This window comes from Microbacterium sp. NPDC057659 (assembly GCF_042799915.1).
Classification (GTDB): Bacteria; Actinomycetota; Actinomycetes; order Actinomycetales; family Microbacteriaceae; genus Microbacterium.
In genome coordinates, this window is sequence record NZ_JBHVHU010000002.1 from 281,653 (window position 1) to 337,269 (window position 55,617).

At 70.1% G+C, this 55,617-nt stretch carries 53 protein-coding genes (2 of these 53 cut by a window edge); 28 read left to right on the top strand and 25 right to left on the bottom strand.

Annotation, left to right across the window (positions count from 1 at the left end; translation table 11 throughout):
• Positions 1–500, bottom strand: partial view of a class I SAM-dependent methyltransferase gene (locus ACFVAE_RS10000; RefSeq protein ID WP_378891233.1) — the start only. 676 nt of this gene lie to the left of the window's left edge; only the first 500 of its 1,176 coding nucleotides appear in the window; its start codon is at positions 498–500; its stop codon lies beyond the left edge, outside the window.
• Positions 501–591: 91 nt separating this feature from the next.
• Between ACFVAE_RS10000 and ACFVAE_RS10005 the strand changes: the two genes are divergently transcribed.
• From ACFVAE_RS10005 to ACFVAE_RS10015, 3 genes are read left to right on the top strand one after another with little or no spacing between them, the layout of a single operon-like run.
• Positions 592–996 carry a GntR family transcriptional regulator gene (locus ACFVAE_RS10005; protein WP_378891235.1) on the top strand — a complete coding sequence of 135 codons (405 nt, stop codon included), beginning with the start codon at positions 592–594 and terminating at the stop codon, positions 994–996.
• On the top strand, positions 993–1,907 hold the full coding sequence (locus ACFVAE_RS10010) for an ABC transporter ATP-binding protein (protein WP_378891237.1): 915 nt from the start codon (positions 993–995) through the stop codon (positions 1,905–1,907). The genes ACFVAE_RS10005 and ACFVAE_RS10010 overlap by 4 nt, the downstream gene beginning before the upstream one ends.
• Complete coding sequence (locus ACFVAE_RS10015; protein WP_378891240.1) at positions 1,907–2,593, top strand: hypothetical protein; 687 nt, start codon at positions 1,907–1,909, stop codon at positions 2,591–2,593. The genes ACFVAE_RS10010 and ACFVAE_RS10015 overlap by 1 nt, the downstream gene beginning before the upstream one ends.
• A gap of 71 nt (positions 2,594–2,664) precedes the next feature.
• Here ACFVAE_RS10015 and ACFVAE_RS10020 read toward each other — a convergent pair whose 3' ends face one another.
• On the bottom strand, positions 2,665–2,904 hold the full coding sequence (locus tag ACFVAE_RS10020; protein WP_378891243.1) for a DUF4242 domain-containing protein: 240 nt from the start codon (positions 2,902–2,904) through the stop codon (positions 2,665–2,667).
• 169 nt (positions 2,905–3,073) lie between these two features.
• Between ACFVAE_RS10020 and ACFVAE_RS10025 the strand changes: the two genes are divergently transcribed.
• On the top strand, positions 3,074–5,074 hold the full coding sequence (locus ACFVAE_RS10025; RefSeq protein ID WP_378891246.1) for a DUF5107 domain-containing protein: 2,001 nt from the start codon (positions 3,074–3,076) through the stop codon (positions 5,072–5,074).
• A 114-nt stretch (positions 5,075–5,188) separates the two neighbouring features.
• Here the strand turns inward: ACFVAE_RS10025 and ACFVAE_RS10030 are convergent, their stop codons facing one another.
• Complete coding sequence (locus ACFVAE_RS10030; RefSeq protein ID WP_378891249.1) at positions 5,189–5,767, bottom strand: helix-turn-helix domain-containing protein; 579 nt, start codon at positions 5,765–5,767, stop codon at positions 5,189–5,191.
• Between the two features lie 73 nt (positions 5,768–5,840).
• Here ACFVAE_RS10030 and ACFVAE_RS10035 point away from each other — a divergent pair, with 73 nt between their 5' ends.
• The gene (locus tag ACFVAE_RS10035; protein ID WP_378891252.1) at positions 5,841–7,133 is read left to right on the top strand and encodes an MFS transporter; all 1,293 of its coding nucleotides are present in this window, start codon (positions 5,841–5,843) and stop codon (positions 7,131–7,133) included.
• A 97-nt stretch (positions 7,134–7,230) separates the two neighbouring features.
• Here ACFVAE_RS10035 and ACFVAE_RS10040 read toward each other — a convergent pair whose 3' ends face one another.
• Complete coding sequence (locus ACFVAE_RS10040) at positions 7,231–7,542, bottom strand: ArsR/SmtB family transcription factor (protein ID WP_378856236.1); 312 nt, start codon at positions 7,540–7,542, stop codon at positions 7,231–7,233.
• Positions 7,543–7,558: 16 nt separating this feature from the next.
• Between ACFVAE_RS10040 and ACFVAE_RS10045 the strand changes: the two genes are divergently transcribed.
• Entirely contained in the window at positions 7,559–8,038 is a 480-nt protein-coding gene (locus ACFVAE_RS10045) for an SRPBCC domain-containing protein (RefSeq protein ID WP_378891255.1), read from the top strand.
• A gap of 95 nt (positions 8,039–8,133) precedes the next feature.
• On the opposite strand, the gene ACFVAE_RS10050 is transcribed toward ACFVAE_RS10045, so the two are convergent.
• Positions 8,134–8,991 carry a biopolymer transporter Tol gene (locus ACFVAE_RS10050; RefSeq protein WP_378891258.1) on the bottom strand — a complete coding sequence of 286 codons (858 nt, stop codon included), beginning with the start codon at positions 8,989–8,991 and terminating at the stop codon, positions 8,134–8,136.
• Between the two features lie 133 nt (positions 8,992–9,124).
• Here ACFVAE_RS10050 and ACFVAE_RS10055 point away from each other — a divergent pair, with 133 nt between their 5' ends.
• Positions 9,125–11,563, top strand: coding sequence for a polysaccharide lyase 8 family protein (locus ACFVAE_RS10055; protein WP_378891261.1), 2,439 nt, complete (start codon positions 9,125–9,127; stop codon positions 11,561–11,563).
• A gap of 33 nt (positions 11,564–11,596) precedes the next feature.
• Here ACFVAE_RS10055 and ACFVAE_RS10060 read toward each other — a convergent pair whose 3' ends face one another.
• Positions 11,597–12,916, bottom strand: a complete 1,320-nt coding sequence (locus ACFVAE_RS10060) for an alginate lyase family protein (protein ID WP_378891263.1) — start codon at positions 12,914–12,916, stop codon at positions 11,597–11,599.
• Between the two features lie 121 nt (positions 12,917–13,037).
• Here ACFVAE_RS10060 and ACFVAE_RS10065 point away from each other — a divergent pair, with 121 nt between their 5' ends.
• Positions 13,038–13,841, top strand: coding sequence for a MerR family transcriptional regulator (locus ACFVAE_RS10065; protein ID WP_378891266.1), 804 nt, complete (start codon positions 13,038–13,040; stop codon positions 13,839–13,841).
• 111 nt (positions 13,842–13,952) lie between these two features.
• On the opposite strand, the gene ACFVAE_RS10070 is transcribed toward ACFVAE_RS10065, so the two are convergent.
• Complete coding sequence (locus ACFVAE_RS10070; RefSeq protein WP_378891269.1) at positions 13,953–15,176, bottom strand: NAD(P)/FAD-dependent oxidoreductase; 1,224 nt, start codon at positions 15,174–15,176, stop codon at positions 13,953–13,955.
• A 125-nt stretch (positions 15,177–15,301) separates the two neighbouring features.
• Here ACFVAE_RS10070 and ACFVAE_RS10075 point away from each other — a divergent pair, with 125 nt between their 5' ends.
• Positions 15,302–15,775, top strand: a complete 474-nt coding sequence (locus ACFVAE_RS10075) for an Lrp/AsnC family transcriptional regulator (RefSeq protein ID WP_157311004.1) — start codon at positions 15,302–15,304, stop codon at positions 15,773–15,775.
• Positions 15,776–15,781: 6 nt separating this feature from the next.
• Here the strand turns inward: ACFVAE_RS10075 and ACFVAE_RS10080 are convergent, their stop codons facing one another.
• From ACFVAE_RS10080 to ACFVAE_RS10105, 6 genes are all read right to left on the bottom strand, one after another.
• Positions 15,782–16,558, bottom strand: coding sequence for a DeoR/GlpR family DNA-binding transcription regulator (locus tag ACFVAE_RS10080; RefSeq protein WP_378891272.1), 777 nt, complete (start codon positions 16,556–16,558; stop codon positions 15,782–15,784).
• Positions 16,555–17,436, bottom strand: coding sequence for a ketose-bisphosphate aldolase (locus tag ACFVAE_RS10085; protein WP_378891275.1), 882 nt, complete (start codon positions 17,434–17,436; stop codon positions 16,555–16,557). The genes ACFVAE_RS10080 and ACFVAE_RS10085 overlap by 4 nt, the downstream gene beginning before the upstream one ends.
• The gene (locus tag ACFVAE_RS10090; protein WP_378891277.1) at positions 17,433–18,572 is read right to left on the bottom strand and encodes a 1-phosphofructokinase family hexose kinase; all 1,140 of its coding nucleotides are present in this window, start codon (positions 18,570–18,572) and stop codon (positions 17,433–17,435) included. The genes ACFVAE_RS10085 and ACFVAE_RS10090 overlap by 4 nt, the downstream gene beginning before the upstream one ends.
• 94 nt (positions 18,573–18,666) lie before the next feature.
• On the bottom strand, positions 18,667–19,767 hold the full coding sequence (locus tag ACFVAE_RS10095) for an ROK family protein (protein WP_378891280.1): 1,101 nt from the start codon (positions 19,765–19,767) through the stop codon (positions 18,667–18,669).
• A gap of 2 nt (positions 19,768–19,769) precedes the next feature.
• Positions 19,770–20,675 (bottom strand): SIS domain-containing protein, encoded by a 906-nt coding sequence (locus tag ACFVAE_RS10100; protein ID WP_378891283.1) that lies wholly within the window; start codon positions 20,673–20,675, stop codon positions 19,770–19,772.
• A 104-nt stretch (positions 20,676–20,779) separates the two neighbouring features.
• Entirely contained in the window at positions 20,780–21,928 is a 1,149-nt protein-coding gene (locus ACFVAE_RS10105) for an ROK family protein (protein ID WP_378891285.1), read from the bottom strand.
• A gap of 127 nt (positions 21,929–22,055) precedes the next feature.
• Between ACFVAE_RS10105 and ACFVAE_RS10110 the strand changes: the two genes are divergently transcribed.
• The 5 genes from ACFVAE_RS10110 to ACFVAE_RS10130 all read left to right on the top strand — a co-directional run bounded on the left by ACFVAE_RS10110 (position 22,056) and on the right by ACFVAE_RS10130 (position 28,415).
• Positions 22,056–23,099, top strand: a complete 1,044-nt coding sequence (locus ACFVAE_RS10110) for a winged helix-turn-helix transcriptional regulator (protein WP_378891288.1) — start codon at positions 22,056–22,058, stop codon at positions 23,097–23,099.
• An 84-nt stretch (positions 23,100–23,183) separates the two neighbouring features.
• Positions 23,184–23,801 (top strand): RNA polymerase sigma factor, encoded by a 618-nt coding sequence (locus ACFVAE_RS10115; RefSeq protein WP_378891291.1) that lies wholly within the window; start codon positions 23,184–23,186, stop codon positions 23,799–23,801.
• Positions 23,798–24,244: a hypothetical protein gene (locus ACFVAE_RS10120; RefSeq protein ID WP_378891294.1), complete on the top strand. Its 447-nt coding sequence runs from the start codon at positions 23,798–23,800 to the stop codon at positions 24,242–24,244. Before ACFVAE_RS10115 ends, ACFVAE_RS10120 begins: the two co-directional genes overlap by 4 nt.
• Positions 24,245–24,338: 94 nt before the next feature.
• Complete coding sequence (locus ACFVAE_RS10125) at positions 24,339–25,958, top strand: S8 family serine peptidase (protein ID WP_378891296.1); 1,620 nt, start codon at positions 24,339–24,341, stop codon at positions 25,956–25,958.
• A gap of 39 nt (positions 25,959–25,997) precedes the next feature.
• On the top strand, positions 25,998–28,415 hold the full coding sequence (locus ACFVAE_RS10130) for a CHAT domain-containing protein (protein ID WP_378891299.1): 2,418 nt from the start codon (positions 25,998–26,000) through the stop codon (positions 28,413–28,415).
• Positions 28,416–28,627: 212 nt separating this feature from the next.
• On the opposite strand, the gene ACFVAE_RS10135 is transcribed toward ACFVAE_RS10130, so the two are convergent.
• Positions 28,628–28,927, bottom strand: a complete 300-nt coding sequence (locus ACFVAE_RS10135) for a chorismate mutase (protein WP_236126262.1) — start codon at positions 28,925–28,927, stop codon at positions 28,628–28,630.
• A gap of 64 nt (positions 28,928–28,991) precedes the next feature.
• Between ACFVAE_RS10135 and ACFVAE_RS10140 the strand changes: the two genes are divergently transcribed.
• Positions 28,992–30,248: an AI-2E family transporter gene (locus ACFVAE_RS10140; RefSeq protein WP_378891302.1), complete on the top strand. Its 1,257-nt coding sequence runs from the start codon at positions 28,992–28,994 to the stop codon at positions 30,246–30,248.
• A 75-nt stretch (positions 30,249–30,323) separates the two neighbouring features.
• Here the strand turns inward: ACFVAE_RS10140 and ACFVAE_RS10145 are convergent, their stop codons facing one another.
• The 5 genes from ACFVAE_RS10145 to ACFVAE_RS10165 are packed head-to-tail and all read right to left on the bottom strand — an operon-like array spanning position 30,324 to position 33,909.
• Complete coding sequence (locus ACFVAE_RS10145) at positions 30,324–31,247, bottom strand: ABC transporter substrate-binding protein (protein ID WP_378891305.1); 924 nt, start codon at positions 31,245–31,247, stop codon at positions 30,324–30,326.
• Between the two features lie 34 nt (positions 31,248–31,281).
• Complete coding sequence (locus ACFVAE_RS10150) at positions 31,282–31,992, bottom strand: ABC transporter permease (protein WP_378891308.1); 711 nt, start codon at positions 31,990–31,992, stop codon at positions 31,282–31,284.
• Positions 31,989–32,753: an ABC transporter permease gene (locus ACFVAE_RS10155; RefSeq protein WP_378891311.1), complete on the bottom strand. Its 765-nt coding sequence runs from the start codon at positions 32,751–32,753 to the stop codon at positions 31,989–31,991. The genes ACFVAE_RS10150 and ACFVAE_RS10155 overlap by 4 nt, the downstream gene beginning before the upstream one ends.
• A 1-nt stretch (position 32,754) precedes the next feature.
• Positions 32,755–33,597, bottom strand: coding sequence for an ABC transporter ATP-binding protein (locus ACFVAE_RS10160; RefSeq protein WP_378891313.1), 843 nt, complete (start codon positions 33,595–33,597; stop codon positions 32,755–32,757).
• Between the two features lie 9 nt (positions 33,598–33,606).
• Entirely contained in the window at positions 33,607–33,909 is a 303-nt protein-coding gene (locus ACFVAE_RS10165; RefSeq protein ID WP_378891316.1) for a DUF427 domain-containing protein, read from the bottom strand.
• 124 nt (positions 33,910–34,033) lie between these two features.
• Here ACFVAE_RS10165 and ACFVAE_RS10170 point away from each other — a divergent pair, with 124 nt between their 5' ends.
• On the top strand, positions 34,034–35,641 hold the full coding sequence (locus ACFVAE_RS10170) for a LuxR C-terminal-related transcriptional regulator (RefSeq protein ID WP_378891318.1): 1,608 nt from the start codon (positions 34,034–34,036) through the stop codon (positions 35,639–35,641).
• A 68-nt stretch (positions 35,642–35,709) separates the two neighbouring features.
• Positions 35,710–36,804 (top strand): flavin-containing monooxygenase, encoded by a 1,095-nt coding sequence (locus ACFVAE_RS10175; RefSeq protein WP_378891320.1) that lies wholly within the window; start codon positions 35,710–35,712, stop codon positions 36,802–36,804.
• Positions 36,805–36,811: 7 nt separating this feature from the next.
• Here the strand turns inward: ACFVAE_RS10175 and ACFVAE_RS10180 are convergent, their stop codons facing one another.
• Complete coding sequence (locus ACFVAE_RS10180; protein ID WP_378891323.1) at positions 36,812–37,912, bottom strand: lactonase family protein; 1,101 nt, start codon at positions 37,910–37,912, stop codon at positions 36,812–36,814.
• A gap of 142 nt (positions 37,913–38,054) precedes the next feature.
• A complete protein-coding gene (locus ACFVAE_RS10185) occupies positions 38,055–39,341 on the bottom strand; it encodes an adenylosuccinate synthase (protein WP_378891325.1) in 1,287 nt (428 codons plus the stop codon).
• A gap of 108 nt (positions 39,342–39,449) precedes the next feature.
• Here ACFVAE_RS10185 and ACFVAE_RS10190 point away from each other — a divergent pair, with 108 nt between their 5' ends.
• Positions 39,450–40,172, top strand: coding sequence for a Pr6Pr family membrane protein (locus tag ACFVAE_RS10190; RefSeq protein WP_378891327.1), 723 nt, complete (start codon positions 39,450–39,452; stop codon positions 40,170–40,172).
• On the opposite strand, the gene ACFVAE_RS10195 is transcribed toward ACFVAE_RS10190, so the two are convergent.
• Together ACFVAE_RS10195 and ACFVAE_RS10200 are read right to left on the bottom strand one after the other, a co-directional pair.
• On the bottom strand, positions 40,159–41,583 hold the full coding sequence (locus ACFVAE_RS10195; protein ID WP_378891330.1) for a mechanosensitive ion channel domain-containing protein: 1,425 nt from the start codon (positions 41,581–41,583) through the stop codon (positions 40,159–40,161). The genes ACFVAE_RS10190 and ACFVAE_RS10195 overlap by 14 nt on opposite strands.
• 1 nt (position 41,584) lies before the next feature.
• Positions 41,585–43,720 (bottom strand): adenylate/guanylate cyclase domain-containing protein, encoded by a 2,136-nt coding sequence (locus ACFVAE_RS10200; protein WP_378891333.1) that lies wholly within the window; start codon positions 43,718–43,720, stop codon positions 41,585–41,587.
• A gap of 237 nt (positions 43,721–43,957) precedes the next feature.
• Here ACFVAE_RS10200 and ACFVAE_RS10205 point away from each other — a divergent pair, with 237 nt between their 5' ends.
• Complete coding sequence (locus tag ACFVAE_RS10205; RefSeq protein ID WP_378891335.1) at positions 43,958–44,689, top strand: DUF981 domain-containing protein; 732 nt, start codon at positions 43,958–43,960, stop codon at positions 44,687–44,689.
• 56 nt (positions 44,690–44,745) lie between these two features.
• Here ACFVAE_RS10205 and ACFVAE_RS10210 read toward each other — a convergent pair whose 3' ends face one another.
• Together ACFVAE_RS10210 and ACFVAE_RS10215 are read right to left on the bottom strand one after the other, a co-directional pair.
• A complete protein-coding gene (locus ACFVAE_RS10210; RefSeq protein WP_378891338.1) occupies positions 44,746–46,149 on the bottom strand; it encodes an NAD(P)-binding domain-containing protein in 1,404 nt (467 codons plus the stop codon).
• A gap of 136 nt (positions 46,150–46,285) precedes the next feature.
• Positions 46,286–47,284: a DUF2804 domain-containing protein gene (locus ACFVAE_RS10215; protein ID WP_378891341.1), complete on the bottom strand. Its 999-nt coding sequence runs from the start codon at positions 47,282–47,284 to the stop codon at positions 46,286–46,288.
• 100 nt (positions 47,285–47,384) lie between these two features.
• On the opposite strand from ACFVAE_RS10215, the gene ACFVAE_RS10220 reads away from it, so the two are divergent.
• From ACFVAE_RS10220 to ACFVAE_RS10260, 9 genes are all read left to right on the top strand, one after another.
• Positions 47,385–48,308: a hypothetical protein gene (locus ACFVAE_RS10220; protein ID WP_378891343.1), complete on the top strand. Its 924-nt coding sequence runs from the start codon at positions 47,385–47,387 to the stop codon at positions 48,306–48,308.
• 70 nt (positions 48,309–48,378) lie between these two features.
• Complete coding sequence (locus tag ACFVAE_RS10225; protein ID WP_378891346.1) at positions 48,379–49,506, top strand: AAA family ATPase; 1,128 nt, start codon at positions 48,379–48,381, stop codon at positions 49,504–49,506.
• Positions 49,507–49,511: 5 nt separating this feature from the next.
• Positions 49,512–50,498: a DUF58 domain-containing protein gene (locus ACFVAE_RS10230; RefSeq protein WP_378891348.1), complete on the top strand. Its 987-nt coding sequence runs from the start codon at positions 49,512–49,514 to the stop codon at positions 50,496–50,498.
• Positions 50,485–50,973, top strand: coding sequence for a hypothetical protein (locus ACFVAE_RS10235; protein WP_378891351.1), 489 nt, complete (start codon positions 50,485–50,487; stop codon positions 50,971–50,973). Before ACFVAE_RS10230 ends, ACFVAE_RS10235 begins: the two co-directional genes overlap by 14 nt.
• Positions 50,964–51,947, top strand: coding sequence for a VWA domain-containing protein (locus ACFVAE_RS10240; RefSeq protein WP_378891354.1), 984 nt, complete (start codon positions 50,964–50,966; stop codon positions 51,945–51,947). The genes ACFVAE_RS10235 and ACFVAE_RS10240 overlap by 10 nt, the downstream gene beginning before the upstream one ends.
• Entirely contained in the window at positions 51,944–53,041 is a 1,098-nt protein-coding gene (locus tag ACFVAE_RS10245; RefSeq protein ID WP_378891355.1) for a VWA domain-containing protein, read from the top strand. Before ACFVAE_RS10240 ends, ACFVAE_RS10245 begins: the two co-directional genes overlap by 4 nt.
• On the top strand, positions 53,038–53,823 hold the full coding sequence (locus ACFVAE_RS10250) for a hypothetical protein (protein ID WP_378891358.1): 786 nt from the start codon (positions 53,038–53,040) through the stop codon (positions 53,821–53,823). The genes ACFVAE_RS10245 and ACFVAE_RS10250 overlap by 4 nt, the downstream gene beginning before the upstream one ends.
• Entirely contained in the window at positions 53,817–54,905 is a 1,089-nt protein-coding gene (locus ACFVAE_RS10255; protein WP_378891361.1) for a hypothetical protein, read from the top strand. The genes ACFVAE_RS10250 and ACFVAE_RS10255 overlap by 7 nt, the downstream gene beginning before the upstream one ends.
• 59 nt (positions 54,906–54,964) lie before the next feature.
• Positions 54,965–55,617, top strand: the 5' end (the start) of a protein-coding gene (locus ACFVAE_RS10260; RefSeq protein ID WP_378891363.1) for a PEP/pyruvate-binding domain-containing protein. 1,990 nt of this gene lie beyond the right edge of the window; the window shows 653 of its 2,643 coding nt (coding positions 1–653); it begins with the start codon at positions 54,965–54,967; its stop codon lies off the right edge, out of view.

Sequence of the window (55,617 nt, forward strand, 5' to 3'; positions counted from 1 at the left end):
TGCTTGACCCGGCCGCCCGCGATGAGCACGACGTCTGGCTGCGCCCAGCGCGCGATGGCATCCGCGATCTCCTCCAACTCGGCGAGCGCCTTCGGCAGCTGCAGCAGAACGAGCCGGATGCCGGTGAGCAGACGCTCGTCGAGCTCGTGCTGCTCGAACGTCGGAACCCACGGACCGTCTGCTCCGCCGTCGGCGTGCTCCGCTGCGGCTCGCCGCGCGGCATCCGTTCCGTCTGTGAGTCCCAACGCGGCGGCGTTGCGCGCGAGCGCACGGCGCCCTGTCACGAGGTCCTGGTGCACGCGGATGCCCGGCATCCCGGCGTCCGTGAGGGCGAGCGTGATCGCACCGTACGCGTCTCCGATGACGGCGATCTCGTCACCGCGGATGCCGGTGGCGAGCGCCTCGCGCACGAGCAGCTCGTCCGTAGCGTCCCAGGCCTGCAGGTTCGGCGCCTCGACGTCGGGCGCGCGGCGCAGGCGCGTGAAGTCGAACTCGGGCACCCGCTCAGCGTACGCGGATCGGATCACCCTTGACTTCCCTCACGTTAGGTGGTTCATTAGTCAAGTAACTAACCGCATAACCGGAGGCGATGTGATCGACGAAGGCAGGCCGCTGTTCCTCCAGATCGCGGAGGCGATCGAGGCATCCATCCTCGACGGCACACTCGCCGAGGACGGGCAGGCGCCGTCGACCAACGAACTCGCCGCGTTCTACCGGATCAACCCGGCCACGGCCGCGAAAGGCGTCGCCATGCTGACAGACAAGGGCATCCTGCTCAAGCGCCGCGGCATCGGCATGTTCGTGGCCCCCGGCGCCCGCGCCATCCTGCTCGCCGAGCGTCGAACGGCGTTCGCCGAGCGCTACATCGACCCCCTCATCGCCGAGGCCCGCACGCTGGGACTCGGCCCTGACGACCTGACCGCACTGCTGCACGAGCGCGCCGCACTCACCGGAGCCTCGGGCACCGCAGCATCCACCGAAGGGAGCCCCTCATGACCACCGTCATCGGCGTGCAGAACCTCACCAAGAAGTACAAGGACAAGCTCGCCCTGGACGACGTGTCGCTGACGATCGAGGAGAACACGATCTACGGCCTGCTCGGCCGCAACGGCGCCGGCAAGACGACCCTGATGTCCATCCTCACCGCGCAGAACTTCGCCAGCGCCGGCGACGTCCGTGTCTTCGGCGAGCACCCCTACGAGAACGCCCGCGTACTCAGCCGGGTGTGCTTCGTGCGCGAGAGCCAGAAGTATCCGGACGACTCGACCGCCACGCACGTGCTCCGTGCGGCGCGGCTGTTCTTCCGCAACTGGGATCAGGAGCTCGCCGAGCGTCTGATCGACGACTTCCAGCTGCCGATGCGCACCCAGGTGAAGAAACTGTCCCGCGGGCAGACGTCGGCGGTGGGAGTGATCATCGGCCTGGCGTCCCGCGCCGAGATCACCTTCTTCGACGAGCCGTACCTGGGCCTCGACGCGGTGGCCCGGCAGGTGTTCTACGACCGGCTGATCGAGGACTACGCCGAGTCTCCGCGCACGATCATCCTGTCGTCCCACCTGATCGACGAGGTCGCCAGCCTGCTCGAGAAGGTCATCGTCATCGACGGCGGACGGATCCTGCTGAACGAGGACACGGATGCCGTGCGCGGCCGCGCGACGACGATCGTCGGCGACGCGACGAAGGTCGAGGCCTGGACGCAAGGTCGCGAGGTCATCCATCGCGAGGGGCTCGGACGCGTGGCATCCGTGACGGTCGTCGGCCGCCTCGAGGCCGCCGAGCGCACGAGGCTGACGGCGGACGGGCTCGATGTCGTCCCGGTCTCGCTGCAGCAGCTGATCGTCCGCCTCACGCAGAACGCCGCATCGTCGGCATCCGATTCCGCCGCACTCGCCGAGGAGGTCCGCTGATGCGACGCACACTCAACGTGGTCAGACTCCAGCTGATCAACCGCTCCACCTTCATCTGGGTCCCCCTGATCGTCCTGGCCAGCGCCGTGCTGGTGTCGGTCGCCATCTACGCGATGATCCCCGTCGACACGCCCAAGTACGGCGGCGGCAGCCAGGCCCCGCTGTGGGTCTACCTGGCCGTCGGCATCTCGGCGATGACCTCGACCTTCCCGTTCTCTCAGGCCATCAGCGTCACGCGCCGGGATTTCTTCCTCGGGTCGATGGTCGCCGCCGCCATGAGCAGTGCGCTGATGGGCGTCCTGTTCCTGATCGGCGGCGGCATCGAGGTGCTCACCGACGGGTACGGCGTGAACGGCTGGGTCTTCCACCTGCCGTGGGTGTGGGAGGCCGGCCCGATCGGCGCATTCACGGTGTACTTCACGCTCGCGCTGTTCTTCTTCGTCATCGGATTCACCGCGGCCACGATCTTCAAGCGCTGGGGTCCGCTCGCGCTCACCACGGTGGGCATCGGTCTGGTGGTCGTCCTCGCCGGCCTGGCGCTCCTGATCACCCGACTCGAGGAGTGGGGACAGGTGTTCGCGGGCATCATGCAGCTCGGCGCATTCGGGCTGGCGCTGTGGGGGCTGGTGGTCACCGTGGCGCTGATGGTCATCTCGTTCCTCACCATCCGGCGCGCGATCCCGTAGCGGAAGCGCCGCATCGCGAGGCGACCACTCGGGCACCCGTCAGCGTGCGCGGGTGGCCGGCGAGGGCGGCGCTAGGCGCCCTCCTGCACGAGATGGATCTCGTCCGCGACCAACCCGTGCGCTTCCCGGTGCACGGTGTTGGCGGCTTCGGCATCCGGTGCATCGACCAGGCAGAAGATCTTCCCTCCGGCCTCGTCGACCCAGTACCGCAGGTAGTTCACCTCGTGCGCTCCCTGCGTCGCGAGGTCGGCGGCGTGCGCCTTGGCGACATCCTCCATCGTCACGGCGTCGCCGAGCGTGTGGACGTCCATATACAGCGGCATGATCCCATTCCCTTCGTGACAGCCGCGATGTCGGCGTGATCGAGTGAAGCGCGCCCCAGCGGCTCGATACGACGGATGCTACGCCGGTCGGGGCCTCGGCGGAACGGGTCGTCACGAACGATCTCCGCGCATCCGCGGATGCCCGATACTGGAGCCCATGGCCGCCTCGCTGACGATCGCCCTGCACACCCTGCCCACCGCACCGGTCGGGGCGGTGAACCCGCTTCCCGCCGTCGCGTCCATGCCGCAGGCGCCCTATGAGGCATCGGTCGACGGACTGCCGGAGCGGATCGCCCGCGGCATCCGGTACGGGCAGGTGAGCAGCATCCATCCGTACCTGCTGCAGGACGGATACGGCCGCTCGCGCTCGGATCAGCCGATGCGACTCGCGGTGCTCGAGAACGAGCACCTGCGTGCGGAGTTCGCGCTCGGGCTGGGCGGCCGGCTGATCGGACTGGTCGACAAGGCCACCGGCCGCGACCTCGTCTACCGCAACGAGATGCTGCAGCCCGCGAACCTCGCGCTGCGCAACGCCTGGTTCTCGGGCGGCGCCGAGTGGAACATCGGCATGCGCGGACACTGGCCGCTGACGTGCGATCCGATGTACGCCGCCGCGCTGACCGGAGCCGACGGCGAACCGGTGCTGCGGATGTGGGAGTACGAGCGGGTGCGCGGCCTGATCGTGCAGATCGACGCGACTCTCGCTGCGGGTGCAGCGGCGCTGCACGTCCGCGTACGGGTGCACAACCCGAAGGATGCCGAGACCGGCATGTACTGGTGGACCAACATCGCCGTCGCGCAGTCGACCGGCAGCCGGGTGTTCGCACCGGCGACGATCGCGTACAAGACCGACTACGACGGGACCCTCGCCGCCGTGGATTTCACGACGACGGATGCGTCGCGCCCGGCATCCGCTCCTGCAGCAGCCGACTACTTCTTCGACATCCCCGAGGGCGAGGCGCCCTGGATCGCGGCACTGGACGCCGGTGGCGGCGGGCTCGCGCACGTCTCGACCGCCCCGCTCACCGGACGCAAGCTTTTCGTCTGGGGCGACACCACGGGCGGGCTGCGCTGGTGCGACTGGCTCGGCGGCGAGACCGGGGCGTACTTCGAGATCCAGGCAGGACTCGCGACCACGCAGTACGAGCACCTGCCGATGCCCGGGGGAGCGACGTGGGAGTGGACCGAGACCTTCCTGCCGGTCCAGGCGGGTGACGGATTCGAGAGCGAATGGACTGAGGCGACCGCGGCCGTCGGCGAGGTGGTGCGCGGGGCGTACGACGCGCTCGGCTCAGCCGGGAAAGACCGGTTGGACGGCGTGGCGGAGGTCGAGCCCGACGCACTGCTGTCGACCGGGTCGCCCTGGGGCGCGCTGGAGCAGGAGATCGCCGAACGCACCGGGGAGGCCTTCGCGGTACTGCCCGGGGTGCGATTCGATCGGTCGGGCGCGGACGGCGCGTACTGGGCGGGGCTGCTGGACACAGCGCCGGTCGACGGCGCGGATGGCACGGATGCCGCGCGTCGCACCGGGGACGGGTATCCGGACGACGACACGGATGGTCCGGAGCATCCGACAGCTCCCGCCTCGTACGTCGCAGGGGATGCCTGGGATCGGCTGCTCACCGACACCGCGTCGACCTGGCTCACGTCGTATCATCGCGCCGTGATCGCGCATGCGGCCGGCGACCTCGACCGCGCGCTCGATCTGTACGCCGAGTCGGAGGCCCTGTCGCCGACGGCCTGGGCGGCGCGCGGCGCCGGACAGGCCCTGCTCGCGCGGGGCGGAGAGCACGACGAGCCCGCCGCGATCGCCGCGCTGGAGCGGGCGCACCGACTCGCCCCCGACAACATCCCGCTGGCACTCGAGTTCGGCAACGCGCTGCTGGCGTCGGGCCGCGCGCGACGTCTGCGCGGCCTGCTCGGCGGACTGCCGGATGCGATGCTCACGCTCGGACGGTTCCGTGTGCTGGCCGTGCAGGCGGCACTCGCGAGCGGTGATCGAGCCGCGGCCGGGCGGATCCTCGAGGCCGGTTTCGAGGTGCCCGACCTGCGCGAGGGCGAGCTGAGCATGTCGGCGCTGTGGCACGAGGCGTTCCCCGGCCGCCCGGTGCCTGCGCACTACGACTTCGAGATGGCACCGGAGGGCATCGGGTCCTGAGCCCTCCCTGGAGCTGGGCGAGCTGAGCGACGCGAAGAAGGACGTCGGCGCCCTTCGCCTCGTCGCTGGCGCCCCTCGCTCAGGGGCCGGAGTGCGGGCCGAGCCCCGGACGGGTCAGATCGTCTCGTCGGCCGCGACGATGTCGATCTGCCAGAACCTGGAGTCCGGTGCGGAGCGGTCGTGCGCGGCCTCGGCCTCGGAGATCAGGCGGCTCAGCGACTTGGCGAGCTCCTCGTACTCCGAGCCTGTGAGGCGCAGGTTGTGGATGGCGAGGGTGCCGTGCTCCGACGCCTCGCCGCCGGCCATGTTCTCGACGGCGTACGCCACGACCCGCTGCAAGAGCTTCTGATGGTCCTCGGCGAGCGCGGCGATCACGACGTTGCCGAGCGCCGCATCGGCGACCGGATGCCCCGGTGAGCCGACGTTCAGAGATTCCTTGATCGGTGTCCAGACCCGATCCCGACCGTCACGGGCCTTCTCCGGCGCCTCGACGATGAGGCCCGCATCCGCCATCACCCGCAGGTGGAAGCTGATCTTGTTGGCGGGCTGGCCGAGTTCTTCGGCGATGTCGGCGGCGCGGACGAACTCACGGCGGGCGAAGACGCGCATCATGTCTCGGCGCAAGGGGTTCGCATACGCCTTGAGCATGGCGGTGGTCATCGTCCGCGACGGGCGTTCCTCCTGCTCGGCCATGCCCGCAGTATATCCAGAATTAATTGCGCGACTTTACTTGCGCAAGTTTGATTGCGGGATTAACGTCATCCTCATGACCTCCCTGTGGCGCAACCTGCGGTACGTCTCCTGGCTCGTGAGCGACACGAGCAAGGGACTGGCGCAGACCCTGTTCAGCTTCGCCATCCCGCTGCTGGCCCTGATCGTGACGGACGACCCCGCTCAGGCCGGGATCATCGGCGCCGTCGGCATGGCGATCCGCGTCACACTCACTCTGTTCGGCGGCGTGCTCGCCGACCGCCATCGGCGCATCACGCTGATGGTGCTCGGCTCGGCGATCGGCGTGGCGCTCTCCGTCGGATTCACCCTGCTCGCACTCGGCGACGCCCTCACCTTCGGCATCCTGCTCGTCGTCGATGCCCTGCTCGCCGCTCGCACCGGCCTTTTCGACTCCGCCGGCGAGAGCGCCCTGAAGGACATCGTCAGCTCCGACACCATGGGGCGCGCACAGGCGGCGAACTCCGCACGCGACTCCGCCCTGCAGCTCGCCGGCGGACCGATCGGCGGCGCGCTGCTCGTCGTCGGCGGCTGGCTGGTCGGCGCCGTCATGGCGCTGTGCCACCTCGTCGCGGCGTTGTCCGCGGCCCTGATCCCGCGCCTGCGCGGGCCGGAGATCGAGGGCGCGCTCACGGAGGAGACGATCCCCGAGCCCGTCGCGAAGCCGAACGCGCTCCGCGAGATCCGCGAGGGATTCTCCTGGCTGTTCTCACGCCCCGACCTGCGCGGCGTGCTGCTGATCCTGACGATCATCAACCTCGGCATCAACACCGTGATGACGACGATCGTCTACTCCCTGCAGCAGGCCGGGGAGTCGCCCGCCGTGATCGGCCTGATCAGTGCGGGACTCGGCGGGTCGATGCTCGTCGGCGCCTTGCTGGCCTCCGTCGCCGTCACCCGCATCGGGGCGGGCCGGCTCATGGTGATCGGCCTGGTCGCGCTGACCGTCGGATCGGCAGCGACCATGCTCGTGCAGGCACCGCTGTGGGTCGTCGCCGTCATGGTGATCCCGGGTCTCACGCTCGGTCCGCTGAACGCGGCGATGGGCGGCTACTTCATGGTCGCCACACCGAGCAGCATGATGGGCCGCGCGAGCAGCGCCTCGAACGTGTTCGCGATGGGAGCGATGCCGCTGGCGCCGCTCATCGCAGGATTCGGGCTGAACTGGGTGGGCCGCAGCGGCAGCATCCTGATCGGCGCGGGGCTCTGTGCGCTCGCAGCCGCCCTCGCCGTCACCAACAGCGGGTTGCGCTCGCTCCCGGCCGAGGCCGGCTGGGCCGCGCACGCCGCGCAGTTCGCGGATGCCGGCTCCCCCGCGCCAGTCCGCTGACCGGCCCGGCACACCTGCAGGCAGGAATCACGAACGCGGACCCGGGCGCCGGGTTCCTGCCCGCATCCGTCGCATCCGCCTGCAGACGTGACCGACCTCAGCCGAGCTCATCGAGCAGCTCCACCGCCGCGCGCGCGTACTCCCCGATCCACCTGTCGTGGATGCGCTTGATCGGCAGCGGGGCGAGGATCAGGCGCCGCTCGCGGCCGCGCTTCTCGCCGATCACCAGTTCGGCGCGCTCGAGCACCCGCAGGTGCTGCAGTACGGTCGTGCGGTCGAGCTCGGGGAAGCAGGCGCACAGCTCGCCCGTGGTCCGCGGCGCCTCGCGCAGACGATCCAGCATCCGCCGACGTACCGGAGCGGCGAGCGCCTTGAAGACGAGATCGTCACTGTCGGAATCCGATGACATGTTGTAATCTTACAACATGTCCGAGAACGAAACACCACTGAGCACCCTGTCGTTCACCGTGTCGGGCCGCGTCGGGCGGTCGGCATCCGAGGTGTACGAGGCGGTGGCCGACCCCGCGCAGCTGTCGCACTACTTCACCACCGGCGGGGCGCGCGGACGGCTCGAGGCAGGCGCAGACGTCTCATGGGACTTCGCCGACTTCCCCGGGCGCTTCCCCGTCGAGGTCGTCGAGTCCGTGCAGAACGAGCGGATCGTCATCGAATGGGATGCCGCGCCCGGCTCGAACCCCACCGGCCGCACCCGCACCACCTTCACCTTCGCCCCGATCGACGACGGCGCACGTACGCTCGTCACGATCACCGAGGAGTCCTGGAGCGCGACGGATGCCGGCGCGAAGAGCGCCTTCGGCAACTGCGAGGGCTGGACCGGCATGCTCGCCGCGATGAAGGCCTGGGTCGAGCACGGCATCAACCTGCGCGACGGCTTCTACGCCTGAGGCCTGTCACACCCGCAGGCAGGACGAACGCCTGCAGCCCGCTTCCCCGCGGATCCGCCTGCAGGTGTGGCATCCGCCTGCATCCGTGACGGCGGTCAGCCCTTCGGGTACGCGACGTAGGCGAACGACCGCGAATCCGGCGCCCAGCTGTTCACGTTGATCGTGCCCTGCCCGCCGGGCACAGGGATGCGCGCGACCGGCGTGCTCCAGTCGCGGGTGTCGACCGCGACCAGCGCAACCGCCAGGTCGGCCGGGTGCCCTTCTGTGCCCGCGGGGTACTCCAGGTAGACGGCATGCGTCCCATCGGGCGAGAGGTGCGGGAACCAGTCCACGGTCTCACTGCGGTGCACGCGCACCACCTCGCCGCGCGCCATGCGGGCGAGCTGCGCGTGCCCCCAGCGCTCGGTGTTGAAGTAGAGCCAGTGACCGTCCGGCGACCACTCCGGTCCGTCGATGTGCCCCGGCCCCGTGTCGACGACGGTCACGCGGCCGCCCGATGCCGGGATCAGTGCGAGCCTTCCCGGCCCCGTGCCGTCCATCCGCACGAAGGCGAGCAGCTCGCCGTCCGGCGAGATCCCGTGCAGGTAGTGCCGCACGCCGTCCTCGCCGGTGATGCGTGTGACCGCGCCGCCGCTGAGCAGCCCGCGGTAGATGTGCCCGTCCTCGGCGGACAGGTACACCGCGGGGCCGGCCGGGTCGAGCACATGGTCGTTGTTGATCGGCGGCAGCCCGGTGAAGGCGATCGGATGCGGCTCGGCACCGGGTTCGACACGGGGCTTCAACCGCCACAGCATCCCCTCGCCGTTCAGATACAGGGCGCCGTCGCGCCCCCAGTTGGGCGCCTCGAACAGGACCCTGTCGGATGCCGCGACGAGGCGCGACGCCGCAGCATCCAGGTCGTGGATCTTGACCTCGCAGCGCTGGCCCTCTGCAAGAACGCGGTAGTCCGGCATCCGATGCCTCCTGTCCGAGGTCAGGATAGACCCTGCGTTCTTGATGAGTGAATGTGCGTGAATTGTTTTGTTGAGTTCACTAACGATCACTTCTAAACTTCGGGAAAACCCTTCCCACCCCAGGAGGCCGATGATGTCCCCCCTCGATCTGAACCGCCGGTCATTCCTCGCCGTGCTCGGAGCCGGAGCTCTGATCGCCGCGAGCGGGCAGTCCGCCGCAGCGAGCACCAGCCCCGGCCTGTTCGCCGCCGCGGACGATCCGCTCGCCGCGCTCCGTGACCGCCGCCGCACCATGCTGGTGGGCGACGGCACCGCGGCATCGATCCCCGAGCTCGCCGACGCCCTGACGGGCATGAGCACCGCGGCCGCCGCCAGCTGGCAGAGCATGGTGCGCCCGGCCTCCGCCCCCGGGATCTGGGCCGACCTGCCGCTCACGGGCGTCAGCGGCACGACCCTCTCGGGCAACATGGGCGTCACCTTCGACCGCCTGTTCAGCCTGTCGCTCGCGCACGCGACGGTGGGCGCCGAGCAGTACGCCGACGAGACCCTGGCATCCGACATCGCCGGCGCCCTGGCGTGGCTGAGCGCGAACGTCTACGCCGCCGGCAAGGCCGCCGTCGGCAACTGGTGGTTCTGGGAGATCGGCGTCCCGCGCAAGGCCGCCGACATCCTCGTGCTCATGTACGACGCGGTCCCGGCCGAGGTGCGCACCGCGCTCATGGCAGCGGCCCGCTACTTCACGCCCGACCCGAACTGGCGCGGCCGTGGCACCAGCTTCGCCGAGACCGGGGCGAACCGCACCGACAAGGCCCTGTCCTGCATCCTGCGCGGAGCCCTCGACGCGCGCCCCGACGAGATCGCCCTGTCGCGCGACGCCCTCAGCGACACCGTGCGGGGCGGCAAGAACAGCGTGTTCGGGTACGTCACCAGCGGCGACGGCTTCTACACCGACGGCTCGTTCGTGCAGCACACCTACCTGCCCTACGTCGGCACCTACGGCGTGGTGACACTCGGCGGCATCGCCGAGATCCTCGGCCTGCTCGGCGGCAGCGAGTGGGACGTCACCGACCCGAAGAAGGCCGTCGTCCTGGACGCCGTCGAGGCGGCGTACGCGCCGTTCATCTGGAACGGCCGGATGATGGATGCTGTGCGCGGGCGTGCGGTCTCGCGCCAGAAGGCGCCCGACTACGTCGACGGCGCGGCGGCGCTCACCGCCATCCTGCTTCTTGCGCCGGGCGCCGGCGAGCCGTACCGCAGCCGCTACCTGTCGCTCGTGAAGGGCTGGCTGCAGCGCTGCACCGACCAGACCCTGTACGGACTGCCGTCGCAGACCGTGGCGAAGTCGCTGCTGGTGACCTCGGTGCTCGGCGATGCATCGGTCGAGGCCGCTCCCGCCCCGGTGTACACGAAGGCCTTCGGCGATCAGGACCGCCTCGTGCACCACCGCCCGGCGTTCAGCTCGGTGGTGAACATCTCGTCGAAGCGCATCGGCCGCTACGAGTGGGGCAACAAGGAGAACAACCTGGGCTGGTACCAGGGCGACGGTCTCACGTTCTTCTACACGCCGAAGGACCCCGGGCAGTACAGCGCCGACTTCTGGCCGACGGTCGACCCGTACCGCCTTCCCGGCACCACCGTCTCGGCCGAGCCGAGGGCGAACGGCGCTGCCGACGGCACGGGCATCCCGCGGGCGTACCAGGCCTTCGCCGGCGGCCTGGCCCTGGACGGGCGGTGGGGCATCCAGGGCATGGACCACCTGAACCACAACAGGACGCTCAGCGCCCGGAAGTCATGGTTCTTCCTCGACGACAAGGTCGTCTGCCTCGGCGCGGCGATCACCGGCACCACCGAGCACGAGGTGTTCACCACGATCGACAACCGCTCCTTCGCGGAGGGGACGGTGCCGAACATCCGCACCGACAACCGCAACCGCGTGATGGCAGCGGGCGGCCCCGCCGTCACGGTGGCCCGCAACGTGCACATCATGGGCCACGGCGGCTACGTCTTCCTGACCGGAGAGAACGTGAGCGGCACGATCGACGTGCAGGTGGTGCGCCGCACCGGCGACTGGCAGACGATCAACTCCGGCTCCGATACCGGCGGCTCGGCGGATCCGAAGACCCGCGACTACGTGACAGTCACGCACCGGCACGGCGCGACGCCGGCCGCCGGCGGCTACGCCTACATGGTGCTGCCGAACGTCGAGCACTCGGTCACGTTCACCGAATCGGATGCTCCGACGGTGAAGGTCCTCGCGAATAGCGCCACCGCTCAGGTGATCGGCGTGAGCGGCGAGGGGCTGACCCTGGGCAACTTCTTCAGCGCGGGATCGGCCGCAGGCCTGACCGCGAGCGGTCCGTGCTCGGTCGCCGTGCGCACGGACGGCGGGAAGACCACGGTCGCGCTCTCCGACCCGAGCCGCACGCAGAAGGTCGCCACGGTGACTCTCGCCGACGTGGGCGGTGATGTGGTGGAGGCCGACGACGGCGTGACCATCGTCTCGACGGCGCCGCTGACCCTGGAGTTCGCGCTCGACGGGCACGGCCACGCGAAGCGGGTCGTGCTGGGCTGAGACCCGCACGACCCCGCTCCGTCCGCGGCCGGGTCACCGGCCGCGGACCTCGACCTCCGTCGTCGCCCTCGTCACGCCGGCGACGGAGGCGCTGATCGTCGCTGCTCCTGCCCCATCCGTCCTGCCGATGCCGATCACCGCCGGCGATCCGTCCAGCCGGAGCTGCACCTGAGCCTTGGGCGCGAAGCCGGAGAGGGTCAACTCGACGGTGCCGCCGACGTCGGCGGTGGCGGGCGCGGAGACCCTCGGTTCGGCCACGGGCGACGGGCCATGGGTGAAGGTCAGGAACGGAGCTGTGTGGAGCGTGGACAGCGGTCGGTCGGCGGCGAGGACCGCCTCGACACCCGTCACCGGCCAGCGCGCGTCGAGCATCTCGAAGTAGCTGATGGTCGACTCGCGCACCAGCGCGCCACCGAACATGTACTCGATCGTGCGGACGTTAGTCATGCCGGCCGGATCCCCCTGCCAGATCGGGAAGCTCGCCGGGTCCACTACCCAGCCGGCGACCACCTCATACGCCTGCCGCAGCGTGCGGCCGCTCGGCGACACGTAGTCGAACAGGTCGACGCCGTTGACACGGGCGATCTCGGCGGCGATCGTCTGCGGCTGCAGGGCGAAGTGCGTGTACCAGATGCCGTGACTTCCGGTTCCGTCGTTGCGGGTGGCCTCCAGCGGCAGCGTGCCGTCGGCGGCGATCTGGTGCTCGAGGAGGTACTTCCAGCGGTCCGCCGCCCTGGCGAAGAGCGGTTCGTCCTCGAGGTACGCGGCGGTCGCCATGACGAGCACCGTCCCCCAGTTGCCCCAGTTGTTGTCGCGGTCCATCGTGTTCGCACTCAGCGACTCGCCACGCAGCAGCGTCGCGAAGGCGGCGCGGTCGGCCGGCGTGAATCCGGCATAGCCGTCGATGAGGTCCGCCGCGAAGATGAGCGCCGGGAAGTGGTACGACCAGGTGAGACCGGAGTCGTCGGTCGTGCGCACCTCCTGGATCTGCGACCAGGCGCGGATCATCTTGGCGGCGGCCTCCGCATACCTCTGGTCTCCGGTCACGCGATAGGCGATCCCGGCGGCGTAGGCCTGGTTCGCGTCATCCATCAGTGCGTGCTTCGCCGCACGGTGAGCATCCGCGCCCTCGTAGAACGGCGGAACCTCCCAGACGGCCGGCGCCTGCGGGCTCCGCGCCACGGCCGAGTCGGCCTGGGCGCGCACCTTCAGCCACGCGGCATCCTGCGGATTCGCGGCGACACGGTCCTGCAGCGCGGAGATCCTGGCGTCGTCGAGGAAGACGCCGCCCCAGGAGACCGGCGCCGGCGGCTCGACGGCGGAAACAGCAAGCGCGACGTTGCGTCTCTTCATGAAAGCGGTCCCTTGCTTCGTAGATCGGATACGAAATACGACACTAGAGGACGGCCCTTGCGCGACGCAAGAGGAGCGGGATACTTGACCCTGACACTGTGGAAGGCTGGAGAACGGATACATGTTGTCCATCGGAGCGTTCGCGCAGATCGGTCAGGTGACCCACCGCATGCTGCGGCACTGGGACACCGCCGGCCTGCTCGTGCCCGCTCATGTGAATGAGTTCAGCGGCTACCGGTCGTACGATCCGTCACAGCTCGCGAGGCTGCACCGGATCGTCGCGCTGCGACAGCTCGGGTTCGGGCTGGACGACGTGGCCTCGGTCCTCGAAGAGGGCGTCGACGTCGAGCGGCTCACCGTGCTGCTGACGGAGCGCCGCGCCGAGGTCGAGGAAGAGCATAGGATCGCTGCCGCGAGACTCGTCGACGTCGAGCGGAGGCTCCGGCTCATCACCGAGGAGAATCACATGTCCCACATCGAAGCGATCGAGAAGCCCCTCCCCGCCGTGCGCCTCGCGGCTCGCACAGCCGTCGCCCCGGATCAGCCATCGGTCGGCCCGCTCGTCGGCCCCTTGTTCGACGCAGTCGCCGACGCGCTCGCCTCCACCGGCGCCGCGCTGACCACGCCGATCGCCACGTACGAGTCGCGCGAGGACGGCATGCACATCACCGTCGGCTTCGCCTACTCCGGCGATCCGGTCGACGGCGTCGAGATCGTCGAGCTGCCGGCCGTGGCATCCGCCGTCTGCGGCGTGCACCTCGGCACGATGGAGGGCATCGCCGACAGCTGGATGGCGCTGCACGAGGAGGTCCTCGGCCGCGGCGCCGTGCCCTCCGGCGCCGGCCGAGAGGTCTACCTGCGGTCGGAGTCCGAGGACCAGCGCGACTGGGTCACCGAGCTGCAGCAGCCCGTGGCATCCGCCTGATCAGCGTCCGTTCCGTCACACCTGCAGGCAGAACGGACGCCCGCAGGCAGGGTCACCGGCATGTCCGCATGCAGGCGCGCCTCGTGCCTGCAGGCGTCACCGGATGCCGTGCTAGCGCAGCGGGTCGAAGGGCTTGATCGCCGGATCGACCCGACCCGTCACGATCTGCTCGGCGAGCAGCTTGCCGGTCACGGGGCCGAGCACGATGCCCCACATGCCGTGACCACCGCCCACGTACACGTTCGGGGCCTTGGTCGCGCCGACCAGCGGCAGCCCGTCGGGCGTGACGGGGCGCGAGCCGACCCACTCGTCCCGGCGGTCGTCGAGGTCGACGCCGGTGAACATCTCGCGGGCCTGCTCGACGATCGCCTGGATGCGGCGGTGCTGGAACGGCTCGTCTGGGCGACGGAACTCCATGGTGCCGGCGATGCGGAACCGACCCTGGTACGGCGTGCAGGCGATGCGCTGATAGGGCAGGTACACGGGGTGCTCCTGCGGCTTCTCGGTCTCGACGGTGAAGGAGTATCCGCGACCCGCCTGAACGCGGGTGCGCACGCCGAGCTTCCGCGCCAGGCGAGGCATCCAGGCTCCGGTCGCGATGACGACCGAATCGGCCTCCATGCGCTCGCCGTTCGAGAGCAGCACGACCGGCTTGCGAGTGGATGCCACGTCCATCACCTCGAGGCCGGTGATCAGCTTCGCGCCGCGGGCGACGACGGCTGCGCCGAGCGCCTCGACGTAGGGCGCCGGCTCGAGGAAGCGCTGATTGTCGAGCCGGTAGACCACCTTCACGGCATCCGACAGCACCGGCGCAAGGTCGGTCGGGGTGTCGAGACGCTCCATCGGCACGTCCTGGCCGTGCCGCACGACACCGGCGACCTCGTGCAGGAAGCCCTTGGAGTGCGCCTCCTCCTTGAAGCCGATCACGAACGGACCCTCGCGGGTCCACGAGTCGACGCCGCCGGCCTGCAGCTCGTCGAAGCCGGCGAGCGCGATCCTGTCGATCGGCGTGAGGTCGGCCATGGTGCGGTCCCAGGCCTTGTTCGTGCCGTGGGCGGCGAACTGCGCGAGGAAGCTCCACAGCCCGGCATCCACCCGGAACGGCACGTGCAGAGCGGCATCCGGATCGAGCAGGGCCTTCGGCCCATAGGTCCACAGGGAGGGATCGGCCAGCGGGATGGTCTTGCCCGGGGTGAGCCAGCCGGCGTTGCCCCACGAGGATCCGGCGGCGACGCCGACCCGGTCGATGACCGTGACCTCGACCCCGCGCTCCTGCAGATGCCAGGCGGTGGCGAGACCCACCATGCCGGCTCCGATGACGATCGACCGCGACATTGCGTACTCCTTCTCTCACCAGAGATTATGAGGATTCCAAGGAGAGTTGCGGATGCTGGTCGAAGATTCTTCGTAGGATGCTGATGAACCTGTCGGAAACTGCGCGATTGAGCGAGGAACCGCCCATGCCGGAGATCGAATCCTCGGGCCCCCTGGACGCCGTCGACCGCACCCTGCTGTCGGAGCTCAGCCGCAACGGCCGCATCTCCAACACCGAGCTCGCCGCACGTGCCGGGATCGCCGAGTCGACGTGCCTGAAGCGGGTGCGCGCGCTGCAGGCGCGCGGCGTGATCGTGGGCTTCCACGCGGAGATCTCACCGGCCGCGATGGGGCTGCACCTCGAGGCGCTGATCACCATCCGGCTGCACGCGCACGCACGTGGCGATCTGCGCCGCTTCCAGGCCTATCTCGAGGATCTGCCCGCGACCCAGCGGGTCTACTTCCTCGCCGGCGACCGCGACTTCATGGTGCACGTCGCCGTGGCGGATGCTCCGGCGCTGCGCGAGCTGGTCTCCGACACCCTCAGCCTGCAACCCGAGGTGGCGTCGACGTCGACGTCCCTGATCTTCGCGCAGGCCGCGGGCAAGCGCGGGCTGTAGCCGCGGTCAGTCCGCGACGCGGACCTCGTACCCCAGGGCCTCGAGGTCGGCGCGGGAGGACTCCGACACCCCGGCATCCGTGATGATCGTCGAGAACAGCTCCCAGTCGCCGACAGCGGCGAACGTCTCGACCCCGATCTTCGACGAGTCCGCGACGATCGCGGCACGGCGCGAGCGCTCCGCCATGATGCGGTTCACATCGGCCTCGGCCTCGTCGTGCGTGGTGGCGACGCCGGCAGGCGACAGCCCGTTGATGCCGATGAACGAGATGTCCAGCCAGAGCCCCTCGAGCAGCTGCTCGACGAACGGACCGACCAGTTCGTAGCTGCGCGAGCGGATCACGCCGCCGGTGACGACGACCTTGATCTCGGGGCGCATCGCGAGCTGCGCTCCGATGTTGACGGCGTTCGTCACGACCGTGAGCCCGTGCTCGGCCAGATCGTCCCGTGAGGCGAGTGCCGCGGCGATCGCCGTGGTCGTGGTGCCGCCCGACAGGCCGACGACCGATCCCGGCGCGACGAGAGCGGATGCCGCGGCGGCGATGCGCTCCTTCTCGTCGGTGCGCAGGTGACTCTTGTACCGGATCGGCAGCTCGTAGGCCACGGACTGCGCGACCGCGCCGCCGTGCGTGCGAGTGAGCAGCCGCCGCTCGGCGAGGCTGTCCAGGTCGCGGCGGGTGGTCGCAGCAGACGCCCCGAACCGCTCCACGAGGTCTTCGACGCTGACCTCGCCCTGCTCGCCGAGCAGCTCGAGGATCGCGTTCAGACGGGATGCGCGGTTCATGCGGTCTCCTCGGCATCGGGTTCCAGGGCGAACAGGCGCAGCATCCGTGCCGCTTCCGCTGCCACGGCATCCCGCGCCGGCGAGATGTACTTGCGCGAGTCTACGAGTCTCTCATCGGCGGCGAGGCGCTCGCGCACGGCTCGGGTGAAGAAGCCGTTCAGGTGCGTGGACACGTTGATCTTCGTCATGCCTGCTCGGATCGCGTCGGTGATCACGCCGTCGGCGACGCCGGATGACCCGTGCAGCACCAGCGGCACGTCGGTCGCGTCGCGGCCGCATCCGCGCAGCGCCTCGCGCAGGCGCTGGATGAGGTCGATGTCGAGGGATGCCGAGCGGTCGAGCATCGCGTGCGACGATCCGACAGCGACGGCGAGTGCGTCGACACCGGTCTCTGCGACGAACGCGCGGGCCTCGTCGGGGTCGGTGCGCACTCCGGGCGCGTGCGCGCCGTCCTTGCCGCCGACCTCACCCAGCTCGCCCTCGACGTACACGCCGGCGGCATGCGCGCGGTCGACGACGGCGGCGGTCAGCGCGACGTTCTCGGCGTACTCGAGCTTGCCCCCGTCGAACATGACCGACCCGAAGCCGAGGTCGATCGCCTCGTGCACGAGTTCGGGCCGCTCGGCGTGGTCGAGGTGCACGGCCACCGGCGTCTCAGCGCGGCGGGCGATCGCGAGAGTCGCCAGCGCGATCGGCTCGAGGCCGCCGTGGTAGTCGGCGCAGTTCTGCGAGATCTGCAGGATCACCGGCAGTCCGGCACGGGCGGATGCCTCGACCAGCGCCTCGGCGGTCTCGAGGTGGATCACGTTGAAGGCCCCGATGCCGTTGCCGTTCCAGGCAGCATCCGTCACGAGGTCGCGGGCGGAGACGAGGGTCATGCGATGTCCGTTCGTTCGATGATCACGGCGGCCTCGAGTTCGGGCCAGGAGGGGTGGATGTCGCCGGCCAGCGGCATGAGCACAGCCGCCGCCGACCAGGCGGTCGCGCGGCGCAGGATCGCCTCGGGATCGCGGATGCCGGATGCCAGCAGCACGGCGGCCGCGGAGACCGCGGCGTCTCCGGCGCCGGTGGGGTTGCCCGCAAGGGCTTCGGGGAGACGGGCGGAGACGACGAGCAGGTCGTCGGATACCACGGACGAAATGTCCTCGCCGCGGTGGGTCGCGGCCGGACCCGCCGAGGATGGTTCGGATGATCCGTGATCTCCAGCAGATCCGCCGCCCGCTGAGACGGCGAGCATCCCCTCAGCACCGCGGGAGAGCAGGATCAGCGAGGCGCCGCGGCGGAGCAGCTCACGGGCTCCGTCGATCGGATCGGCGATGCCGGTCGCCTCGGCAAGCTCGGCCGCGTTCGGCTTGAGCACGTCGGCACCGGCATCCGCTGCGCGCAGCAGCGCCGGACCGGAGGTGTCGGCGATCACGGTCGCACCGGCCTCGCGGCCGAGGGCGATCAGTGACGGGAGGAGGTCTTCGGGGGTGCCCGGGGGCACGCTGCCGGAGATCACCAGGACGGGGCGTCCTTCGTCTCGCTGCGCTCGCTCAGGAGCCGGGGAGGCCAGCGCTCGCTCAGGAGCCGGGGAGGCCAGCGCCCGCGCAGGAGCCGGGGAGGACTGCGCTCGCTCAGGAGCCGGGGAGGCCAGCGCCTCCGCGACCGCACGCCGAAGGGCATCCCACTCGGCATCCGTCGGGGCGATGCCCCGCTCGTTCACGATCGTCGTGTCGCCCAGCGCCTCGTCGACCAGGGCGATGCTGCGCCGGGTCGCGGCGACGACCGGCACCAGCACGGCAGGCACGCCGGCGGCGGTCAGCTCCGCGGCGAACTCGTCGCCGGTCGCGCCGCCCACGGTGGTCACGGCCACGACGTCCGCGCCGGCGGCATGCGCCACCCGCGCGACGTTGAGCCCCTTGCCGCCTGCGCGCGCAGCCCCGGCATCCGCTCTGTGCGTGCCGCCCGGCACGATCTTCTCGACGTGCCAGGTGAGGTCCAGGGCCGGGTTCGGCGTGACGGTGACGATCATCGGATGCACCACTTCCTGCCGAGTGCACCGCATGTCGACGTCGACACGTGGTGCACTCGCCGGCCGGGGGTGCGCTCGGCCGCAGACGACGCGATCATGCGATCACCCGCCTCGCGCGCAGCGCGGAACCCAGGATGCCGGCGTTGCCGGACAGCTCGGCCGGGACCAGCGTCGGGATGCGATGGAAGCTGAGTCGATCCGCCAGCCGCGCGCGCAGCTCGTCGAAGAGCGCACCACCGGCGCGGGAGAGCCCGCCGCCGATCACGACAGCCTCCGGCGCGATGACGGCGGTGGTCTGCGCGATCGACATCGTGAGCGCGTCGAGCGCCTCGTTCCAGACCCGCGCGGCGACCTCGTCACCGTCTGCGGCGCGCGCGATCACCTCGCGAGCCCCGTCCACCTCGACGCCCGTCGCTTCCTCGTAGCGCCTCTCGATCGCGCCGGCCGAGGCGACAGCCTCGAGACAGCCTCGCGCCCCGCACGGGCACGGCCATTCGCCGATCGGCGAGTGCCCGAACTCGCCGGCGTAGCCGCCTCCCGTGTACGTCTGGCCGCCGACCAGGATGGTGCCTGCGATGCCCGTGCCGATGATGATCACGACCACATCGGAGTAGTCACGGGCACCACCGATCACGTGCTCGGCCCAGCTGGCCGTGCCCACGTCGTGTCCGAACGCCACAGGCAGTCCGAACCGCTCCTCGGCCAGCGCGCGCAGCGGTGCGTTCCGCAGCCCCAGATTGCTCGAGAACACGGCGATCCCGGCATCCGCGTCGACGATGCCGGGCACGACGAAGCCGACGGCCTGCGGCACGATCTCCGGATGCTGCGCGCGCAGCGCGTCTCCCAGCTCGCCGATGCGCTCCACGAGACGCGCGGGCATGTCGTCACCGGCGTCCGGGGTCGGCGTGCGCCGCAGCCCCACGGCGTTGCCCTCGGCGTCGAAGAGGGCCGACTTGATGTCGGTGCCGCCCACGTCGAACGCCAGCACGGGCGCACCGGCGCCGATCGATGCGGCGCGGGCGAGGCGCTCGCCCGATGCATCGGTCACGACATCGGGGATGTCGGACGCTGGCGTGCCCGACTGCGGATCCGAGCCGCCGCCCTCCGCGTGTCGCGCCTCCGCATCCGGCGCGTCGCGCCCCGGCTCCGAAGTTGCGCCCGCGCCCGCGGACGCGGCGTCCGATGCGGCGGTCATGCTCAGGCCTCGAGGATGACCGAGCGGGTCAGGTTGCGCGGCTGGTCGGGGTCGAGGCCCTTCGCGACGGCGCGCTCGAGCGCGACGTTGTGCAGGCGCACCAGGTCGGCCATCGGGTCGATCAGGTGCTGCACGAAGCGCGCGCCCGTGGCGAGCACCTGCGCCTCGAGCCCCTCGGGCACCTCGCCGAAGGCCCAGGTGATGCGTCCGGGAGCCGCGATCGCGATCGGACCGTGGCGGTACTCCATGGCCGAGTACGACTCGGTCCACGACTGCGAGGACTCGCGCATCTTCAGGCCGGCCTCGTGCGCCAGTCCGATGGTCCAGCCCATGCCGAGGAAGCTGTACTGCTCGGCCTCACGGAGAGCGGGGTCGGTCGACGCGGCGTCGGACAGCACGCCGGCGGCGTCGGCGATCGCCTTGTCGAGCGACTCGCCCAGCGAGGCGCGGAACAGGGCGAGAGCGGTGGTGGCGAACCGGGTCTGCACGACCGACTTCTCGTCGGCGAAGGGCAGGCCGATCACGGTGTCGGCCAGGTCGACGAGCGGCGAAGTGGTGTCGCCGACGACGGCGATCACCGGCGTCTTCCCCTTCACCTGCGCGGTCAGCTCGAGCACCTCGGTGGTCGTGCCGGAGCGGGTCAGCGCGACGATCGCGTCGTAGTCGCGGCCGTACGGGAACTCGGATGCGGTGAACGCGTCGGTCTCGCCGTGCCCTGCGGCCTCGCGCAGCGCGGCATAGGACTGCGCCATGAACCAGCTCGTGCCGCAGCCGACGACGGCGATACGGGCGCCGGACGCCGGCAGCAGGGCCTGCTCGTCGCGCATCGCGGCCGCGCGGGCCCAGGTCTCGGGCTGGGAGAACAGTTCAGCGCGCATGTGCGCACCGGCGGCGGGGGTCTCGGTCATGTCTGTCTCCTCGAAGGCGATCCGATCACGAATCGGATGCAGTTTTATGATCGTTTGTCACGAATAACGCTCATGTTACGGCAAATCGAGGCGATCCGACAGTCCTACACGGCGAGCTGCGCCGCTCCCCAGCGCACGCCGAGCGCGGCCCCCAGTGCGAACTGCGCCGCCCCGGCGTACGGCGCGACCCCTCCGGCGGCCGCCCGCACCGGCACCCGCACCGTTCCACTGGGCGGCAGCTGCGTCTCTGCCCGCACCAGGTCGAGGAAGTCCTCCCCCAGCCCGGCGGCCGAGCCGCCGATCACCACCTCCCCGGGATCGAGCATCGCGGTCAGCATGGTGATCACGCGTCCGAGGGCGACTGCGCCGACCGCGAGCCGCGCCGGATCGGCCGCCTCGACGAGGGCCCGCACCTGGGCGGCATCCATCCCCTCGGCGAAGGCGGGGCCGAGCATCGCCGGCATCGAGGCCGCCGACTCCAGGCATCCGCGCCGCCCGCACGGGCATTCCCGCGCGTCGTCGCCGAACACCACCTGCACGTGCCCGATCTCACCGACCCGGGCGTTCGGACCCGGCGCGGGTTCGCCGTCGAGGGTCACCGTCCCGCCGATCCCGATGCCGAGGTGCAGGAACAGGCGACGTCCGGTGGAGGCGCCGCTCGCGATCGTCTCGGCCACCGCCTCGGCGTCGACGTCGTTGACCAGAAGCACCGGCGCACCGAGCAGTTCGGTCAGCTCGTCGGCGAGCGGCAGATCGGTCCACTCCAGCTGCACGCTCTCGAGCACCACCCGCCCGTCGGTCGCACCGGGCAGCTGCACGGCGACTGCGAGCAGCCGTGGCGCGAAGCGATGCGCGATCCTGTCGAGCATCGTGCGGATCACGGCATCTCGGTCCGCCGACGTGTACACGACACGCTCCTCGTAGACCGAGGAGCCGTCCAGGGCGATCAGCGCGGCGTGCGCATCGGTGTACCGCAGCACCACCACGAGGAACAGATGGTGGCTCGGGTCGATCGCCAGCACGGTCGCGCGCTTGCCGCCGGTGCTCGCCGCCTGTCCCGCCTCGGCGACGAGGCGCTGATCGATCAGCTCCGCGACGAGGGACGAGGCCGTCGCCGCCGTGAGGCCGGTCGCGCGGGCGATGCCGGCACGAGTTTCGCTTCCCGAGTTGTCGAAGACCAGCTGAAGGGCCCGCCGGAGGTTGCTCCGGCGGACGAGAGCCTGGCCGTCGAGCGCATCCTCGGTGTGCAGCATCCACCGTTCCTTTTCGTGATCCGGCCGGTCCGGTTGACAACGACCGAGCCCGAGCCTACGCTCGCACTCGTAAGTTTAGTCGATGAACTAAGTAAATCGACGGACCACCGACCAGCAAGGGAGCACGATGGTCACTGCGACGCACATCCCGGTGCATGGAGCGCGACGGCACAACCGCGGCGTCGTCCTGCAGGCGCTGCTGCGCGAGACTTCCGCCAGCCGGGCCGATCTCGCCCGCCTCACCGGCCTCGCTCGGCCCACCATCACCGAGGTCGTCCGCGACCTGCTCGCCGACGGCGTCGTCATCGAGACGGGCCAGAGCCAGGAGACCCGCGTCGGCAAGCCCTCCGTGCTTCTCGAGGTGGACGGCGATGCGGTTCAGACGATCGCCGTCGACCTGACGTCCCCGAACTGGATCGTCGGCGCCGTGTGCGCGCCCGACGGCCGCATCCTCGTGCGACAGGAGATCGCAAGGGACTCCACGTCCGACCTGCCCGCCGCCGTGGCCGCGCTCGTCGCGCGGCTCGCCGCGCAGGCCGGATGCCCGGTGCTCGGCGTCGGGTTCGGGGTGCCGATGAACGCCGCATCGGGGGATGCCGCTGCGTTCATCGGCGCCCTCTCGACGCACGCCGAGACCGCTCTTCTGCCGGCCTACGCCGCCGCGGAGGCCGACCTCGCCGCCCGCGCGGAGGCCGGCTACGGCGACTCCGAGTTCCTGCTCGTGCGGCTGGGCGAGGTCGTGAGCACGGCGATCGTCACCGGCTACACCGCCGGCACCGACACCGCCCGCGAGCTCGCGCACCTCGATGTGGGCGGCGACCCCGGACGCGACTGCCGCTGCGGGAACTCCGGCTGCGTGCACGCCTGGATCGCCGTTCTCGAGGAGCGGATGGATGCCGCGACCGACGAGCGGACCCGCGAGGCTCTGCGCATCGAGGCAGGCGAACGACTCGGCACTCCTCTGGCCGCGATCGCCTCGGCGCTCGACCTGCCCCAGGTCGTGCTGAGCGGCACCTCGTCGCTGATGGGCCCCGAGCTCTGCAGCGCCGCCGAGTCGGCGCTCACCGCCGCACGCCTGCGCAACGCGCCCGTCGAGGTGCGCTGCGGGCAGACGGAGGATGCCGTGCTGCGCGGTGCCGCAGCGCAGGTGCTGGCGGCCGAACTGGCCTGAACCCAGGTTTCCCGATGTTTTTCGATCCGGATGTATCACCGCGGCTCTTGCCCGCTCCTGGTGGGTATGGCCACAATGAGCATCATGAGCGATGCCGTACCCGAAGGCACCGCCGGACAGCCGCCTGAACCCAACAGGTGGCAGCAGGCGGCGCTGTTGTTCCGCGCCTGGCGCGACGGCGAGACGCGGGCGATGGATGACCTCGTCCGATTGATGACGCCCGTGCTCTGGCATGTGGTGCGCGCATACGGCATCGACCGATCCCTCGCCGAGGATGTCGTGCAGACCACCTGGCTCCGTCTGGTGCGCGGTCACGAGTCGATCCAGGACGCCTCGGCGGTGTCTGCCTGGCTCACGGTCACCGCCCGCCGCGAGGCCTGGCGGGTCAGCAAGCAGGAGAACAGGGCGGATGCCAAGGAGGACATCGACCTCGAGCCGCTGCTGCCGACCGCGGCATCCGCCGAGGACGAGGCGGCCGAATCGGACGGCGCGGCCCGACTGTGGGCAGCGGTGCAGCGCCTCGACGAGCGCTGCCGCAGGCTGATCCGGGTGGTCGCCTTCGAGCAGCGTCCGGACTACAAGAGCCTGGCGGAGCAGCTGGGCATGCCGATCGGCAGCATCGGCCCTACGCGATCGCGGTGCCTCGGCAAGCTCCGCACGCTTCTGGGCGGCGCCTTCGATGAACCGCAGGTGACGACATGAGCGACGACGAGCTGATGGCGGCGCTGCGGGCCATGTGGCGGGTCAACGATCCGGTGCCCGACGACCTGATCGAGCGGATGGTCGCTGTCGTGGCCTCCGACGATCTCTCCCGGGAGTACGCGCTGCTGACCCTGGTCGAGGATGCCACGGCGGCCGTGCGCAGCGATGCCGAGACGATGATCCTGCAGTTCAGCGACGGCCGGATCTCGGTGCTGCTGCACATCTCGAAGGCGGGAAAGGGAGCCCGCCGGGTGGACGGCTGGGTGGATGCCACGGCGACGGAGGTCGTGCTGGAGCAGGGCGCGCGCTCCTGGACGACGGAGCCCGGCGAACACGGCCGCTTCGCGTTCACCGATGTGCCGCCCGGTCTGTGCCGAGTGCGCCTGACCGTGCCCGACGAGGAGGGCGGTCGCGGGTTCGCGACCCCGCAGTTCGAGGCGTAGCGGGACTGCCCGCGCACGCGGGAGGGGAGACGTCGTCGCAGGGGTGCGGCGACGAGGGATGCCGCCCCGGCGGCTCTGAATGGGAGGACAGACGATGGAGCAACCCCCGGGATGGACATGGCAGGACCGCGCGGAGGGCTCGATTCCGCGCGGCACGGCGCTGGATCCGAGCGTCGATCCGATCGAGGGCGTCCGGGCCTACCCGACCGCGTACCTGCCGGATCGGATGCTGGTCACGGCGCCGCCGGACGATGACGATCACAACGCGGTGGACCGCGATCTGAAGACGCTCACCGATGCTGCAGCGTCGTTCGGGTGGCGGATCGAGGTCGGCCCGGTCGAACCCGCGGTGGCAGGGGCGGACGCACCCGACTCCGATGCGGGCCTGGTCCGCAGGAGAGCCGCCCGTGAGCTCGCCCCGGGGATTCCCGGCCTGCTGCGGGTGCTGCTCACCACGCCCGAGGAGGCGGACCACAGCACCTCACCGGCGCCGCCGGACTCGTGGCGGGTGCTGCAGCTCGCGCGCCGCCTGACCCGGTCGTCGATGCCACGGGTGGGTCTCGAGCATGTGCTGTCGGTCGACCCGGTGGGGCTCAATCCGTTCACGAGGACGAACCCGTTCACCCGCACGAACCCGTTCACGCGCACCAATCCCGTTCGCGGATCGGGACCGGTGGGGACGGACGACTACCTCGAGCCGGGGCGCGGCGCCCGCCAGCCGGTCGCCTGGATCGGCGCGGCCCCGATCCGCAGCGCCGAGCCGAAGCGAGGGCGGCGGCCCGTGGTGGCCGTACTCGACACCGGCTGCGGCGAGCATCCGTGGCTGCCCGACGACATCGTCACCCGTGGCGCCGAGCTGGACGGGGTGCCGATCGGGCTCACCGGGCAGGACGATCCGGAAGTGTTCCCCGATCTGTACGGGCAGCTCGACGGCGAGATCGACGCGGTCGCCGGACACGGCACCTTCATCGCCGGCCTGATCCGGCAGACGGCACCGGATGCCGACATCCTCGCGATCCGCGTGGCAGGGTCGCTGGGCGTCGTCGACGAGAGCGCCTTCATCAGGGCCCTGGCGGACGTGATCGAACTGAAGCGCCGCCACCTGCGGGATCCCGGCACGGGGCATCCGATCGACGTCATCAGCCTGTCACTGGGCTACTACCACGAGACCCCGGTCGACGGGCAGTTCTCGCTCACGCTCTACGGACTGCTGCGCTCGGCGCGCGAGCTGGGCATCGTGGTGGTGTGCTCGGCGGGCAACGACGCGATCGACCGGCCGTCGTTCCCCGCCTCGCTGTGGGCCTGGCCCGACGCCGACAACGGCATCCGCCCCGACGACGAGGCACCGCTGGTCTCGGTCGGAGCCCTGAACCCCTCCGGACGCTCGGTCGCGCTGTTCTCGAACGTGGGGCCGTGGGTGCAGGTCTACGCCCCGGGGGCGCTGGTGGTCAGCACGACGCCGCCGTTCACCGGAGGGATGCAGCCCAGCACCCGCGCGGACTTCGACGACCTGCCGAGGGAGACCGTCGATCCCGACGACTACCGCGGCGGGTTCTCGGTGTGGAGCGGCACATCGTTCGCGGCACCGTTCGTCGCAGGGCGGATCGCCACGGCGTTGGCGCCCGCGCTGGCCAAGGGCGGCAGGCCGACGAACAAGGCTGTGCACAAGGCCGTGGACGACGTTCTGAGGTCGCTGCCCGATCCCGTGCGCTGAGACTGTCGCGAAACCCTCGGGACGCGGCATCCTTGAGATGTGCGCCTGACCGCAGCAGAACTCCATGAGCGGGGGAAGGATGCCGCGAACCGTCGCCGGTTCGCGGCATCCCGGCGCGCCCTCCTCACAGCGCAGAAGCGCACGGACGACCCCGATCTGCTCGCCCGAGTCGCCGGCACGCTGGCGTACGTGCTCGCCCAGACCGGCGAGCCGGACGCGGCGGAGCGGATGTGCCGGGATGCCCTCGGCGCGGAGGGCATCGGCGACGGAACGCGGACGGTACTGGCCGGTCAGCTCGGGACACTGCTGATGAACGGCGGACATGCCGACGAGGCGGAGCGCCATCTCACCGAGGCGATCGACGGCATGAATGACTCGCCCGCGGAGCGAGCATCCTGCCTGGTCAACAGGTCGGTCGTGCGCATGCAGCGGCACGACCTGGACGGCGCCGCGGCCGACCTCGAGTACGCCATCGCGACCTATGACGAGCTCGGTGAGCGCGAGGCGAGCGCCGAGGCCCGGCACAACCTCGGCTACGCCGCCCTCCTCCGCGGCGATCTCGTCACGGCATTGGCACTGATGACCCGGTCGCGACCGGTCTTCGTGGAGACCAGCGAGCTCAGCACCGCGATCGCCGACCTCGATCGCGCCGAAGTGCTGAGAGAGGCCGGACTCACTGCCGAGGCCGAAGAGCTGCTCGCCGAGGTCGCGGTGCGGTTCGGCGCGCAGCGGATGCGGCAGACCAGGGCTGAGGCGGAGTTCCAGCTGGCCCGTTCTCAGCTGCATCACGATCCGGCCGCTGCGCGGCGAACCGCCGCGCAGGCCCGGCGCCGGTTCGAGGCGCTCCACAGTGAGGGCTGGGCCGCACGATCGGCATCCGTCGAGCTGGAGGCCCGTCGCCTCGCCGGGCAGGTGCCCGCGGCGGCGGAGTACGACGAAGCGGCCCGCCGACTGCATGCGGTCGGCCTGGACAGCGAGGCCGCGACGGCGGAGTTGGGCGCCCGGCTGGCGGATCCGCTGCGGCGTCCGCCGCGCATCCGGGCCGATGCCCCCACTCCGGTGCGGCTGCGGGCGCTCGAGGTGCGCGCCGCACACGCGCTGCATGCGGGGAGGCGCGCGGACGCGCGACGCCTGGCCACGGAGGGGCTCGACCTGTTCACCGCCTGGCAGGGTTCGTTCGGGGCCCTCGACCTGCAGGCATCCGTCACGATGCACGGCACCGGGCTGCTGGCCACTGGCCTCGCCGCGGTGTCTGACGTCGATGACCCCGCGGTGCTGTTCGACTGGGGTGAGCGCGCCCGGCGGATCGGGCTGCAGGTGGTGCCGGTGCGGCCGCCGCACGACCCCGCCGCGGCGGCTGACCTCGCCGAACTGCGGATGCTGCGCACCGACCTCGCCGGCGAGGACTGGCTGTCCGATTCCCGGGTGCGCGCCATCCGTGACCGCATCCGTGAGCGGCAGTGGAGCACGACCGCCGGCTCGGGCGCCAGGCAGCAGGTCTCGCTGCCCGAGCTGCAGCGCGGCCTCGAGGCGGACGTCGCCGTGCTCACCTGGGTCTACACCGGCTCCGCGCTGCGCGCCGTGGTCGCCACTCCGTCCGCCACCAGTCTCGTGCGGCTGTCCTGGGAACGCGTCCTGCCGCTACTCGACGGACTGCGCGCCGACCTCGACGCGGCCGCCCTCGCCCACGGATCCCGCATGGCGGCGGTGGTCGAGCGCTCCCTGGCCGACCGCATGTCGCGGCTCGACGACGAGCTGCTGCGACCGCTGCTCGAGCGGGCGCCGCGAGCCCGTCGCCTCGTGCTCAGCGTGCCGGGCATCCTCACCGGCGTTCCATGGGCACTGCTGCCCGGCCTCGCCGGGCGACCCTTCACGCTCGCGACGTCGGCGACGCGCTGGCTCGACCAGACGCCGCGTCCGCTGCACCGCGCCGGCGTGATCGCCGGGCCGCGCGTCGCGCGCGCCGGCGACGAAGCGCAGGCCGTGGCGCGCGCGCACGACACGGCCGTTCTGCTCACGGGCGCCGACGCGACCGTCGACGCCACGGCCGCGACGGCCGGCGGCGTCGATCTGCTGCATGTGGCAGCGCACGGCCGGCACAGCGCCGACAACCCGATGTTCTCCGGACTCGAGCTGGCCGACGGAACCCTGTTCGGCTACGACGTCGACCTGATCGATACAGTGCCCGACACCGTCGTGCTCTCCGCGTGCGAGCTGGGCCGATCCACCGTGCGCTGGCGCGAGGAGGCGGTCGGCATGACCAGGGTGTGGCTGCATGCCGGATCGCGGTGCGTGATCGCCTCGCCCGTGCTGGTACCCGACGATGCGGCTGCGGAGCTTCTCCCCGCTGTGCACGCGGGGATCGCGGCGGGGCTCGCTCCGGCCGTCGCGCTGTCGGACGCCGCCGACGCAACCGGCATCCGGGTGCCGCTGCACTGCCACGGCGCCGGCTTCTGAAGTTTCTTCCGCATCCGTGTATCACCGGTGCAGATGAGGTCTCTTCTCTCTGTGGGAGGAGCACTCGAGGATCCGCGTCTTCTGGGGAGAGGACGGATCGGATGAGCAGCCGAAGGGGAACCGGACACTGGGGAGTCCGGATGGGCGGCACCGACCACTCCGGGGCGTCGCGCGTTGACGCGGCGCCCCGGTAGGGCCTTCAGGCCCTCCGCTCAGCGGCCTTCCGCGGCTTCGGTGTGGTGCCGGATGACCTCGGCGACCACGAAGTTGAACCACTTCTCGGCGAACTCGGGGTCGAGGTGAGCCTCTTCGGCGAGCGCACGCAGGCGCGCGACCTGCTGCTCCTCGCGGCCCGGATCGGATGCGGGCATCTCATGCTCCGCCTTCAGATGACCGACCTGCTGAGTGCAGCGAAAGCGTTCGGCGAGCATGAAGATCAGTGCGGCGTCGATGTTGTCGATGCTGGCTCGCAGGCGCAGCAGCTCGGCACGGGCGGCTTCGGCGTCAGTCATGAGGCTCCTCGATCGGCGACAGTACGACGATAGCCGGAACCGACCCACGCCCTAGAGTGTGACCATGAGTTCTGACGAGAGCGCGCAGATCCCGGCCGAGGGCAACGGCTACGCCGAGAGGGCGGCTGCCGAGGCGGTGCCGCCCGCAAAGCCGGCGGCGAAGCCGAGCAGGGCAGAACGTGCCGCAGCTGCGAAGGCCGCGGAAGCCGCCGCCGCGCACCATCCGGCGCCCAATCCCGTCGTGATCGAGCCGATGACGCCGAGCCGATCGTTCTGGACGCGCATCGACAAGCCGTTCGTGTTCGGCATCCTGGTCACCCTTGGCGCGCTGACCGCCCTGCTGTTCGGCCTGATGCTCGCCAACCTCGCCACCGTGCTGATCTACATCGCGCTGGCCGCGTTCGGCGCGCTGGGTCTCGACCCGGCGGTGCGGATGCTGGAGCGACGGGGCATGCCGCGCGGCTGGGGCGTGCTCACCGTCATCCTCACCCTGCTCGCCCTCATCGTGCTGGTGCTCTGGCTGATCGTGCCGGTCATCGTGAAGCAGATCACGCTGTTCATCACCTCTATCCCGGGCATCATCCGCGACTTCCAGACCACCGAGCTCTACGACTCGCTGCAGAAGCAGTTCGGCGACCAGGTCGGCGAATGGGTGAAGCAGATCCAGGGCTTCCTCACCGACCCCGGCACCGTGCTCTCGATCGGCGGCGGCGCCCTGCAGGTGGGCACTTCGATCGCGACCGGCATCTCCGGCATGATCATCGTGCTGGTGCTCATGCTGTACTTCGTCGCCGGCCTCCCGAGCATCAAGACCTCGATGCTGCGGCTGGCCCCGGCGCGCGACCGCGCACGCGCGGCGGACATCACCGACCAGATCACCGACTCGGTCGGTGGCTACATCATGGGCATGGTCGTGCTCGCGTTCGCGAACTCCATGGTCACGCTCGCGCTGTTCTTCTTCCTGGGCCTGCCGTTCCCGCCCCTGATGGCGGCGATCTCGTTCCTGTTCACGCTGATCCCGCTGATCGGATCGGTGCTGTTCTGGATCGTCGGCTCGGTGATCGCCCTGTTCAGCAACCCGCTGATGGCTCTGGTGTTCGCGGCCTGCTACCTGGTCTACATGCAGATCGAGGCGTACTACCTGACCCCCAAGGTGATGAACCGGGCGGTCGCTGTGCCCGGCGCCCTCGTGGTCATCGGCGCGATGGCCGGAGGCACGCTGCTCGGCCTGCTCGGCGCCCTGGTCGCGGTGCCCGTCACGGCCTCGATCCTCATCATCATCAAGCAGATCTGGATCCCCCGGCAGGACGCCCGGGAATGATCCGCTGACACGCAAAGGCGGCCGGTCCCGATCGGGGCCGGCCGCCTTCGTCTGCGATGAGGGCGTCGCGGGCGGTCAGCCGACCAGGCCCTGGTCGGCCAGCCAGGCCTTGGCGATCGCGGCGGGCTCCTTCTTGTCGACCGTGGACTGCACGTTCAGGCCGATCAGCTCGTCGACGGTCAGCTTCGCGCTCACGGCGTTGATCGTCTTCGAGATGTCGTCGGCGATGTCCTCGCTGGCGATCGGGACGACGTTGGACGACAGGATCATGTTCTTCGGATCCTTAAGCGCCACGATCTTCTCAGTCTTGAAGGCCGGGTCGGCGCTGTAGATGTCGGCCACGTCGATCTTGCCTGCCAGCAGCGACTCGAGCGTGGTCGGTCCGGTGGCCGAGAAGTTCAGGTCGACGCCGTAGTCCGTCTTCGCCGCCGCAGGACCGTAGGGGCGCTTCTCGAACTCGGGCGCAGCGCCGATCGTGAGCTTCTTGTCGGCCTTGGCCAGGTCGCCGATCTCGACGAGGCCGTACTTGTCGGCCGTCGCCTTGGTCACCGTGTAGGTGTCCTGGTCGGTCGCCTGCGCGTAGTCGAGGGCGACCAGGCCGCTCGGCAGCGCATCCTTCAGCGCGGCGTAGACCTCGTCGGGGCCGGTGGCCTTGGCGCTCTTGTCGAGGTACTCCAGCAGGTTGCCGGTGTACTCCGGGAACAGATCGATCTGCCCGGACTCGACCTCGGGCATGTAGGCGTCGCGCTGCCCGATGTTGAACTTCTTCTCGACCGTGAAACCGGCATCCTCAAGTGCCTGCGCGTAGATCTCGGCGATGATCTCGTTCGAGTAGTACGCCTGCGATCCGACCACGATGGTCTGGTCGGATCCGCCGCTCGCGGCCGGCTTGTCGCTGGGCTTGTCGAGCGGGTTCCCGCCGCAGCCGGCGAGAGCCAGTGCAGCGAGGGCGGCGATCGCCGTGGCGGCGACGGTGCGGGTGGTGCGTCCGGTGAACATGATGTTCCTCTCTGACGGTGGTTTCTTTGCAGGTTCAGGCAGCGGATGCCGCGGCTTGCGGCTTTCCGCGGACGGGTGCGGTCCGAAGGCCGGCGGGAACGGATGCCCGCTGCGCGAGCGCGAGCAGCAGGTCGGCCAACAGGGCGAGAGCGGCGACGAGGATCGCGCCGGCGAGCACCATGTCGAAGCGATTGAGCGGGATGCCCTGGATGATCGGCGCGCCCAGACCGCCGAGGCCGACGTAGGCGCCGATGGTGACGGTGGCGATGATCTGCAGCGCCGCGGAGCGCAGGCCCGCGATCAGCAGCGGCAGCCCGAGCGGCACCTCGACCTTCCAGAGCAGTTGCCAGCGCGTCATCCCGAACGCGCGGGCGGCATCGATCACCTGCCGGTCGATCGCCTCGAAGCCGGTGTAGGCGCCGGCGAGCAGCGGCGGGATGCCGAGCAGCACGAAGGTCACGACGGCGGCCGCGGGGATCTGCAGCACTCCGAACAGCAGCACCAGCAGGATCATCAGGCCGAACGAGGGCAGCGCCCGCGCTGCTCCGGCGAACGCGACCGCGACCTCGCGGCCCTTGCCCGTGTGCCCGATCGCCCAGCCGATGGGCACGGCGATGAGCACCGCGATCAGCACCGAGATGCCGGTGTAGAGCAGGTGCTGGGCGAGCATGACCGGGATCGAGTTCGGTCCCTGCCACTGCTCGGGTGCGAACAGCCACGCGAACGCTTCGGCGAAGACGTTCATCCGCGCTCCCCCTTCGTCAGCGCAAGGGCGCCGGGATCGATCGCCGCCGGGTCGTCCGCGGGATCGACGACGACGGATGCAGGACGATCCGCAGCATCCGCGTCGCTGCGCGAACCGCGCCGGCGCGAGCCGATCCGCGTCCATGGCATGAGCAGCCTGCCGAGCAGCACCAGCAGCACGTCGACGATCAGCGCGATCACCAGCACGGCGACGACGCCGGCGAGCACCTCGGCGATCAGCCGCCGCTGCAGGCCGGCGGTGAACAGGTAACCAAGGTTGGTGACACCGATCAGGATGCCGACGGTCGCGAGCGAGATCGTGCTGACCGCCGCCACACGGAGCCCGGCGAGGACGACCGGCCCGGCGAGCGGGAACTCCACGGTGAAGAACCGTCGCACGGGTCCGTAGCCGAGCGCTGTGGCCGACTCGCGCACCACAGGGTCGACGGAGTCGAGCCCGTCGGCGACGGCGCGCACCAGGATCGCGATCGCGTAGATCGTCAGTGCGATCACCAGATTGAGCTCGGTGATGGCCGAGTAGCCGAACAGAGCGGGCAGCAGCATGAACAGCGCCAGTGAGGGGATCGTGTAGAGCAGTCCGGTGGCGACGATGATCCAGCCGCGCAGGCGCGTGTACCGCCAGGCGACCCAGCCGAGCGGCACCGACAGGATGAACCCGATGACGATGGCGATCACGCTCTGTCGCAGGTGCACGACGGAGAGATCGAGGATCATCCCGATGTTGTCGACGATCCAGTCCACGTCAGCCGCCTTCGACCACCGGTGCCGCGGCATCGGAGACGATCGACCCCTGGGTGCGGCCGAACTCGTCGACGACGACTGTTCCGCGCGGCGTCTGCTTCAGCCGCAGCGCGCGCTTGCCGCGGTCGCCGCCGATGAACGCGGTGACGAAGTCATCGGCCGGATTCTCGATGATCTCGCTGGGCGTGCCGCGCTGGACGACGCGCGCGCCCACGTCGAGGATGACGACCTGGTCGCCGAGCAGGAACGCCTCGTCGATGTCGTGCGTGACGAACACGACGGTCTTGCCCAGCTCGCGCTGCAGGCGGATGAGCTCCTGCTGCAGATCCGCGCGCACGATCGGGTCGACGGCGCCGAACGGCTCGTCCATGAGCAGGATGTTGGGGTCTGCGGCGAGCGCCCGGGCGACCCCGACGCGCTGCTGCTGTCCGCCCGAGAGCTGTGCGGGATAGCGGCCGGCGAGCGACTGCGCCAGGCCGACGGTGTCGAGCAGCTCGCGCGCCCTGGCGTGCGCCTCCGCGCGCCCCACGCCGGTGATGCGCAGCACGGTGGAGACGTTGTCGATCACGGTGAAGTGCGGCATGAGGCCGGAGTTCTGCAGCACGTACCCGATGCGACGGCGCAGGGCGACGGGGTCACCGTTGAGCACGCTCTCGCCGTCGATCTGCACGTCACCCGAGGACGGCTCGACCATGCGGTTGATCATGCGCAGCAGCGTGGTCTTGCCGCAGCCGGATGATCCGACGAACACGGTGGTCTTGCGGGCGGGGATCTGCAGGCTGAAGTCCCGCACGGCGGAAGTGCCGTCGGGGAAGGTCTTCGATACGGATCGGAACTCGATCATGGGCGGCCCCTAGGAGCGGACCTCAACTTCGGGGCTGAAGGCGACATAGCCCGAGAAGTCGGTGCCCACCGCCTCTATCTCGGACGGGGAGGGCTCGGGGTAGGTCCAGGCGAGATCCTCGTGCTTCTCGCCGTCGACGATCACCGAGTAGTTCTGGCGGACGCCCTTCTCCGAGGAGGTGTGCGGCGTGGGGCTCTCGACCAGCGCAGCCGGGTGCACGGTGGACGGCGGGAAGTAGTAGTTGCCCTCGATCTGCACCAGCTCGGACTCGTCGGCTTCGGCGAGCACGGTTCCTGCGAACACTGCCTTCATCAGGCCTCCTCCGGATCTGTACCGAGCCTAGGGTCTGCCGCCGACATCCGGCCCCGTTTCCCACGGAACCGTGAGAAACGCGCCATCCGTTGTCCCGGCGGCCGGCTGCGCGGATACTTTGTGCATGGCCATCCGGGAGGCCGCGGTCATCGACTGGACCGGGCGTTTCGACTCGCTCGTCGCGAACGAGTCGTCCCTGGGCGCTCGAGAGCTCGACGAGCTCGGCCAGGCTGCCTGGTTCACCGGCCGTCATGACGTCTGCGAGCGGGCTTGGGAACGTGCGTTCCGGCGCTTCCTGGACGACGGGTCCGGTTCGGATGCGGTGCGCTGTGCCTTCTGGCTCGGGTTCACACTCGGAGAGCACGGCGACGCGGTGAAGGCCGGGGGCTGGATGGCCACCCTGCTCGATCTCGGCGAGCGCTTCGCCGGCGACCCGCGCACCGACGCCGTCACCGCACTCTGCCGGGCACAGGCGGTCTACCTGCGGGGCGATGTCGCGGAGTCCGCCGCGCTGTACCGTGCGGCGGGTCGTGCCGCATCCGGCGTCGACGCCGATGTGGAGGTGCTCGCCGTGATGGGCGAGGGCCGGGCCCTCATGCGCGCCGGTCGCATCGACGACGGCGTCGCATGCATGGATCGGGTCATGCTGATGATCGCTACAGGGCACGTGAGCGATCGAGGTGCCGGCCCTGCGTACTGCGCGGTGATCGCGAGCCTGCTCGCCCGCGGAGACATCGAGCGGGCCAGAGTGTGGACGAGAGACCTGGGCGACTGGTGCGACGCCCAGCGCGGACTCGAGCCGTTCCGCGGCGAGTGCACGCTGCACACAGCCACGGTCATGCAGTTCGGCGGCGAGTGGACCGCCGCGCTGGATGCTGCCGACGGCGTCTGCCGCACCGAGGAGCGCACGGACACGCTCGGCAACGCGTGGTACCGCCTCGGCGAGCTGCACCGCGTCACCGGACGCGCCGAACCCGCCCTGCACGCCTACCGGCGGGCCGCCGCACTCGGCCGCGAGGTGCAGCCCGGGCTGGCGCTCGTGCACCGCGACGCCGGCGAGCTCGACACCGCCTGGGCAGGACTCGTCAGGGCTCACTCGACGGCGCGAGAGCCGGCGGTGCGCGCCGAGCTGCTCTTCGCCGCGGTGCTCGTCTCGCTCGACCGGCGGCGGGCCGCAGACGCCGCCGACGCCGCCGCCGAGCTGCGCGGCTTCGCGGCGGGCGATCTGCTGTACCTCCGTGCACTCTCGTCGCACGCCGACGGGCTGGTCGCCCTGGCCGAAGGAGCGGACGCGGATGCGCAGACCCTGCTCCGCGGAGCCTGGTCGGCCTGGCGGCGACTCGACGCCCCGTACGAGGCCGCACTGACGCGCGTCGCGATCGGCCGCACTGCCCGCGCCGCCGGTGACGAAGAGGGCGCGCAGCTCGAGTTCGACGCCGCCCGCACAGTGCTGGAGGGCCTCGGCGCCGTCCCCGACCTGGTTCGACTCGAACGGATCGCGGCGAACGCCGGCGCCGCGCCCGCTCCGACTGCCGGCCTGAGTCCGCGCGAGCGCGAGGTGCTCGATCTCGTCGCGCACGGATGCTCGAACCGGCGCATCGCCGAGCGGCTGTTCCTCAGCGAGCGCACGGTCGCGCGTCACGTGGGCAACATCCTCGCCAAGCTCGGCGTGCCGAGCCGCTCCGCAGCGACGGCGTACGCGTTCGAACACGGCCTCGTCTCGCCCTCCTGACTCGATTGGTCATTTCTGCCGATGTCCGGTGGATGCCCCGTCCGTAGCGTCTGGGGAAAGGAGGAATCATGTCCACCACAACCCTCGACCTGGCCATCGTCGGAGCCGGCGCGGCCGGCCTGCACACCGCCGCGCTGGCGAGCGAGCGCGGCATCACCTTCGAGGTGTACGACGACCACGCGCGCATCGGCGACAGCTGGCGCGAGCGCTACCGGTCGCTGCGCCTGTTCACCCCTCGACGCTGGGCCAAGCTGCCCGGGATGCCGCTCGACATCGGCTTCTTCGACTATCCGACCGGGGGCCAGCTCGCCGACTACCTGGAGCGATATGCCGCGGCGTTCGATCTGCCGGTGCGCACGTCGACACGCGTGGAGCGGCTCACCGCAGAGGAGGGACGGTTCCGTCTCGTCCTCTCCGGCGACCGTGAGGTCGTCGCCGCGCGGGTGATCGTCGCGGCCGGTGCGCACCACAGGGCGATCACGCCGCCCTTCGCCGCCGAGCTGGATCCCGGCATCCGGCAACTGCACTCCCTCGACTACCGCGGACCGGAGGACTTCGCTGACGGACCGGTGCTGGTCGTGGGAGCGGCGAACTCCGGAACCGACATCGCCCTGGAGGCAGCCGCGGCGGGGCACCGGACGACCATCGCCGGACGCGACCCCGGGCAGGTGCCCGGCCGGATCGACACCCCGATCGGCAACCTGGTCTCGAGCATCTTCATCCGGCGGCTGCGGAACACCACGGTCGACACCGAGAAGGGCAGGCGCTTCATGCAGGAGCACCAGGGGCACGGTGTGAACCTGGTGCGCAACCACCTGGTCGATCTCGACCGGCGGGGCGTGCGCCGGGTCGGACGGGTCGGACGGGTGGACGACGGCCGACCGGTGCTCGAGGACGGCGAGATGCTGGATCCGGCGACCGTCGTGTGGTGTACCGGATCGCTGCCGCGGCTGGACTGGCTGCAGATTCCCGCCGCCTTCGACGGGAACGGCCGGCCCGCGCACGAGCGGGGGATGTCGACGGGCGCGCCAGGGCTCGCGTTCGTCGGCCTCCCGTTCCAGTACTCGGCGGCGTCGCCGACGCTGATGGGGATGGGCAGGGATGCCGCGTACGTGATGGAGCGCCTGTTCAGTGCCAGGGCGGCCGCGCTCGCGGCTGCGTGACCGGGGGTCAGCGCACCGGCAGGAAACAGGTCGGCGTGGGCGCCGGTGCGGTGTGCCGGATGTCGCGCGGAGCACCGGTGCGCTCGTCGATGTCGAGCACCGACACCGTGTCGGACCGCTGCCCGGCGACCAGCAGAGCGCCCTCGTGCACAAGGTGGTGCCGCGGCCAGTCCACGCCCGAGTCGGCGAGTGCGAGCGGCTCGACGATCTCACCGCCGCCGCGCACGCGGAGAGCTGCGATCGTATTGCTGCCGCGCAGGGCGGTGTACAGCGTCTCGCCGTCTCGTGAGCGGGCGAGCTCGGCCGGGAAGTCGAAGCCCGGTGTCGCGATCGCCGAGACGACCACGCCCGAGACGAGTCCCCAGCGACCTTCACGATCGGCGGTCAGCGTGAACACCTCGCAGGAGTACTCGGTCACCACGTGCAGGTGTCCGCTGGGGTGCGCGACCATGTGCCGTGGGCCGGAGCCGCGCTGCAGCACGACCTCGTGGTCGAGCTGCAGCCCCGTCGCGGCCGGCCGCCAGATGCGCACCAGGTCGAAGCCGAGGTCGGTCGTCGCGATCCGCCCGTCTCGCAGGAACACCGCGGCATGCGCGTGCGAGACCCGCGGGTCGGTTCCGGTCGGCGTCGGGTAGGGGTCGGATGCCTGCCCCGGCTCGGCCCCGGGGGTGTGCTGGTCGTCCCCGAACAGCGCTGCGCGCAGCGCGGCGGCCCTGTCCGCGGCATCCGGAACCAGGCGCCCCTCAAAGTCGAGCCCGATGCGCACGACCCGGCCGTCGCCGTAGCAGCTGGCGACCAGGAACCGGCCGTCGGGCGAGACCGCCAGGTGGCAGACGGCGGCACCGGCGGGGACCGGTGCGCCCAGCGGGCGCAGCGAGGACTCGCCGTCGCGCACGAAGGCCGCGACCTCGCCCGATCCCTCCAGCGCCGCGTACACGACGTCGAGAGACGGATGCTGCGCCAGCCAGGACGGGTCCGGGGCCGGCGCGACCGTGCCGCGGTAGGCCAGGGTCGTCTGCGGGCGCGCTTCGTCGCCCGCGAGCAGACCGATGCCCGCGGCATCCCCGTCCATGTCGGAGCCGTAGCCGCCGAGCCAGAACCGCGTCATGCGGCATCCTCTCTTGTCGCCGAGTGAGCCGGGTGCCGACGGGCGAACCGCCTGCCGCCGAGGGCACCGGTCACGCATGTCGGCAGCCGGTGCCCTCGTAGGCGGACTGGTTCACTCGCGCGCCAGTCCGGCCGCGCGGAGCTCAGTCGAGCAGATCGTGGCGGACGATGACCTCGTCGCGCTCCGGGCCGACGCCGATCACCGAGATGCGCGTGTTGCTCATCTTCTCGAGCGCGAGCACGTAGTCCTGCGCGTTCTGCGGCAGATCCTCGAACCGGCGGGCCGTGGAGATGTCTTCCTTCCAGCCGGGGAAGGTCTCGTAGATCGGCTTCGCGTGGTGGAAGTCGGTCTGGTTCACCGGCACGTCATCGAAGCGGGTGCCGTCGACGTCGTAGGCCACGCAGACCGGGATCCGGTCCAGGCCGGTCAGCACGTCGAGCTTGGTGAGCACCAGATCGGTGATGCCGTTCACGCGGGTCGCGTAGCCGGTGATCGGCGCGTCGTACCAGCCGGTGCGACGCAGGCGACCGGTGGTCGTGCCGTACTCGAAGCCGGTCTTGCGCAGCCACTCGCCCATCTCGTCGTTGAGCTCGGTCGGGAACGGACCGGAGCCGACGCGCGTCGTGTAGGCCTTGACGATGCCGACGATGCGGTCGAGGCTGTTCGGGCCCACGCCCGAGCCGGCCGCAGCCCCCGCGGCCGTCGCCGTCGACGAGGTCACGAACGGGTAGGTGCCGTGGTCGACGTCGAGCATGGTCGCCTGGCCGCCCTCGAACACCACGACCTCGCCGCGGCCGAGCGCCTCGGCGATCAGGTGGCCGGTGTCGGCGACCATCGGGCGCAACCGCTCGGCGTAGCCCAGCAGCTCGTCGACGATCTCGTCGCACGTGATGGCGCGGCGGTTGAAGACCTTCACCAGCAGGTGGTTCTTCTGGTCGAGGGCGCCCTCGACCTTCTGCCGCAGGATGTTCTCGTCGAAGAGGTCCTGCACGCGCAGACCGACCCGGTTGATCTTGTCGGCGTAGGCCGGGCCGATGCCGCGGCCGGTGGTGCCGATGTTGCGCTTGCCGAGGAAGCGCTCGGTGACCTTGTCGAGGGTGCGGTGGTACTGCGTGATCAGGTGCGCGTTCGCACTGACCTTGAGCTTGGAGACGTCGACGCCGCGGGCCGAGAGCGCCTCGAGCTCGCTGAAGAGCACCTCGAGGTCGACCACGACGCCGTTTCCGATCACGGGCGTCACGCCCGGAGTCAGGATGCCGGAGGGCAGCAGGTGCAGGGCGTACTTCTCGTCGCCGACGACGACGGTGTGACCGGCGTTGTTGCCGCCGTTGAACTTCACCACCCAGTCGGTGCGCTCGCCGAGCAGGTCAGTCGCCTTGCCCTTACCCTCATCGCCCCACTGGACGCCGACGATTACTAGTCCTGGCATGGGTGGACCCCCTGGATTTCGCTGTTCGCCGGGCTTGCACCGGCCGATGAGCTGGCCCTGAGCGGGCTTTTCCATCCTACCGGGCGGGCTCCGCGCTACAGTTTCGCCATGACGACATGGTGGCCGTGGGCCCGACTGGCCGCCGCCGCGCTGACCGCAGCCGCCATCATCGCTCAGCTGATCCGCACCCTCGAGCGCACGCTCGCGGCATCCGATCCCTGGACCGCGCACGTGCCCACCGTGATCGCGAACTTCTTCAGCTTCTTCACGATCCTGTCGAACGTCGGCGCGGTGGTCGCACTGGCGATCGGCGGAGTGTGGATGCTGCGGCACACGACCGGATCCGTGCCGCAATGGCTGGCCACGCTGCTGCTGTGCGTCTCGACGTACATGATCGTGACCGGCATCGTCTACAACGTGCTGCTGCGCGGCATCGCACTGGATCAGGGTTCGACGGTGTGGTGGTCGAACGAGGTTCTGCACGTGGTCACGCCGCTGTTCCTGCTCGCCGACGTGCTGTTCGCACCGCGTCCGCGCGCACTGTCCTGGTCGTCGCTGTGGATCGTGGCCGCTTTCCCGATCGTCTGGGTGGTCTACACGCTGATCCGCGCGAACTTCATCATCGGGCCCGCGACCGGCGACCCGTGGTGGTACCCCTACCCGTTCCTGAACCCGCACCACGTGCCGGGCGGGTACCTGGGCGTCGCCGGCTACGTCGTCGGCATCGCCGTCGCGATCATCGCCGTGGCGGCCGCAGTGCTCTGGATCGGGCGCCGGCGCGCGGCATCCGTCGTACCGACCGTCGAGGATGCTGCGCTCAGCGGTCCGTGAGCATGCTGCGGGTCAGCCCGAGCTCGCCGAGCGCCGTCTCGGCCTGCTCACGTCTCATGTCGAGCGATTCGCCGATCTCGGCGGCCAGCCGGGGCCGGGCGCGCACCAGGGCGTCCACGGTCTCGAGCGGCACGGTCAGGACCGTGAGCATGCCCGCGGCCGTGGTGACCGCCTGGCTGCGCTGCCGGGTCAGGGCGGTGTGGCCGACCAGGTCGCCGCGCTCGGCGCCGGCGAAGTCCAGCCGGCTGCCCTGTACCTCGAGCGAGAGCGTGACCGCCCCCTCCACGATGAAGTGCACCTCGTCGGGAACGACGCCGCTGCCGAGTACCGTCTCACCGGCGCCGAACCGCTGCAGCCGCGAGGTCGTGCGCAGCAGGTCGCGGTCCTCGGCGGCGAGGTGCAGCGCAGGGGCGAGGTCTTCGATCGCGGCATCGAGTCGCGCGGGCTCGGCGATCGGATCGGTCGAATCGCCGTCGAGCGCGAGCCCGCGCCGGCGCGCGGCGTACCAGAGCCAGGAGAGGTACACGGTGAGCGCTCGCGAGGCGTCGGCGGGGGATGCCACGGGGATCGACACCGAGTACGCGCCCTTGCCGGAGTACTCCACCGACACGCGCTCGCGGGGCAGGCGCAGCGGCAGTCCTTCGGCCACGTCGATCAGCAGGGCGACCACCTCGTGCGGCGGGTCGTCGGTGGTGAAAGCGATGTCGGCGGTCGCCGCATAGGGGCCGTCCGGCTCGCTCATGTTCGTGAACGACGCCCCGGAGAGCGTCGAGTTCGGCACGATCTGGATGCCGGAGCCGGTGTCGATGTGCACCGCCCGCCAGTTCACCTCGGTGACCCGGCCCTTCACGCCGCCGGTGTCGAGGTGGTCGCCGATCTTGAACGGCTGCTCGAACAGCAGCAGGAGACCGGAGATCACACCGCCGACGGCGTTCTGCAGGGCAAGGCCGATGACGATGGAGGTCACCCCCAGTGCGGCGAAGAGCCCGCCGACATCCGCCTCCCACACCCAGGCGAACAGGATCGCGAGACCGACCACGACGAGCACGAGACGGGCGATCTCGATGAAGATCGTCGGGATGCGCTTGCGCCAGGAACCCTCCGAGGCGTTCGCGAACAGCACGACGTTGAACGCGGACAGCACCAGCAGGATCAGCAGGAAACCGAACACGGTGGCGACCACGCGCACCCAGACCTGATCGGCGGGCGACCGGATCGCGAACACGAGCAGCGCCAGCAGCGCGCCGGCGGGGATCACCCAGTTCCGCAGAATCGCGACCGGGCCGGCGAGCGGACTGTTGCGCCTGCGCAGGGCTCCCAGCAGCTCGGTGATGCCGACGAGCAGGACGGGGAAGCCGATCGCGATCCCGATCACCCACCAGGCCCACCCGTCGGCGAACGCCTCAGCCATGTCAGGCCACCTTCCACACGGTCTCGGACCGGCCCTGGACATCGACCGTGCCGGCTTCGATGTAGGAGAACAGCTCCTGCGTTCGGTCGCGCACATCCTGGCTGACGTAGATTCCCGGCTCGCCGGTCACCGAGCGCACCCGGTACGCGAGGTTCACGGCGTCGCCCCAGAGGTCGTAGGCGAGCGTGGTCCTCGCCACCAGACCGCTCGTGACCGTTCCGGTGTCGACGCCGACGCGCAGCGCGACCTCCGCCTCGTTCTGAGCGTTGAACCGCTCGATCACGCCGAGCATGCCGCGCGCGAACTCCACCGCGCGACGCACGTTGTCGACGCGCGGAACGACCAGGCCGGAGGATGCCAGGTACCCTTCGTGCAGGGTGCGCACCTTCTCGACTCCGACCTTCTCGGCGACCTCGTCGAATCCGCGCATGAGCGCGTTCAGCTGCGCGACCTCCTCCTCTGGGGAGAGCCCCTGGGCGTACTCGTCGAATCCGACCAGTTCGCCGAACACCACCGAGACGTTGTCGTGCGCCTCGGAGATCGCCTCATCGCCGGCGCGGTACTTCGCCGCGACGCTCTCCGGCATCAGCGTGTGCATCAGCTTCTCGTTCTCGGAACGCTGCTCGTCGATCAGCTGCTGCTTGATCCGCAGGCTGGAGGCCATGTCATTGAAGGCGCTGCCGAGGTCGCCGAACTCATCGCGGGACCCCTGCGGCACCTGTACGTCGAGGTCGCCCTCGGCCACTCTGTTGACTGCCCCCACGAGCCTGTGCACCGGCCTGGTGAACACCTGGGCGAGCAGCAGCGAGAGCAGGGCGACCGCGAGCATGATGCCCAGCAGCCAGATCAGCACCGTGCGGGTGAAGTCCGCGGTCGGCGCGAACGCCTCATCGGCGTCGATGCGGGCGATCACGACCCAGTCCAGATCCGGCACGTCGAGCGGTCCGTAGCTGACGACCGTGTCGCCGCTGAGATAGCCGGGGCCGACGAGGGTGCCCTCCTTGCCACGCTGCGCTCTCTCCACGCTCTCGGCCTTCGCCGGCTGCAGCAGGACCGTGCCGCCGACTTCGACGACTCGCTTGGCCGTCCGCGGCGGGGTGCCCGCTTCGATCACCTTCTGGGCGTACTCCTTCGGGTGCTGGACGAGCGCGCGCGAGTTGCTGCGCATCAGGTCGTCCCGGCCGACCAGGTACACCTCGCCGGTGTCGCCGAGCCCCTGTCCCTTCCAGTTCTCATCGCCGGTCATCACATCGTTCACGAACGACAGCGGCAGCTGCATGGCGAGCACTCCGGTGATGCCGGAGTCGTTGCCGATCGGGGAGAGCACCCACATGCTCGGCACGTCCAGCGAGGGGATCCAGCGCTCGAAGTCGGTCAGCTCCGTGGTGTTGACCGAGTTCGTGGCGACCGCCTTGCGGTAGGCGCCGGCCAGTGCGCTCTCCTCGTAGGGGCCGTCGTTGAGGTTGGTGCCGAGGTCGACGCCCTTGTACGCCGAGAACACGACGTCGCCGTCCAGGTTCAGCAGCAGCACATCCTCATAGCCGGCCTGCTCGACGAGGCGCGCGAAGTAGTCGCCATAGCGCTCGGCGGCGACCGAGTACGCCGTTCCATCGCCGGCGTCGTTCGCGCGGAGGATCTTGTCGTAGTCCTTGTCGAAGTCCTCGTTCTTGACCGAGTAGTGCGCCTGCAGCCAGCGGCCGGCGTTCGATGAGGGGATGAAGGCTGCGTCGCCGTACTCATCGGTGGAGCGCTTCTCCAGCTCAGGGATGAAGACGTCTCGGTGATAGGCCTCGAGTGCGTCGGCCTGGGCGGCGTCGAGCTCCCGGCCCTGCAGCTCGTCGAAGGCGGCGTTGAGCGCCTTCGAAGCGTTCTGCGCGCTGAGGTTGCGGGAATTCAGCGCGGCGCTGCGCTTGGCGTCCTCGATCGCGGTGACCATCTCATAGCTACGCATCTCACGGATGGTGGTGAGCTGGTCGATCGCCGACTCATGCAGGGACTGCCGGCCGTTGATGAATCCCACGGCGCCGACGATCACCGACGACACCAGGCTCACCCCCAGCAGCATGATGAGCAGCTTCGACTGGATGCTGAGTCCGCCGCGCCTCCGGCGCTTCGTCCTCGCCCGTTCCTCTGTCACCTGGGTAGCGTCGGCCACCGTGATCCCCCCGTCCGAGGGGTCGTCACGATCCCCCTCGCCACGAAGCTATCGGTATCCCAAATCCGAATGGAAGAGGCAGCTGCGGAATTCCCCGGCGGTCGCGCCCAGTGCGGAACAATCGCGCACCCCTGATGGTTGTATTCACATGAATACGACACTTGCGCAGTGCCTGCACATCTGCAGCGTGCATGAGCGAGGTCAGAAGGACGAAGAATCATGGATTTCATCTACGGCGACGACACCGGACTGGTGATCGACTGGACCCAGATGCCGACGTACAACACCATCATGTCGATAGCTGCCGGCGCGGGGCTGATCCTGCTGGTGCTCCTGGGACGCGCACTCCAGCGCGACAAGGCGTTCCGCGCTGAAGGCTGGGCGTTGTCGGCGGGAGTGCTCGGCTTCATCCTCACCCTCACCGGCGCTCACATGACGCTGACCTGGCCGTTCGCGAAGTACTTCCCGTTCGACAACATCATCTTCGGTGAGACCAGTCTCGGGTTCGGCGTGCTGCTGCTCGCGGCATCCTTCTACCTGTGGAAGCGGGGTGGCAGGCTCGCCGATTCCGAGGATCGCGCCGCCGAGGCCGCCGCGACCGCGAAGCCGCTCGGCATCTTCATCTTCGGATTGGGACTCGCCCTCTTCGGCATCGCCGCGGCCGGGGTCATCTTCCAGCTGTTCGCCGCTCCGCCCGAGGAGCCGGTCTCGGGCGCGTTCGCTCAGTGGCCGTGGATCGAGGCCGCGTTCATGTCGGGCCTCTTCGCGCTCATCGGCGTCGGCTCGGTGCTGTTCCCGTTCGCGCTGAACTCGTTCAGCAGCACGCGACCGATCTCCGGCGTCGCGAAGACCATGGGAGTCGTCTGGACGGTGGCCGGCGTCGTGTTCCTACTGTTCGGTGCGCTGAACTTCTACACGCACATCGGACTGATCGTGAACACGATGGGCTGAGCCGCCCCGAACACAAGATGCCGCTCCCGACTGTGCGACGGGAGCGGCATCTTCACTCAGACGGCGAGCAGCCCCTCGCGGTCGTCGGCCGGTGTCGACAGGTAGCGCGGGAGGGAGTCGTCCAGCTCCTGCAGCCACGGGGTGTGGTGCTCGACGGCCATCGTCCCGGTCATCACCGAGCGGTACGCGCGGTCGCGGTAGCCCATGATGTCGGCCTTCTTGTCGTGCTTCCACTCGAGGAAGATCTCGACCACGCGGTCGATGTCGAACTCGGGGTAGTCGGTCTGCTGCATCAGGTCGCGCACGTAGTCGGCCTGGAAGCGGATCTCGTCCGCCGCAATCCCGATCGCCGCGAAGCGCCGACGCCGCTCCGCGATCGACGCCGCACGCTCTGCCGCATCCGGCAGCTCGATCCTGCCCAGGATGAGGTCGCGCACGTACCAGGCCTGCACGTCGAACATGTTGAAGGTGAACCACTGGTCCTGCGCGCCCAGGTAGGCCAGTCGCGGGTTCTGCTGCCAGATCACGCCGCGGTACAGACCGTCGGGATACACGTTGTTCGGCGACGAGAGCGACAGGTCGTCGGGCAGGAACGGGTACTTGTGCAGATAGCCCGTGCAGAGGATGACGGCATCGAAGTCCTTCGACGAGCCGTCGGCGAAGTGCACGGTGCTGCCGTCGAAGCGTTCGACGACCGGGCGCTCCTCGAAGCCGTCCGGCCAGTCGTATCCCATCGGTGCGGTGCGGTAGCTCGCCGTCACCGAGCGCGCACCCATCTTGAACGCCTGGCTGCCGATGTCCTCCGCGGAGTAGCTGCCCCCGATGACCAGCACGTCGCGGTCGGCGAAGCCCTCGGCACCGCGGAAGTCGTGGGCATGGCTGAGGTAGCCGGGGAAGGTCTCGATGCCCGGGAAGTCCGGCACGTTCGGGAAGGAGAAGTGACCGCTGGCGATGATCACCCGGTCGAACTCCGAGGTGGTGGACTCACCGCTGGGCAGGTGCTCGCTGGTCAGGGTGAACACCTCGCGGTCGGCGTCGTAGTCGACCCAGCGCACGATGGTCTGGAAACGGATGCGGTCGCGCACCGCGGTCTTCTCCAGGCGACCGGCGATGTAGTCCCACAGCACCGGGCGCGGCGGGTACGACGAGATCGGGCGGCCGAAGTGCTCGTCGAAGGAGTAGTCGGCGAATTCAAGCGCCTCCTTCGGGCCGTTTGACCACAGGTTGCGGTACATGCTGGAGTGCACCGGCTCGCCGAACTCGTCCAGTCCGGTGCGCCAGGTGAAGTTCCACTGGCCGCCCCAGTCGGCCTGCTTCTCGAAGCACACCACGTCCGGGATCTCCGCCCCGTCGCGGGCCGCGGACTCGAAGGCCCGCAGTTGCGCCATGCCCGAGGGGCCGGCGCCGATGATCGCTACTCGTTCTCTGCTCGTCACGTAACTGTCCTCTTCTTGCGTCATGTATGAATCGCAGCCGCGACCGTCCGGCGGAACAGGGCTCCGCCGGGCACCGGGAGCATCGTGCTCGACCGGCCCGCGGAAGCGGCTGTCCTTCGAACGTATCAGGAGGAGCGTGTGCGCTCGGAGCAGGCCCGGGTCACCAGCGGTTGTGCACGTCCTCGGCCCACCCGAAGATGCCGTCGAACGCGATCAGCTCACCCGCCTCGGTGCGGAACGTGCCCGACCAGTCGCCGAAGCACTGGTCGGTGGACGACGACAGGATGCCGAGATTCATGCGGCTGCGCTTGTCGTAGCCGGGCGTGAACGTGGCATCCAGTCCACCGCCGGTGATGCGCCACGGCCGGCGCCAGTCGGCGATGTCGTAGTCCCAGGTCAGCTCGGCGTGGATCTTGTGCAGCCGGCCGTCGACGAGGAACGAGTTCTCCGTCGATCCGGTGCCGTCGGTCCACTGCCCGCCGACCTGCACGCCGATCGTGCGTCCGTGCGAGACGCCGGAACCCGCGCCCCAGTTCCAGCGGACGTCGTAGGGCCAGCGCCCGCGGCCGTGATCGAGCACCGCCCACGACTCGCCCTGCGGCAGCCCGTGCTCCACGCCGTCGAGGACGAGGACGCCCGATGCCGGGCGCGCGACATCCTTGACCGTGTACTGGAAGCGCGTCTCGCTCCACGGCACGACCACCGCGAGCCGCTCGTGCCCGGCAGGAAGAGCGGCGACCACATCGATCTCGGCACCGGGGATCCGTGCGTGCAGCCGGGTACCGGCATCCGTCTCGTCGATGTCGATCTCGAGATCCTTCGCGCGGGCCCTGCTCGGCCCGGCCTCGAGCCGGGGCGGCAGCTGCACGCCGCGCGGCGGGATGTTCGTGACCGACCGATGCCAGGTCTGGTCGGTCGCACGGTCCCACACCCACACCTCGTGCACCGCGGCGTAGTCGATCGACGAGACCGTCAGTCCGACGACATGCGTCGGCGTCGCGATGTTCCAGTACTCCCAGCGCTTGTTGCGCCCGCGTCCGCGTCCGATCCCCGAGGTGTCGACCAGCGGATGCCGCGCCCAGCCGACCGCATCCGGATCGAGCCGGCCGTTCGGCAGCGTCAGGGGGACGGGGGCGGTGAGCTCGCGCTCTGCAGGCATGGGGAAGGCTCTCTCTCGGGGTGCGATCACCCTATCCGGGTAGGGTGATCCAACGGCCGCCTCCCCACCGGCCGTGTACCCGAACCGATCGGTGACCCTGATGTACCGCAGTAGCTACGAAGCCCCCGACGTAGCGCCCTCTGACGACGCCGTCGTGCTGCCGGACGCACTGAACCTGCCCGCGCACGATCTGCCGGTGCCGCCCGCGCCTGTCGATCTGACGCCCGTCGAACCCGCCGGGACCGTTCCGCCGATCCCGCCGAGGCCTCCCCAGCCTGCTGCCGCTCCGGCGTCCGGCACGCCGACCGTGCCGCTGCCGATGTCGCCGCAGGTGGCGCGCGTCCGCAATCAGAGGAGACTGCCCCTCCGCGCGCTCGCCTTCACCGGAGGGGCGATCGTCGTCGCCGGCATCGTCGTGGGCACGATCGCGATCGTGAGCGGCGGCGGCGAAGCGGCCCCCGTCGCCCGCGACCAGGCGTCGCTCACGGCGCCGTCGGACTCGGTTCTCCCGGGCGAACGGGGCGGGCCTGCTCCCGTCCGCACCGCACCTCCGACCGCCACTCCCGCACCGACCCCGGTGCCGGTTCCCGTGGTGCCACCGGCGCAGGCGGCACCCTCCGAACCGCCCGCGACGCGGGCACCGGCGCCCGACCCGGCTCCGAAGTCCCCGCCTTCGGCGCCTTCCGCGCCGAAGCCCGCTCCGTCGACGCCCTCCACACCGGCGGCGGCCCCGCCGCTCGCGTTCACCGGCATCAAGGAGAACCGCGGGCCCAATCTCATCGGCATCGAGATCGTCACGAGCTACACGCTGTCGATGACCGGTCAGCCGGGTTCGACAGCAGACGTGACGTACGGCTGGAAGGATGCCGGGTCGGTCACTTTCGACCCCGACGGCCGCGCGACACTCGACATCGGGCGCTCGGTGCTGGACCTCATCCCCGGGAACCCGAACGTGCGCGCGGAGTATTCCGACGGCACCGAGGGCGACCCGATCGAGATGAGTCGCAAGGACATTCCCACCTGAACCGTGCTCCGAGCCGCGGCGACTACCCTGTAGCGGGGCCGCCGCACGGCCCTCTGTGAGGAGACCGACGATGACCGAATCCTTCCCCGCTGCAGGCGGGGCGTCCGCCGCGCCCCCGCCGCCGCCCGCGCCGCCGATCTCTTCGGTGCCGGGCCCGTCGATGTCCTCGGCGCCCGCCGCTGCGGCATCCACGCCCCCGACGACCGCGCAGGGCGCCGGCGCCGACGTTGACCTCGCGCAGGCCCGCGAGATCATCCGGGTGATCTCGGATTCGTACTCGACCAAGATGGTCGGCCAGGAGCGCCTGCGCACCAGTCTGCTGATCGCACTGATCGCCGGCGGGCACATCCTGCTCGAGAGCGTGCCCGGCCTCGCCAAGACCACTGCGGCGAGCACCCTCGCCGACACGGTGAAGGCCAGCTTCAAGCGCATCCAGTGCACGCCCGACCTGCTGCCCGGCGACATCACGGGCAACCAGATCTACGACGCGTCCTCCGGCACCTTCCGCACGGTGCTCGGCCCGGTGCACGCGAACTTCGTGCTGCTCGACGAGATCAACCGCTCCAGTGCGAAGACCCAGTCGGCCATGCTCGAGGCGATGCAGGAGCGGCAGACCACGATCGGTGGGGAGATGCATCCGCTCCCCCGACCCTTCCTCGTGATCGCCACGCAGAACCCCATCGAGCAGGAGGGCACCTACGAGCTGCCCGAGGCGCAGATGGACCGCTTCCTGCTCAAGGAGATCGTGGAGTACCCGAGCCCGGCCGAGGAGTTCGAGATCCTCGGCCGCATCGACTCCGGCGTGCTCGACCCCGACAGGCACGTCCCCGGCGCGATCAGCCTCGACGACGTGCGGATGCTGCAGGAGACCGCAGCCCGCATCTACGTCGACCCCTCGATCCGCAACTACATCGTGCAGCTCGCGTACGTCACGAGGAACCCCGCGCCATACATCGGCGAGGAGCGCGCCCGGTACATCAAGTACGGCGCCAGCCCGCGTGCGAGCATCGCGTTCCTGCAGGCCTCCCGCGCCCTCGCACTGCTGAACGGTCGCGCCCACGTGCTTCCCGAGGACGTCCGCGAACTGCGTCACCTGGTGCTGCGGCACCGTGTGCTGCTGACGTTCGAGGCCGACGCCGAGGGCGTGCGCAGCGAGGAGATCATCGACCAGATCTTCGCCGCGGTGCCGACGCCGTAACCCGCATGGCCAGCCTGATCACGCAGGTGAAGAGCAAGCTCTTCATCCACTCCTCGAAGAAGTCGATGCACGCGCTCGACGGCGCCTACGCGTCGCTGCTGCGCGGCCGCAGCCTCGACTTCGAGGACCTGCGCCCGTATGAGTACGGCGATCAGGTGCGCGACATCGACTGGCGTGCGACGGCCAAGCACAACGAGCCCCTGGTCAAGCGCACGAAGGCCACCCGCATGCACACCGTGCTGTTCGTGGTCGACACGGGCCGCGGCATGAGGGCCCTCGCCGAGGACGAGCGGCCGAAGTCGGAGCTGGCCGTGCTGGTCGCCGGTGCGCTGGGATTCCTGACCGTGCGGCACGGCGACGACTTCTCGGTGGTGCACGGCGATGCGGCCGGCATCCACCGCATCGCGCCCAGCGGGACCGAGGGCGGACTCGAGCATGCCCTGCGGCGCATACAGCGCGCCGTCGGCACGAGCACGGCGCCGAACGACCGCGACGGCCTGCTCGGCTATGTCGCGCGCACCATCGCGCGCCGCATGATCATGGTCATCGTCACCGACGAACAGCCCACCACCGACGAGACCGAGCGGATGCTGCGCCGGCTGAAGGTGCAGCACGACGTGCTGTGGGTGACGCTGCGCGATGCCGATCCGGTGCTGCACGCCCACCCTTCGTCTCGCTGGGCCGCGGGTCCTGAGCGCCCTTCGTCTCGCTTCGCTCGCTCAGGACCCGGAGAGACTCCGGCTCCTGAGCGAGGAGCGAAGCGACGAGACGAAGGGCGGCGCGACGTGGACACCGACTGGCGCGTGCCGGACTTCGCGCACGGAGACCCCGAGATCATGGCCGAACTGGCCGCGCAGGAGGCCGCCGACGTCGCCCGCCGTGACGAGATGCTGCGCCGCCTCGAGATCAGCCACACCGAGATCGAGGGCCAGGACTCCGCCGTGCCCGCTCTGCTGCGGATGCTGAACCGGAGGTCGCATGCCCGCCTCTGACGACCTGTATCCGCCGGCGCAGTACGGCTGGGGCTGGATCCTGCTGGCCGTCGCCGTGCTCGTGGTGATCGCGCTCGGCGCGTGGCTCGTGATCGCCCTCACCAAGCCGAAGCGCAGCCTGACGATCGCCGGCGCCCCGGCATCCGCCCCGCTGTTCGTCGATGTGCTGGGCGCCCTGCGCACCGACTACCTCGGCCGCATCCAGCAGATCGAGGATGCATACCGCTCTCGGAATATGGATCCGCACACCGCCAACCTCGAGCTGAGCCGCACGGTGCGCGCCTTCGTGAACGAGTACTCCGGTCTGGAGGCGCCGGTGCTGTCGCTCGACGACCTCGAGCACCGCGGCGTGCATCCCGCCCTCATCGACGCGCTGCGCCGGCACTACTATCCGAGCATCTTCCAGCGCGGTCGCCCGATCGACCCTGTGGCCGGCGCCGAGGCCGCCCGCAAGGTGGTGACGTCATGGCACTAGCGAACAGCTGGATGCTCATCGTCGCGGCCGTCGTCGTCGTACTGGCCCTCGGGGTGGGTGTGCTTCTCGGCCTGCGCCGGGGCCGCATCGGCGACGGCGAGGGCGCCCTGGTCTCACGCGCCGAGCGCCTGCGCCGGCTGCCGTCGTTCCGCACCGCGGTGCGCCGGCGGATCACGGCGCTCACCGGCATCCTCGGCCTCGGCCTGATCGCTGCGCTGCTCGGCGGCGTGGTCGCTGCGCGGCCGATGGCGGCGCAGACGATCCAGCCGGTCAACACCAGCCGCGACATCGTGCTCTGCCTCGACGTATCGGGCTCGATGACCGACGTCGACCGCGAGGTCATCGACGTGTTCGACAGCCTGCTCGACGGCTTCAAGGGCGAGCGCATCGGACTGACCATCTTCAACAGCTCCCCGGTGCAGGTCTTCCCGCTCACCGACGACTACGCGTTCATCCGCGATCAGCTGGCACAGGTGCGCAAGGGCTTCGATTACCAGACCGACACCCCCGACCACTGGGTCGGCACTCTGAACGGCCCCGGTGCCTCGCTGATCGGCGACGGCCTCGCCGCCTGCACGATGCGGTTCGATCATCTCGACGACGAGCGCAGCCGCTCGGTGATCCTCGCCACCGACAACGAGGTGAACGGCGCGCAGATCCTGACCCTCGACGAGGCCTCCGCCTACGCCGCCGCGCAGAAGGTCAAGGTGTTCGCGATCGATCCGGTCGGCGACGCGAAGGCGCAGACCAGTGCCGGCCTGACGAAGGCCGCGCAGGCGACCGGCGGCCAGGCGTACGGGCTGCGCGAGACGACGACGGTCTCCGACATCGTCGCGCAGATCCAGAAGCAGGATGCCGCCGCGCTGCGCGGACAGGCCCAGGTGATCTGGGCCGATTCCCCGAACCTGTGGATCGCGCTGCTGCTGGTCGCCGTGCTCGGCTTCCTCATCCTGTTGTGGGTGGTGAGACTGTGATCTTCCAACCCGTGCTGAACCCGCTGCTGCTGGTGCTGCTGTGCGCACCGGTCGCCGCCGCGATCGTGTGGGCACTGGTGAAGGCACGCGGTCCGCGTTGGATCTGGGGACTGCGGATGCTCATGCTGCTCGCCGTCTTCGCGATGCTGCTGCGCCCCGGCATCCCCGGAGGCAGCTCGCAGACGCTCGCCACCGACACCGACGTCGTGATCGCGGTGGACACCACGGCGAGCATCGTCGCCGAGGACTGGGACGGCGGCAAGCCGCGCCTCGACGGCGTGCGCGCCGACGTGCAGAAGATCGTCGACGAGTACCCCGGCGCGCGCTTCGCGCTGATCACCTTCGACGCGACGGCACAGCTGCGCCTGCCCCTCACGACGGATGCGACCGCGCTGATCTCGTCGCTCGACGTGCTGCGCCCCGAGGTCACCGCGCAGTCCCGCGGCAGCTCGATCGGCGTCGCGAACGAGCTTCTCGCGAAGACGCTGAGCTCGGCGGCGAAGGCCGCGCCGGGCAGAGCCCGGATGGTGTTCTACCTGGGCGACGGCGAGCAGACCTCCTCGAGTCAACCGGAATCCTTCGGAACCGCGCAGAAGTACGTCGATGCCGGTGCCGTGCTCGGCTACGGCACGAAGGACGGCGGGGCGATGAAGATCACCACCGGCCGCGGCACCACGGGCTCGGGCTACATCGAGTACCAGGGCGAGAAGGCGCACTCGGTGATCGACGAGAAGAACCTCGAGAAGATCGCAGAGCAGCTCGGCGTGACCTACGAGCACCGCACCGCGGATGCGAAGATCACGCTGCCCCAGGCGCCGAAGACCACGACCGACTATGCGGAGTCCGGTGAGGTCGGCGACGTCACCGAGCTGTACTGGATCTTCGCGCTCGTCATCGTGCTGCTGCTCGGCGTCGAGCTCGCCCGCGCGACCATGCTGGTGACCCGGATGCGGGGGCTCGCGGCGCCCGCATCCGACCGCCGGCCCGCCGGAAACCACAGTCCATCCGTTCCGGACCCGGCGCGTCGCCCGACGACACGCCCTGCCGAGGCCGTTCCGTCTGTGCTTCCCGACCGCGAAGGGGATGCCCGATGACCTCAACGCTTGAGCATCCCCCCGCGCGGACCGACCCGGCCACAGCACTCCTCGCCGCGAACCGGCGGCGACGCCGCATCCGCCGCTGGATAGCGATCTGCAGCATCCCCTTCGTGATCGCGGGGCTCGTGCTGGTGGCGAAGCTGCTGAGCATGTACGCCTTCGCGCACCAGTCGGTGAGCGCCTATGTGGCGGGCGACTACGCGGGGTCGGAATCGGCCGCGCACGGCCAGTCCTGGTGGAACGTGTTCGAGCCCTACAAGGCGCCGTTCAACGCCGGCACCGCGCTCGCGGGCGCCGACGAGCTGCCGGAGGCGCGCGCCGAGCTCGAGGACGCGCTGTCGCTCGCGCACGGTCTCGAGGTGTGCGACGTGCGGATCAACCTCGCGATCGTCGTGGAGCGGATGGGAGATGCCGAGCAGGCCGGCGGCGATCCGGCGAAGGCCGCGCAGCTGTACGGCGAGGCGCTCGAGATCACCGTGGACACCCCGAAGGAGTGCGACAGCGAGCAGGCGCAGCAGCAGTCCTCCGATCCGAACCGCGACATGGGCGGCACGCTCGACGATCTGAAGGACCGCCTGCAGCAGAAACAGCAGCAACAGCAACAGCAGGAGCAGCAGCCCCAGCAGGGCCAGGGCGACGAGAAGGATCAGCAGCCCGGCCAGGGCAAGCTCGACGACATCGAGGGCAAGCTCGGCCAGGGGCAGCAGGACCGCGAGGATCAGCTCGGCGGCGGCTCCGGCGACGACGGTGCCGGCAGCGGAACGGACAAGCCATGGTAGACGAGCAGCGCTCCCGCTATCTCGGCAGCGACCAGGGCGCACCGCCGGTTCCGCCGCCCGGCGGATACCACGGCGCGCGGCGCACGAACGCGGCACCCGCCCAGCCCGCGGCGCCCCAGGTCGTGCAGCTCGACCTGCCGAAGACGAAGCCGAACGGGCTGGGCTGGGCGGCTCTGGTCGCCTCGATCCTGTTCGCGCTGATCCTGCTCGGCGCGATGATCGGCGGCGGCGCCGACCCGGTGTACTCCCTCACCGTCGTGGTGCTGCAGCTCGTCGTCGCCGGCGTGATCATCGCCGCGCTGCTCACGGCGAAGGGGCGGATGCTGGGCGCCATCGCCCTCGCGATCGCACTGCTCTTCAACGTGGCCACGGTCGGCGCAGTGGGAGCTGTCGTGGCATCCGCGACGCACTCGTACGACGGCGTGAAGAGCGACAAGCAGAAGCACGAGGAGGCGTACCCCGGTGTGAAGGGGACGTCGAACTCCGAGGTGCTCGCGCAGTCCTCGCTGGAGGACGTGCAGGCCAGCGGTGACGAGCTGATGGCGGAGATCCGCGCGCGGCTGACGGACGAATTCGGCTACACCTGGAAGAAGTCCGGATCGCCGTCCACCCGGCATGAGCGCAACGGCTACGGCGGCGAGTCGCTGCTGCAGCAGTACACGTCCGAGCAGTGGACCACGAACGAGCCGGTGCGCGACAACGACCGCAAGCGCGCGATCGCGTCCGTGATCGATGAGGTGCTCGCCGAGCGCGGGATGTACGACCTGTATCCGCTGAACTCGGCGGAATCGGGCATCTCGTCAGACATGGTCGCCAAGCTGTACGGCTCCGCCGACGTCGAGGAGCAGCACACCTGGGAGTGGTACTCCGACGCCTATCCCGACCCGATGATGCTGTACGTCGACGTCTTCGACCCGTCGAAGGATCCGACCGGCGAGGCGCAGACCGACCGCGAGGCGAAGCACACGGCGACTGGCGAGCCGGTCGAGGGCGTGCAGCTGACGATCATCGCCCGCAAGCTGCTCAGCGAGAAGGACCGCGACGCCTTCCAGAAGCGCATCGGGGAGTATCCGGGGTTCTGATTCGCGTGACGCGCCGCGAGGTGTTTCCTCTGCCACGGGGCGCTCCTAGACTCGCGAGAATGACTGAGCCTGAGGCATCCCTGGTTCGCCCGCTCTCCGAGCTGACGGCTGCCGACATCCCGATCGCCGGCGGTAAGGGGGCGAATCTCGGGGAGCTGGTGCGCGCCGGGTTCCCCGTTCCGGACGGGTTCGTCGTCACGACGGACGCGTACGACGCGTTCGTCGCGGCGGCGGGTGTGGATGCCGCGCTCGAGAAGCTCGCAACGGACTCCGACCCCGCCGCTGAAGCCGCGGCGCTCTTCGCCGCATCCGACCTGCCGACCGACATCGCCCTGCAGATCGCCGCCGCGTATGCGGCGCTCGGCGAGGGGCCCGTCGCGGTGCGCTCGTCCGCGACCGCCGAGGACCTGCCGGGCGCCAGCTTCGCGGGCCAGCAGGACACATACCTCAACATCGAGGGCACCGACGCCGTCGTGGATGCCGTGCGCCGCTGCTGGGCGTCGCTGTGGAACGCCCGTGCCATCGCCTACCGATCGCAGGTGGGGCACGAGGCCGCCGCAGGGCTGAGCATCGCCGTCGTTGTCCAGCGACTGGTTCCGGCCGAGGTCGCCGGCGTGATGTTCACGGCGAATCCGGGCAACGGACACCGTGACGAGACCGTCATCACAGCCTCGTGGGGACTCGGCGAATCGGTCGTCGGCGGTCTGGTCGA

Excerpts from the sequence above, each read along its gene's own strand:
- ACFVAE_RS10010 (WP_378891237.1), top strand. The coding sequence starts at position 993 with ATGACCACCGTCATCGGCGTGCAGAACCTCACCAAGAAGTACAAGGAC.
- ACFVAE_RS10015 (WP_378891240.1), top strand. The coding sequence starts at position 1,907 with ATGCGACGCACACTCAACGTGGTCAGACTCCAGCTGATCAACCGCTCC.
- ACFVAE_RS10020 (WP_378891243.1), bottom strand. The coding sequence starts at position 2,904 with ATGGACGTCCACACGCTCGGCGACGCCGTGACGATGGAGGATGTCGCC.
- ACFVAE_RS10025 (WP_378891246.1), top strand. The coding sequence starts at position 3,074 with ATGGCCGCCTCGCTGACGATCGCCCTGCACACCCTGCCCACCGCACCG.
- ACFVAE_RS10030 (WP_378891249.1), bottom strand. The coding sequence starts at position 5,767 with ATGGCCGAGCAGGAGGAACGCCCGTCGCGGACGATGACCACCGCCATG.
- ACFVAE_RS10035 (WP_378891252.1), top strand. The coding sequence starts at position 5,841 with ATGACCTCCCTGTGGCGCAACCTGCGGTACGTCTCCTGGCTCGTGAGC.
- ACFVAE_RS10040 (WP_378856236.1), bottom strand. The coding sequence starts at position 7,542 with ATGTCATCGGATTCCGACAGTGACGATCTCGTCTTCAAGGCGCTCGCC.
- ACFVAE_RS10045 (WP_378891255.1), top strand. The coding sequence starts at position 7,559 with ATGTCCGAGAACGAAACACCACTGAGCACCCTGTCGTTCACCGTGTCG.
- ACFVAE_RS10050 (WP_378891258.1), bottom strand. The coding sequence starts at position 8,991 with ATGCCGGACTACCGCGTTCTTGCAGAGGGCCAGCGCTGCGAGGTCAAG.
- ACFVAE_RS10055 (WP_378891261.1), top strand. The coding sequence starts at position 9,125 with ATGTCCCCCCTCGATCTGAACCGCCGGTCATTCCTCGCCGTGCTCGGA.
- ACFVAE_RS10060 (WP_378891263.1), bottom strand. The coding sequence starts at position 12,916 with ATGAAGAGACGCAACGTCGCGCTTGCTGTTTCCGCCGTCGAGCCGCCG.
- ACFVAE_RS10065 (WP_378891266.1), top strand. The coding sequence starts at position 13,038 with ATGTTGTCCATCGGAGCGTTCGCGCAGATCGGTCAGGTGACCCACCGC.
- ACFVAE_RS10070 (WP_378891269.1), bottom strand. The coding sequence starts at position 15,176 with ATGTCGCGGTCGATCGTCATCGGAGCCGGCATGGTGGGTCTCGCCACC.
- ACFVAE_RS10075 (WP_157311004.1), top strand. The coding sequence starts at position 15,302 with ATGCCGGAGATCGAATCCTCGGGCCCCCTGGACGCCGTCGACCGCACC.
- ACFVAE_RS10080 (WP_378891272.1), bottom strand. The coding sequence starts at position 16,558 with ATGAACCGCGCATCCCGTCTGAACGCGATCCTCGAGCTGCTCGGCGAG.
- ACFVAE_RS10085 (WP_378891275.1), bottom strand. The coding sequence starts at position 17,436 with ATGACCCTCGTCTCCGCCCGCGACCTCGTGACGGATGCTGCCTGGAAC.
- ACFVAE_RS10090 (WP_378891277.1), bottom strand. The coding sequence starts at position 18,572 with ATGATCGTCACCGTCACGCCGAACCCGGCCCTGGACCTCACCTGGCAC.
- ACFVAE_RS10095 (WP_378891280.1), bottom strand. The coding sequence starts at position 19,767 with ATGACCGCCGCATCGGACGCCGCGTCCGCGGGCGCGGGCGCAACTTCG.
- ACFVAE_RS10100 (WP_378891283.1), bottom strand. The coding sequence starts at position 20,675 with ATGACCGAGACCCCCGCCGCCGGTGCGCACATGCGCGCTGAACTGTTC.
- ACFVAE_RS10105 (WP_378891285.1), bottom strand. The coding sequence starts at position 21,928 with ATGCTGCACACCGAGGATGCGCTCGACGGCCAGGCTCTCGTCCGCCGG.
- ACFVAE_RS10110 (WP_378891288.1), top strand. The coding sequence starts at position 22,056 with ATGGTCACTGCGACGCACATCCCGGTGCATGGAGCGCGACGGCACAAC.
- ACFVAE_RS10115 (WP_378891291.1), top strand. The coding sequence starts at position 23,184 with ATGAGCGATGCCGTACCCGAAGGCACCGCCGGACAGCCGCCTGAACCC.
- ACFVAE_RS10120 (WP_378891294.1), top strand. The coding sequence starts at position 23,798 with ATGAGCGACGACGAGCTGATGGCGGCGCTGCGGGCCATGTGGCGGGTC.
- ACFVAE_RS10125 (WP_378891296.1), top strand. The coding sequence starts at position 24,339 with ATGGAGCAACCCCCGGGATGGACATGGCAGGACCGCGCGGAGGGCTCG.
- ACFVAE_RS10135 (WP_236126262.1), bottom strand. The coding sequence starts at position 28,927 with ATGACTGACGCCGAAGCCGCCCGTGCCGAGCTGCTGCGCCTGCGAGCC.
- ACFVAE_RS10140 (WP_378891302.1), top strand. The coding sequence starts at position 28,992 with ATGAGTTCTGACGAGAGCGCGCAGATCCCGGCCGAGGGCAACGGCTAC.
- ACFVAE_RS10145 (WP_378891305.1), bottom strand. The coding sequence starts at position 31,247 with ATGTTCACCGGACGCACCACCCGCACCGTCGCCGCCACGGCGATCGCC.
- ACFVAE_RS10150 (WP_378891308.1), bottom strand. The coding sequence starts at position 31,992 with ATGAACGTCTTCGCCGAAGCGTTCGCGTGGCTGTTCGCACCCGAGCAG.
- ACFVAE_RS10160 (WP_378891313.1), bottom strand. The coding sequence starts at position 33,597 with ATGATCGAGTTCCGATCCGTATCGAAGACCTTCCCCGACGGCACTTCC.
- ACFVAE_RS10165 (WP_378891316.1), bottom strand. The coding sequence starts at position 33,909 with ATGAAGGCAGTGTTCGCAGGAACCGTGCTCGCCGAAGCCGACGAGTCC.
- ACFVAE_RS10170 (WP_378891318.1), top strand. The coding sequence starts at position 34,034 with ATGGCCATCCGGGAGGCCGCGGTCATCGACTGGACCGGGCGTTTCGAC.
- ACFVAE_RS10175 (WP_378891320.1), top strand. The coding sequence starts at position 35,710 with ATGTCCACCACAACCCTCGACCTGGCCATCGTCGGAGCCGGCGCGGCC.
- ACFVAE_RS10180 (WP_378891323.1), bottom strand. The coding sequence starts at position 37,912 with ATGACGCGGTTCTGGCTCGGCGGCTACGGCTCCGACATGGACGGGGAT.
- ACFVAE_RS10185 (WP_378891325.1), bottom strand. The coding sequence starts at position 39,341 with ATGCCAGGACTAGTAATCGTCGGCGTCCAGTGGGGCGATGAGGGTAAG.
- ACFVAE_RS10190 (WP_378891327.1), top strand. The coding sequence starts at position 39,450 with ATGACGACATGGTGGCCGTGGGCCCGACTGGCCGCCGCCGCGCTGACC.
- ACFVAE_RS10195 (WP_378891330.1), bottom strand. The coding sequence starts at position 41,583 with ATGGCTGAGGCGTTCGCCGACGGGTGGGCCTGGTGGGTGATCGGGATC.
- ACFVAE_RS10205 (WP_378891335.1), top strand. The coding sequence starts at position 43,958 with ATGGATTTCATCTACGGCGACGACACCGGACTGGTGATCGACTGGACC.
- ACFVAE_RS10210 (WP_378891338.1), bottom strand. The coding sequence starts at position 46,149 with ATGACGCAAGAAGAGGACAGTTACGTGACGAGCAGAGAACGAGTAGCG.
- ACFVAE_RS10215 (WP_378891341.1), bottom strand. The coding sequence starts at position 47,284 with ATGCCTGCAGAGCGCGAGCTCACCGCCCCCGTCCCCCTGACGCTGCCG.
- ACFVAE_RS10220 (WP_378891343.1), top strand. The coding sequence starts at position 47,385 with ATGTACCGCAGTAGCTACGAAGCCCCCGACGTAGCGCCCTCTGACGAC.
- ACFVAE_RS10225 (WP_378891346.1), top strand. The coding sequence starts at position 48,379 with ATGACCGAATCCTTCCCCGCTGCAGGCGGGGCGTCCGCCGCGCCCCCG.
- ACFVAE_RS10230 (WP_378891348.1), top strand. The coding sequence starts at position 49,512 with ATGGCCAGCCTGATCACGCAGGTGAAGAGCAAGCTCTTCATCCACTCC.
- ACFVAE_RS10235 (WP_378891351.1), top strand. The coding sequence starts at position 50,485 with ATGCCCGCCTCTGACGACCTGTATCCGCCGGCGCAGTACGGCTGGGGC.
- ACFVAE_RS10240 (WP_378891354.1), top strand. The coding sequence starts at position 50,964 with ATGGCACTAGCGAACAGCTGGATGCTCATCGTCGCGGCCGTCGTCGTC.
- ACFVAE_RS10250 (WP_378891358.1), top strand. The coding sequence starts at position 53,038 with ATGACCTCAACGCTTGAGCATCCCCCCGCGCGGACCGACCCGGCCACA.
- ACFVAE_RS10255 (WP_378891361.1), top strand. The coding sequence starts at position 53,817 with ATGGTAGACGAGCAGCGCTCCCGCTATCTCGGCAGCGACCAGGGCGCA.